Source organism: Faecalibacterium sp. 9 (assembly GCF_048320955.1).
Taxonomy (GTDB): domain Bacteria; phylum Bacillota; class Clostridia; order Oscillospirales; family Ruminococcaceae; genus Faecalibacterium; species Faecalibacterium wellingii.
In genome coordinates, this window is sequence record NZ_JBLWGB010000003.1 from 505,652 (window position 1) to 563,322 (window position 57,671).

Consider the following 57,671-nt stretch of genomic DNA (forward strand, 5'->3'; position numbering starts at 1 on the left):
GCTGGCCGCACAGACCGGTGTGCGGGCATTTCACCTTTCCGGCAAACAGGTGCTGCAAAGCCGCATGACCTTCCGGCGCGAGGGCGTGCCCATGGGCCTGCCCGGCTTTTCGGAGTTTGAGGTGTGGCAGACCAGCGAAGAAAAGGTCCGTGCAGCACGGCAGGCATTGGATAACCTTTAAAAAACGAATAAAACGAAAGCGCTCTCCCAACGGAAACCCGGTGGGAGAGCGCTTTTTTATGATGATGAATTTGAAGGGTGAAGATAGCTTAGTAATGCAGCTCGTCGCCGGTCAGTGCTTCCAGCACCGGTAGCATGGCAGCGGCTTCGGCCTTGGCAGCGGGCAGGTCCATATCGCGGTAGTTGCCGCACTCCACTTCGCTGGCACCGGGCACTGCGCCCTCAAAGCCAGCCATGAAGCGGAAGGACTCCACCGTCAGCTCCAGAGCCTCGGCGGGGGTCAGGCCGCGGGTGAGCAGATAGAAGCCGGTGCGGCAGCCCATGGGGCCAACGTAGATCACGCTGTCTTTAAAGGCGCTGTTGCGCGCATAGGTGGCAAACAGATGCTCCAGCGTGTGGGCAGCACCGGTGGTCAGGTAGTCGCCGTGATTGGGCTTTTTCATGCGGATGTCCCAGGTGAGAACATCGCCGTCCTGACGGCTCAGATACATGCCGCGGTCCAGCTTGGTATGGTCAACACAGAAGCTTGCAATGCGTTCCATGAGTTTTTCTCCTTTGGCTTATGCCTGCAGGCGCTGCACGCTGCCGTGCGCGCAGTCCACAGCGACCATCAGGCCGTCACGGATGTGGCTGGTGGCACCGGCAGCACCCACGACGGTGGGCTTGAGCAGGGCCTTGCCGGCAATGGCGGCATGGCTGTTCAGGCCCGGCTCTTCCACCACCAGAGCGGCGGCGTCGCGCACATAGCTCAGCATTTCGTTGCTGGTAGCGGGGACCACCAGCACCATGCCGGGCTTGAACTTTGCACGCACCTCTTCCAGAGTGCGGCAGACGCAGGCCTTGCCGGTAGCGCTGGTCACATCGGCATTCTCGCGGCCAACGCCCACGCCGGTAGCCAGACAGTTGCCCACCATGTGGATCTTGATCATGTTGGTGGTACCGGACACGCCCACGGGCACGCCTGCGGTCACGACCGCCAGCTCACCGTTGTGCAGGTAGCCGTTCTCCTTGGCCAGAGAGGTGGACATTTCGATCAGCTCATCGGTGCTGTGCGCCAGAGGCATCATCAGCGGGGTGATGCCCCAGCTCAGGGCCAGCTGACGCTGTACCTGTTCCTTCATCACGCAGGCGATAATGGGCTGCTCCGGACGGTACTTGCTCAGCAGACGGGCGGTGTTGCCGGACTCGGACACCGTAACGATGGCTGCGGCGTTCACGTCCTTGGCGGTCAGGCAGGCAGCGTGTGCAGTGGCATCGCTCACGCTGATCTTGCCGGTGTTCTCGGTGAGGGGGACAAAGCGGGCGTGGTTCTCCTGCTCGGTGCGCTCAGCAATGGCAGACATGGTCTTGAGAGCATCCACCGGATAAGCACCGGCAGCAGTCTCGCCGGAAAGCATGATGGCAGAGGTGCCGTCGTAGATGGCATTTGCCACGTCGGAGATCTCGGCACGGGTGGGGCGGGGGTTCACGATCATGCTGTCCAGCATCTGGGTAGCGGTGACGATGGGCTTGCCAAAGGAGAAGGAGCGCTCGATGATGTTCTTCTGGATGCCGGGCAGCTCGGTAAAGTCGATCTCAACGCCCAGATCGCCGCGGGCCACCATGACGGCATCAGCAGCAGCCAGAATGCTGTCGATGTTGTTCACGCCCTCACGGTTCTCGATCTTGGCGATGATGCGGATGTCGGAATCGTACTCGTTGAGCAGGTTGCGGATGTCGTACACATCCTGTGCGGTGCGCACGAAGGAAGCAGCGATGAAGTCGAAGCCCTGCTGTGCGCCGAAGATGATGTCATCGCGGTCGCGCTGGCTCATATACGGCATGGACAGGTGCACGCCGGGCACATTGACGCCCTTCTTGTTCTTGATCTTGCCGTTGTTCAGCACCTTGCAGACGATGTCCGTATCGTTCACGGTGATGATCTGCAGCTTGATCAGGCCGTCGTCCAGCATAATGGTGCCGCCGGGCTGCACGTCCTGCGGCAGGTCCTTATAGGTAATGGAGCAGATCTCCTTGGTGCCCTCCACATCCCGGGTGGTCAGGGTGAAGGTCTGGCCTGCTTCCAACATTTCGGTGCCGTTCTTGAAGTCCTTCAGGCGGATCTCGGGGCCCTTGGTGTCCAGCAGGGCAGCGACCGGCTTGCCCAGCTCTTCACGGATGGCCTTCAGCTTTTCAAAGCGGCCCAGATGCTCTTCGTGAGAGCCGTGGGAAAAATTAAAACGGGCAACGTTCATGCCGTTGGCGACCAGCTCGCGCAGAACGCCTTCCTGATCGGTGGACGGGCCCAGAGTGCAGATGATCTTTGTTTTTCTCATATACTTTTACTACCTCCAACTACTACTTCACATTCTCTATTTTGCGGCAGGCTGTCCGCTGTCATACAGACAGCTGCGCGCGGCCAACGGGAAAAATCCCGTGCTGTGGTACAAAAGCGGAAAAATCCTGTGGTTCAAAACTTTTCCACCTATTATTATATCTGCTGGGATACAATAGAGCAAGGGAAATTTTGCGCTGTGGCTGAATTTTTTAGGCGGTCAAGAAATCTTTGTCGCGGAATGACGTATTTACGTTTAAAAATGAAGAAACGCCCGGTCGATTCGTGAACAAAATGACGAACATTTTGGTGAAAATGACGGATATTTGCGAGAGGGCGAAAAAGCTTGCATCCGGTGCGGGATTTGCTTATAATGATAAGTAAAGATAGTATCACTTATCCGGGGCATGCTCCGGAGGAAATGGAGAAAAAACGATATGGAGAAGCGTGTTTTTCTGATCGTCCTTGACAGCTTTGGAATCGGTGCAGAGCCGGATGCCGCCGCCTTTGGCGACGAGGGCACCAACACCCTGGGTGCCATTGCAAAGCATCCCAACTTCAACTGCCCCAACCTGCGCAGACTGGGCATGTTCAACATCGATGGCGTCACGGCAGGCGAAAAGACCGATGCACCCATCGGCTCCTTTGCCCGCCTGCAGGAGCAGAGCATGGGCAAGGATACCACCATCGGCCACTGGGAGATCGCGGGCGTTGTCAGCCCCAAACCGCTGCCTACCTTCCCGGAGGGCTTCCCGGAGGCGCTCATCCACGAGTTTGAGGAAAAGACCGGCCACAAGGTGCTGTGCAACAAGCCCTATTCCGGTACGCAGGTGCTGAAGGATTACGGCGAGCAGGCCATGAAAGAAAACGCCCTTATCGTCTACACCAGTGCCGACAGCGTATTTCAGGTGGCTGCCAACGAAGAGTTGGTGCCGGTGCATGAGCTTTACCGCTACTGCGAGATCGCCCGCGAAATGCTCAAGGGCGAGTACGGTGTGGGCCGCGTGATCGCACGCCCCTTCCTGGGCCATACTGCCGACACCTTCTACCGCACCACCAACCGCCACGATCTGAGCCTGAAGCCGCCCCGCGCCACCATGCTGGATCTGCTGAAGGACGCGGGCAGGGATGTCATCGCCGTGGGCAAGATCTTCGATATCTTTGACGGCGAGGGCGTGACCGAGAAGATCAAAACCACCGGCAATACCAACGGCATCGCCTTCACCAAGGCACTGCAGACCCGCGACTTTGAGGGCCTTGCCTTTGTAAATCTGGTGGACTTCGATATGCTCTACGGCCATCGCCGTGATGTGGCGGGCTATGCCGCCGCTGCTACAGAGTTCGACAGGTTCGTGGCAGACTTCATCCCCGGGATGCGGGAGGGCGATCTCCTGATGGTGACGGCTGACCACGGCTGCGACCCGTCCTATACCAAGACCACCGACCACACCCGCGAGTATGTGCCGTACCTGATCTGCGGCAAGGGAGTGAAGCCCGGCGTTGACCTTGGCACTCGTCTGTGCTTTGGCACCATTGCCCGGACCATCTGCGAGTATCTGGATGTGGATGCTTCCAGTCTGGATGGCAAGAGCGTCTGGAACGAGATCAAAGCGTAATGATTTTATAGAATGAGAAAGCCGCCTGCATCTTGAACCAATGCAGGCGGCTTTTTTATGCAGTTCAGCGGCACGGCCTTTCTGGTGAAAAAGCAAAACAGGAAATGACCGCAGTCGTTTCCTGTTTTGCAAATAAAATAATATTTCCGCTATAGAGTCCGGAGCTTGCGCAGAGGAGATTTCAAATCGTCAGGCCGCGTCGTTCTGCTGCGAAGCGGCATCCTGAATGGCACCCCAGATGGAGGAAGCCGCATTGTAGATGGACGATGCAGCCTGTTCCACCTCTTCCTGCGTGGGCAGGGAGATAGACGGGGCTTCGGCAGGTGTGTCCCCGCCGGTCTCGCCCTCAGCGGGAGCTTCCGGCTCCGGCGTCTGGGTGTCGGCAGGCTGCTCTGCATCTGCAGGCTGGTCGGCCGGGACGGTCTCTTCCGGCACACTCTCGGCGGGCACTTCCTCGGGAACGCTCTCGGCAGGAACCTCCGAAACAGCGGCGTTCGGGTCGGTGGTGGGGGTGAACACCTCGGTCTTTTCCGGTTTCTGGGTGGTGTCGGCAACGGTGCCCTCACCGCCCAGCACGGACGCGAGCATTTCCCTGGCCTTGCTTACAGAAGAATCGTCCGGCTTCATGACGTAGAGCTTCTGTCCCTTGGCAGAGTAGCACTTGGTGCTGCTGGAACTTGTGCCGGTGACGGTATAGCTTTCAATATCCCACTCGGCAAAGTCGCTCAGCTGCATCCGCACCAGCGCACTGATCTGATCCTGTGAAAAGCTGGTCACAAAGCAGTCGGAGGCGGCATCCATGATCTTGGAAAAGCCCATCAGCAGGGCAGGGGACTTGATCTTGTTCAGCATGGCATCAATCACCTTCATCTGGTTGATGCCGCGCTGGATATCGCCGGACGCAAAGGCGTGGCGTTCGCGGGCAAAGGCCAGTGCGGACTTACCGTCCAGATGGTTCCAGCCTTCCACAAAGGTGGTGGGGTCGTAGTATCCGGGGCTGCCCACCGAGGTGAACGCCTGATCGGAGTAGACATCCACGCCGCCCAGCGCATCGATGATGCTGATGAAGCCTGCAAAGTTGATGCGGATGTAATGATCCACGTTGACGCCGTACAAATTGCCCAGCGTTTCCATGCTGGTCTCCACGCCGTACAGACCGGCATGGGTCAGCTTGTCCTTGCTGCTGGTACCGGCAAGGTCTACGTAATAGTCGCGGGGCGTATTGACGAGGGCCACCCGCTTGGTGACAGGGTTCACGGCAGCAAGGATGTTCACGTCGCTGCGGGCATTTTCGGTCAGCTCGCCGCGGGTATCCACACCGCTGAGGTAGATCACAAAGGGCTCTTTGGTGATCTTGTTGGCCTCGGCACCGGTGAGCAGGCCGGAGGTCATGCTGCCCAGAGCGGAAAGGCCCTGCTGAGCCCAGAAGCAGCCCAGCGCCATGGCGGCGCACAGGAATACCGAGAACACCCGGGCCACCTTGCCGGGAACGTTGTACTCCTGACAGCGCTTTACCAGCAGCCACAGCAGCGCCAGCAGCGCGGCCAGAATGACCAGATACAGAACCGGCAGCATCTGGGTGCGCCACAGCTGCACCAGAGCCAGAACACTTAAAAGGCCTTGTAAGATCAGCAAAATATTCCCCCATTTGGAAGGTACTGCCACGGCTCCGTCCACGGGCGGATGCGCCTGCGGCGGTACCGGTGCATCGTGATGCTTGTGCGTGGGCTTCTGGGCAGAAGGACGCTTGGGCGGCGGGGTCTGCGGCGGTTCCGGAGGAGTCTCGGAAAAGAACGCCGAGCTGTCCACCTCAATGGGCGCAGTATCATCGGAGCCTTCCTTGCGGCTGATGTGCCGCAGAGAACGGCGGTCTTCGTGGGAACGATCGTTTTCATCCATCATTCAAAACCACTCCTTTTTGTCAGGAAACAGGTACAATGGTCAGCACTGCACGGGCGGGAAGGCAGGTGGCGGTCTGATCCTCGTTGGAAAGCCAGCCGAAGCCTTCGCAGATGTGATCCGGGCAGGGCGAATCCACAAACCGGGCTGCACCGTCCTTGATCTGAATGTGGACGGTATAGTAACCGGTGTCCACATCATAGGTCTCATCCACGTCCAGCGGCAGGTTCATGGTGGTGTTGTTGTCGCCGTAGATCAGCTCGGCCCGCAGTCCGGAGCCGGAAGCGTGCACGCGGCGTACCACCAGCAGCACAGCGGCAATGGCCAGAATGACCACGGCAAACAGAAGATTGGTAAGCAGCTTTTTGTTTTTCATGCGTTAATCCTTGATCTGTAATTGTTCCAGCTCAGCCAGCCACAGTGCAGCACAGGCATCGCTGGGCATCCGCCAGTCGCCGCGGGGCGAAAGGGTCACGCTGCCCACCTTGGGGCCGTCGGGCAGGCAGCTGCGCTTGAACTGCTGGGCAAAGAACCGCCAGTAGAAGTTGCGCAGCCACTTGTACAGCACACTGTCCGGGTACTCCGGCCGACCTGCGAATGCAGCCTTTGCCAGCCGGAAGATCTTGGCCGGGCCAAAGCCGAAGCGCAGCACCTGATACAGGTAGAAATCGTGCAGCTCATAGGGCCCCACAAGGTCCTCGGTCTTCTGTGCAATCTCGCCGTCCTTGGCGGGCAGCAGCTCCGGGGAGACGGGCGTATCCAGAATATCCAGCAGCACGGTGCGCAGAGCATCGGTGGCGGCAATGTCGGCTTCGTAGCGCACAAGGTGGCGCACCAGCGTTTTGGGCACACCGGCGTTGACGCCGTACATGCTCATGTGGTCGCCGTTGTAGGTGGCCCAGCCCAGTGCCAGCTCCGAAAGGTCGCCGGTGCCCACCACGAGACCGCCGGTGCGGTTGGCGGTGTCCATCAGCTCCAGCGTGCGCACGCGGGCCTGTCCATTTTCAAAGGTGACGTCCAGCACGCTCTCATCCTGACCGATGTCCGCAAAATGGCTGTGCACGGTGTTGGCGATATCGATCTCCTTAAAGGAGACCTGCAGCTCATCGCACAGGATCTCTGCATTGCTGCGGGTGCGCTTCGTGGTGCCAAAGCAGGGCATGGTCACAGCCAGCACATCCCGGGCGGGGCGGCCCAGCTGCTTCATGGCACGCACGGCCACCAGCAGCGCAAGACAGCTGTCCAAGCCGCCGGAAATGCCGATAACGGCGGTCTTTGCGTGGGCGTGTTCCAGCCGCTTGGCAAGGCCGTCGGCCTGCATTTTCAGAATCAGCTCACAGCGCTCGGCGCGGCGCTTGGGGTCGCTGGGTACAAAGGGTGCGGGGTCGATCCAGCGGGTCAGCGTGGTCTCTGCCGGTTCCAGATCGAACTCCACGGTCTGGTAGCCCTCGCCGCTCAGCTCAAAACTGGTGTTGCGGGCACGCTCGGCTTCCATGCGCTGGCAGTCGATCTCGGTCTCGGCACAGCCGCCGTCAAAGGGGGCGTTCTCCGCCAGAATAGTGCCGTTCTCGGCGATCAGGTCGTGGCCGGCGAACACCATGTCCTGCGTGCTCTCACCGTGCCCGGCGGAAGCATACAGGTAGCCGCACAGCAGGCGGGCAGACTGGTTGGACACCAGTGCCCGGCGATACTCGGCCTTGCCGACGGTCTCATCGCTGGCGGAAAGATTTGCAATCACGGTCGCACCGGCCAGCGCGTGGAAGGTGGAAGGCGGCAGGGCGCTCCACAGATCCTCGCAGATCTCCACGCCCAGCACAAAGCTGGGCATCTGGCGGCAGCGGAACAGCAGGGAGGTGCCAAAGGGCACCTGCTGACCACACACCTCCACCAGCTCCACCTCGGTGCTGCCCGGGGTGAACTGGCGCTTTTCGTAGAACTCGCCGTAGTTGGGCAGATAGGTCTTGGGCACAAGACCCAGAATGCGGCCATGGCATAGCACGGCGGCGCAGTTGTACAGCTTGCCGTGCACCAGCAGCGGAAGGCCCACCAGCGTGACAACGTCCAGTGCTTTTGTTTCATCAAGCAGGGTGCTCAGGGCATCCAGTGCACCGGTCTGCAGAGTACGCTGCAGAAACAGGTCGCCGCAGGTATAGCCGGTCAGGCAGAACTCGGGGAACACGGCCAGCTTCACGCCGCGTGCTGCGGCCTTGCGCAGAGCCTCGGTGATCTGCCGGACGTTATAGGCGCAGTCGGCCACCCGCAGTGCGGGAGAAAGGGCGGCTGCTTTCAAAAAACCATCTTTCATCGGAGGATTTCACATCCTGTCTTTCTTAGTTGACTGCAATTTCCTGCAGTGCACATAGTATACCACAAACAGACCCAAACGGGAAGTAAAAGAACAATGACAAAAACAAAACAGCCGCATTCTCTCCATCTCGCACTGCCCGACGGAGAAAGCGGGCAAGACAAAAAATAAAAAATCCCACACAAAAATGTGCGGGAATCAAAGACTGAAAAATGGAAAACGAGATAGACCGTAAGCCGGGTTCTGTATTAAACGACGATCTGTCTAGACCTGCCATTGCTGACAGGTTCGTGCCGCCTTCGGGACACGCGAGCAGCGCTGTACGTCCCATATAGGCGTTGCTTCCGGTAGGGTTTACAAAGCCGCATGGTCACCCATGCGCTGGTGAGCTCTTACCTCGCCGTTTCATCCTTACCGCATTGCTGCGGCGGTTTGTTTTCTGTTGCACTTTCCCTAAGGTCACCCTCGGCTGCCGTTAGCAGTTACCGTGCTCTGTGAGGCCCGGACTTTCCTCAGAGCGGTCAAAGCCGCCCCGCCGCCGTATGTTCCACTCGTTTTCCGCTCCTCATGATACCATAAAAAAGCAGGATTTGCAAGTAGAAGCCTTTTTTGATATAATATCTTATATATTTTTATGTTTTTTGCACAGGAGGTGGGGGCATATGCGGCTGTTTTTTACGGTGCCCGATACGCCGCAGACCCAAAACGGAGTGCTTCTGCGCAATTTTCTGCGCCAGTGTGCCGTTTCTACCGACCTTGCCCGTGCAGTCAAGTTCCGGGGCAGCGGCTTTTTTGCGGATGGAGAGCCTGTCCTTGCCAACCGCAGGGTGTACCCGGGGCAGACGGTCAGCTTTGAGCTGCCGCCGGAAGGGGAAGGCATGGCCCCGCAGCCGGAGATCCCGGTAAACGTGGTCTATGAGGATGCCTTTGCAGTGGTGCTGGAAAAGCCGCCGCATCTGGCCGTGCACCCCACCCTGAACTACCCCTGCGATACCCTTGCCAACGGGTATGCGGCATGGGCTGCGCAGCAGGGCATCAGCTCGGTGTTCCGCCCGGTGAACCGCATCGATAAGGACACCAGCGGCCTTGTTCTGGCTGCAAAGCACGCCTATGCTGCGCCGCTGCTGGCCCGGAATGTGGAAAAACTCTACTATGCCGTTGTGGAGGGAGAGCTGCCGCTGGGTCCGGGCGTGATCGACGCGCCCATTGGCCGCCAGGCGGAGAGCATCATTGGCCGCTGCGTGACCCCGGACGGCAAGCCCAGCCGTACCGAGTATACCATATTAAAGGCAGAAAACGGCCTGAGCCTTGCAGCCTGTGTGCCGGTAACGGGCCGCACCCATCAGATCCGGGTGCATTTTGCGTCCATCGGCCACCCGCTGGCTGGGGATGACCTTTACGGCGGGAGCCGGGAGCGCATTGGGCGGCAGGCGCTGCACTGTGCAAGGCAGAGCTTCCGGGTGCCGGTGTACACCCCGGTGGAGGGCGGAATCCGGGTGGAATGCCCGGCGAATGGAAATAACTGGAAGACTGCTGCGGCGGAAAGCCCGCTGCCGCAGGATATGAAACAGCTTTTTGGTGAAAAGTAAGTGAAAGAACCGCCCAAATTTTGTGACAATGCTTGTTTCAAAGACGGCAGGGTGTATAATAAAATAAGAATGTTGTGTGCATGAGCCTGCTGGAAAGGGCATGTGCGCTCAAGACCGCCGCCGTCTTATCCCGGCACCGTGTGTGCATTGGCGGCAAGGAAGGAGAAAAACCTTTTGATCGAAGACAAGACAAAGGAGCAGCAGCCCGCTTCACCGGTAAAACCGAAACGCGGCCAGAGGCTGCGCTCCCTTTGGGCACAGCTGCAATGCATGGGGCTTTTGCACCGGCACCGGCTGCGCCGTAAAACCCAGAATCATGTGAATGATTTTGGCAGAAAGCTTGCCCAGAATTCTGCCGTGCCAGTCATCGGGGAGACGCTGTATGCACTGGGCTATTCTACAGAGTATGTATTCGTCCGCGTTGGGCGCGGCCTGCGCAGCGGCTGGCTGTGGCTGTGGCAGGCATTTACGACACTGCTGGCAAATGCTGCGGCAATGGCGTTCCCGGGGGCAGCGCAGATGTTCCGGGACCTGTTCGGCCCGATCTGGCTGTTCTTCCGGGGCTGCGGTTCGCTGCTGGTGCACGCCCAACGGGTGCGGAAAGAAAAAGGCTTTGCCGCAGCCTGCAAAGCCAGCGTACATTATCTGGCCAGCGGCGTGCGCCGCAACCTGAAAACACTGCCGCGCATGGCCATGTATGTGCTGCCGGTGTGCGCACTGGCCGTTATGGTGACCGTGTTCAACCATACTGTCCGCCAGCCTTATGCGCTGGAGGTGCAGGTGAACGGCCAGACCGTCGGCTATGTGGCCAATGAGGATGTGTTCAACTCGGCCCGTGAGGCGGTGCAGGAGCGTATCAACTACGCAGACACCGACCATGCAAAGTGGACCGTGGAGCCTACCTACACCGTTACCGTGGCCCACAAGACCATGGATGAAAACGAGATGGCGGACGCGATCCTGAAGAGCGCCAGCGACGAGATCAGCGAGGGCACGGCCCTGTATCTGGATGGTGAGCTGACCGCAGTGTGCAGTGATGGTGTCAGCCTGCAGAGCTACCTGAGCAGTCTTCTGGAACCCTATGAGGACCCTGAGAACTCCAACGTGACCGTGGGCTTCAACAAGGAAGTTACGCTGGAAAACGGCATCTACTTCAACGATAGCTTTCAGGACGAAGCGGATGTGGAAAAGGAACTTTCCGGTGTGCAGCAGCAGGAAAAGATCTACACAGTGGGCGCAGGTGACACGCTATGGAGCATCGCCCAGAAAAACGACCTCACCTTCCGTGAGCTGTGCGAACTGAATACCAATTTCAAGGGTGCGCCTCTGAACGAGAAATCTAACATTCAGGCCGGTGATGAGCTGATCGTGACCAAGCAGGAAGCTACGCTGGAAGTGCGCATCACCAAGGTGGAGACCTGGCAGGAGGAGATCCCCTATACCACCGAGACCACCACCTCCAACGAGTACACGGTGGGTACCAAGAAAACGGTGCAGAACGGTGTGAACGGCCTGCGTCAGATCACGGCGCAGCGTGTTTATAACACCGATGGCATCCAGCTTTCCCAGAAGATCCTGAGCACGGAAGTGGTGCAGGAGCCTGTCACGGAAAAGATCGTGAAGGGCACCAAAAAGGTGACCAGCAGCACCAGCTACATCACCGGCAGCGGTCAGTTCATCTGGCCGGTGCCCGGCTACCGGAACTGCTCGCGCTGGTACGGCGGCAGCCACAAGGGTGTGGATATCTGTGCGGCTGCCGGTACGCCCATCTACGCATCGGCGGGCGGCACCGTGACCAAGGCCGGCTACAACAAGGCCGGTGCCGGTACGGGTTATGGCTACTCCATCATCATCAGCCACGGCAGCGGCTACACCACGGTGTATGCGCACTGTCTGTCGCTGGCGGTGCACTCCGGCCAGACCGTCAAGCAGGGCCAGCTGATCGGCTATGTGGGCAGCACCGGACGCTCCAGCGGCAACCACTGCCACTTTGAGATCCGCCGCAACGGCAGCTACATCGCGCCGCAGAATGTGTTCAACCGCAGAAAGTATAGGTAAGTTTGCAGAGGGCTTTTTCTCCGGAGAAGGCCCATCTGCTGTATTATGTAACAGAAAAGGAGAGATGATCTTATGTCTACCCCTCACATCAGTGCTGAAAAAGGCGATTTTGCAAAGACCGTCCTGATGCCGGGCGATCCTCTGCGTGCAAAATTCATTGCGGACACCTTCCTCAAGGATGTCCGTCAGGTGACCGGCGTGCGCGGCATGCTTGGCTTTACCGGCACTTACGAGGGCCGTCCCATCAGCGTGATGGGCAGCGGCATGGGTATGCCTTCCATCGGCATTTATTCCTATGAGCTGTTCAAGTTCTACGATGTAGAGAACATCATCCGCATCGGCTCTGCCGGCAGCTATACCGACAAGGCCAAGCTGTTTGACGTGGTGCTGGCCGCCGGTGCTGTGAGCGAGAGCAACTATGCCCGCGTGCAGAGCGGCTTTGAAGGGGACATCACACTGCCCAGCCAGAGCCTGAATGACAAGCTGCGCGCATCTGCCGCAAAGCAGGGCATCCCCCTCATCGAGGGAAACATCCACTCTTCGGATGTGTTCTACCGTCAGCCCTCCGATGCAAAGCCCACCTACTGGGAAAAGCTGCGCGACGAGCGCGGCTGCCTGTGCGTGGAGATGGAGAGCTTTGCCCTGTTTGCCAATGCACAGGTGCTGGGCAAGAACGCTGCCTGCCTGCTGACCATTTCCGACAGCTTTGTTTCGCCGGAGATCACCACGGCAGAACAGCGCCAGAAGAGCTTTACCGATATGATGAAGGTAGCACTGGGTGCAGAATACTAAGCGTTAAAAACGCATTTCAGCGCGGTTTGCCTGCAAAAGGGCTTGCCGCGCTGTTTTCGACCCCTGAAAACCAAAAAAGGAGTGACGGATATGACAAACCTGACCCTGGAAGAAAAGAAGGAGCTCATTCGCATGGCACTGGCTGCACGGGAAAAAGCCTATGTACCCTACAGCGATTTTATGGTAGGCGCTGCCCTGCGCGCCAAGGATGGCCGCATTTTTACCGGCTGCAACGTGGAGAACGCTGCCTTTACCCCCACCAGCTGTGCAGAGCGCACGGCTCTGTTCAAGGCGGTGGCCGAGGGTGTGACCGAGTTCACCGACATTGCTGTGGTGGGCAGCCGCCGCGGCGAGGTGAACGAGCAGATCACTTCTCCCTGCGGGGTGTGCCGCCAGGCTCTGTTTGAATTCGGCGGGCCGGAACTGAATGTTATCATGGCAAAGACACCGGAAGATTTTATCGAGCGCAGCATGGACGAACTGCTGCCCTTCGGTTTTGGCCCTTCCAATGTGGCGGGCAACTGTGCCGTGAGGTAATGGGATAAAAGCGCAGAGGCACACTGCAGGACAATAAAGTAACGGAAATACGTGCATTGTGCGGCAAAACACAGGGAGTGCACGGAAAATGGCCGGAACTACGGCAAATTTGTGCATAAATACTACTTTTGCTAAAAACTTACAAAATTATTGTAAAGATTTTGTAATCGGAATTTGCTTGCATCTGACATGGCTTGCCGTTATACTTGAACCAGTAAATGTGCAGCTCTGCGCATTTTATTTGTTTGACGCGATTTTTTAAAATAAAGGAGAGTTTCTTATGAAGATTTCTCGTCGTAACTTTCTGGCTGTGGCTGGTGCTGCTGCCGCTGCCGCTGCTCTGACCGCCTGCGGCGGTTCTTCCGCTTCTTCTACCAGCACCGCTTCTTCCGCTGCTGCTTCTACTGCTTCCTCTGCTGCTGAGGGCGGTGAGAAGATCGTCAAGGTCGCTCTGACCTGCGATACCGGCACGATCGATGATGAGAGCTTCAACCAGGCATGCTGGACTGCTGTTTCCGGCTACATGGGCGACGACTGCCAGTACTACATCCCCGAGGCTGACGCCTCCGATGAGGACCGCGAGACCATGATCCGTCAGGCTGTCAACGACGGCGCTGATGTGATCGTCTGTGTCGGCTACCTGTACGGCGCTTCTCTGGCATGGGCTGCTGACCAGTATCCCGATGTCAAGTTCATCGCCATCGATGTGACTCAGGGCGATATCGGCACCGATGCCATCCCCGCCAACTGCTACTGCATCACTTTCAAGGAGGAGCAGGCAGGCTATCTGGCAGGCTACGCCATCGCAAAGGACGGCAAGACCAAGCTGGGCTTCCTGGGCGGCATGGCTGTTCCCGCTGTTATCCGTTACGGCTACGGCTTCGTGCAGGGCGCTGATGCCGCTGCTGCTGAGCTGGGCCAGAACATCGAGATCAACTACTTCTACGGCGGCCAGTTCTACGGCGATGCAAACATCACCTCCCGTATGGAGGGCTGGTACTCCAACGGCACTCAGGTCGTCTTTGCCTGCGGCGGCGGCATCTACACCTCCGCTGTTGAGGCTGCTCTGAAGAACAACGGCTACGTCATCGGCGTTGACGTTGACCAGAACTACATCGGTGCAAACGGCGTTGCAGATGGCACCTACGCTTATAACCCGTTCATCACCTCCGCTATGAAGGGTCTGACCGAGGCTGTCAACACTGCACTGGCTGATATCGATGCCGGCAGCTGGGGCGACATCGCAGGTTCCAATGGCAACTTTGGTCTGGAGGACGGCGATTATATCGGCCTGCCCACCGATGCAGACAGCTGGAACTTCGAGTCCTTCACCACCGACGAGTACGAGGAAGTCAAGGGCAAGATCAAGAGCGGCGAGATCACTGTTGATAACAGCTCCGACGACGCTACCAAGCCCACCGTCAGCGAGTTTACCACTGTCAACTACATCCAGTAAGGTATTGTCCGACAGGCCTGCCTGCGGACGATCGATAGGTCTTTTTAAAGCGGGGCATCCTGTAGCGGGGTGCCCCGCTTTTTTCTGTCAGCTATTGGCGTAATGCGGAAAAAATGCAGCAGACTCTTCGTGAAAAGGACACAAAAGTAATACTATTATCTGTGCTTTCTGCCAAAAAGCAAAAAAGACATGTGCAAATTGCCGCAAATCAGGTATAATGAATACTAAAGAAGTATCGGTGTCGAAACGACACGAAAGGAGAGTGAGCAGATTGGCAGAGGATTTTGTGATCGAAATGCTCCACATTACCAAGGAGTTCCCTGGAATCAAGGCAAACGACGATATCACCCTGCAGCTGCGCAAAGGCGAGGTACATGCCCTGCTGGGCGAGAACGGCGCCGGCAAAAGTACGCTGATGAGCGTGCTGTTTGGCCTGTACCAGCCGGAAGCTGGTCAGATCCGCAAAAACGGCAAGGAGGTTGCCATCCGCAACCCCAATGATGCAAATGCACTGGGCATCGGCATGGTGCACCAGCACTTCAAGCTGGTAGAATGCTTCAGCGTGCTGGACAACATCATTCTGGGCGTGGAGCCCAACAAGATGGGCTTTTTGCAGAAGGCTGAGGCTCGCAAAAAGGTAATGGCCCTGAGCGAAAAGTACGGCCTGCGCGTGGACCCGGATGCACTGATCAGCGATATCTCTGTTGGTATGCAGCAGCGCGTTGAGATCCTGAAGATGCTGTACCGCGACAATGAGATCCTGATCTTCGACGAGCCCACGGCAGTGCTGACCCCGCAGGAGATCGACGAACTGATGGAGATCATGCGCGGGTTCAAGAAGGAGGGCAAGTCCATCCTGTTCATTACCCACAAGCTCAACGAGATCATGGCTGTGGCAGACCGCTGCACAGTTCTGCGCAAGGGCAAATGCATGGGTACTGTGGACATCAAGGATACCACCAAGGAAGAGCTTTCCCGCATGATGGTGGGCCGTGATGTGCAGCTGCAGGTGGACAAAAAGCCTGCAGACCCCGGCAGGGTGGTGCTGGATGTGAAAAACGTCACCATGCACAATGCCCAGCACAAGAAGGACGCAGTCCGGGATGTCTCTTTTCAGGTGCACGCGGGCGAGATCGTCTGCCTTGCAGGCATCGAGGGCAACGGCCAGACCGAGTTCGTCTACGGCCTGACCGGTCTGGAAAAGATCAGCAGCGGCAAGATCATGCTGGACGGCAAGGACATCACCAATGAGACCATCCGTCAGCGCTCCAAGGACGGCATGAGCCACATCCCGGAGGACCGTCACAAGCACGGTCTGGTGCTGGACTACAGTCTGGAAAACAACATGGTGCTGCAGCGTTACTGGCAGCCGGAGTTCCAGAAGGGCGGTTTTATCCGCAGCGATAAGGTGCGGGAATACTCCGATAAGCTGATCGCGCAGTATGATGTGCGCAGCGGTCAGGGCAGTCTGACCACCGTGCGCAGCATGTCCGGCGGCAATCAGCAGAAGGCCATCATTGCCCGCGAGATCGATAAGGACCCGAAGCTCTTGGTGGCAGTCCAGCCCACCCGCGGTCTGGACGTTGGTGCAATTGAATACATCCACCGCCAGATCGTGGCCGAGCGCGATAAGGGCACGGCCGTGCTGCTGGTCAGTCTGGAGCTGGACGAGGTGATGAACCTGTCCGACCGCATCCTTGTGATGTACGAGGGCGAGGTCGTGGGCGAATTTGATCCCAAGACCACCACCGTGCAGGAGCTGGGCCTGTATATGGCAGGCGCACGCAAGCAGGGAAAGGAGAGCAAATAACACATGAACAAGAAAAAACTTTCCCACAGCAGTCTGAACAGCTCCATCACCAGTGTGCTGGCTGCTCTGCTGTGCATCCTGATCGGCCTTGTGGTCGGTTTTCTGGTGCTGCTGGCCATCAACCCGGCGCACGCATGGGGCGACGGCTTTGTGCGCATCCTGAAGGGCGGCTTCCATGACGCACCCTATGGCGTCGGCAAGGAGCTGGCAAATGCGGCTCCCCTTATTATGACCGGTCTGTCCGTGGCGTTTGCCTTCAAGACCGGCCTGTTCAACATCGGTGCGGCGGGTCAGTACACGCTGGGCGCTTACGGCGCTTTGTACTGCGCCATCATGCTCAAGCTGCCATGGTTCGTCTGCCTGATCGCCGCCACCATTCTGGGCGGTCTCTGGGGTGCAATCCCCGGCTTCTTCAAGGCCTACTTCAACATCAACGAGGTCATTACCTCCATCATGTTCAACTGGATCGGCCTGTATCTGGTCAATGAGCTTATTTACCAGAACGGCACCGGCCCCATGTACGATGTGCGCAACACCCGTACCATGAACCTGAGCAAGAACGCCGATTACGCCCAGTCCATCATCCCGGACTTTGGCCTGAACAAGTTGTTCCAGACCAACAGCACCACCATCGCCATCTTTCTGGCGGCAGCAGTGGCAGTTCTGATCTGGGTGGTGCTGAACAAGACCACCTTCGGCTACGAGCTCAAGGCAGTCGGCCTGAACAAGAGCGCTGCCCGCTACGCCGGCATCAACGAGAAGAAGAACATCATCCTCTCCATGGCCATTGCCGGTGCGCTGGCCGGTTTTGGTGCGGGTCTGTACTACCTTTCCAATGTGTCCCAGTGGAACCCGCTGAACTCCACCAGCCTGCCGACGATGGGCTTCAACGGCATTTCCGTTGCACTGCTGGCAAGCTCCAACCCCATCGGCACCATCTTCTCGGCCATCTTCATTTCCCATATCTCGGTGGGCGGTTCCTTCCTTTCCACCAAGTATTACCCCACTGAGATCTCGGATCTGATCAGCGGCATCATCATCTACCTGTGCGCATTCTCCATGCTGTTCCGTGGTAGGATCCACGCACTGCTGTTCAGGAATGCCGACAAGACCAACGTGAACGCAGAGCCTGCTGCTCCTGCAAAGCCTGCAACCGAAAAGGAGGGCAAGTGATATGCTGCTTCTGATCAAATATACGCTGCTGTATGGCATCGTTCTGATGCTGGTGGCACTGGGCGGTATGTTCAGTGAGCACTCCGGCATCATCAACATCGCACTGGAAGGTATCATGGTCATTGGCGGTGTGGCGGGTGTTCTCACCCTGACCTTGCTGCCTGCCGGGATGCCGGTCTTCCTCGTGGTGCTGATCTCTGTTCTGGTGGCGGCACTGGCCGGTATGGTGTACAGTCTGCTGCTGGCCTTTGCCTCCATCAATCTGAAGGCGGATCAGACCATCGGCGGTACGGCCCTGAACCTGCTGGCCACGGCCATCGCGGTGGTCCTTGCCAAGAATTTCAGCGATAGCGGCAGTGCAAAGCTGAACTACACCAACAAGCCCTTCCTGTTCAGCATCGGCGGGCTGGAGCTGAGCATTTTTGTGCCGCTGGGCATCATTCTGCTGATCATCAGCTATGTGGTGCTGTACAAGACCCGCTTTGGCCTGCGCCTGCGTGCCTGCGGCGAGCATCCGCAGGCAGCGGACTCTGTGGGCATCAACGTCTACAAGATGCGCTATGCCGGTGTTGTCATTTCCGGTGCACTGGGTGCGATCGGCGGTATGGCCTACATCGTGCCCCCGGTTCAGACCTGGAACTTTGAGGTGGGTGTGGCCGGTGCAGGCTTCCTGGCTATGGCTGTTATGATCTTTGGCCAGTGGAAGCCCTTCAACATCTTTGGCGCAGCTATGTTCTTTGCTGTGTTCAAGAGTCTGGCAAACATTGCAGACTCTACCTTCCTGGCACAGCTGCACTGGTCCAGCAATATCTACAACATGATGCCGTTCGTGGCGTCCATGATCATTCTTGCATTTACCTCCAAGAACAGCATGGCACCCAAGGCAGAGGGCATCCCCTACGACAAGGGATCCCGCTAAAACGACGACTCGTGATCCCAAAACAAGGGCGCAGCTGCTTTTCCGGGCGGCTGCGCCCTTTTTGACTTAAAATTGGGCAAAGTTTACAGAATGATACTTGCTTTTGTTTGGAATTTTGCTATACTATATCTTACAATGTCGTACTATTGAAAAAACGAGGAGCGTGATACGATGCGCGTTTATGATCTGATTGCAAAAAAGCGTGACGGCGGTACGCACAGCCGTGAGGAGCTGGAGCAGATCGTCAATGGCTATGTCAGCGGAGAAGTGACTGATTACCAGATGGCTGCATGGATGATGGCTGTCTATCTGCGCGGCATGACCGATGAAGAAACCGCAGAGCTGACCGATGTGATGGCTCACAGCGGTGTGATGGTGGATCTTTCGCCCATTCCGGGCATCAAGGTGGACAAGCACTCCACCGGCGGCGTGGGTGACAAGACCACGCTGGTCATTGCACCGATCGTCGCAGCCTGCGGCGTGAAGATCGCCAAGATGAGCGGCCGGGGTCTTGGTCATACCGGCGGCACCATTGATAAGATGGAAAGCGTGCCCGGCACCAGAACCGCCCTCTCGCAGGAGGAGTTCTTTGCGCAGGTGAACAGGATCGGCCTGTCGGTCATTGGCCAGAGCGAGGGAATTGCCATTGCCGATAAAAAGATGTATGCCCTGCGGGATGTGACCGCAACCGTCAGCTGCATCCCGCTCATCGCGTCCAGCATCATGTCCAAAAAGCTGGCTTCCGGCTCGGACGCCATTCTGCTGGATGTGACCACCGGCACCGGAGCTTTTATGAAAACGGTAGACCAGAGCATTGAGCTGGCCAAGCTGATGGTCTCCATCGGTACCCACCATGGCCGCCGCGTTGCCGCCATGATCACTGATATGGACACCCCGCTGGGCCATAACATCGGCAACAGTCTGGAGGTCATGGAAAGCATGGATGTGCTCAAGGGCCATGGCCCCGCCGACCTGACCGAGGTCTGCCTGCAGCTGGCGACGAACATGCTGGTGCTGGCCGATAAGGGCACTCCTGCCCAGTGCCGTGCCATGGCCGAGGCGGTGATCGCCGACGGTTCTGCCTTTGCAAAGTGCAAGGAGATGTTTGCGGCGCAGGGCGGCGATACCCGCGTGCTGGACGACTACAGCCTGTTTGAGCGGCCTGCGGCAAGCTTTGAGCTGCTGGCAGAGCAGGACGGTTACATTGTGGCGAACGATGCCGAGAAAATTGGCTCTGCCAGCGTGCTGCTGGGTGCGGGCCGACAGAAAAAGGGCGACCCGCTGGACTTTGCCGCCGGCATCACCCTGCATAAAAAGCGCGGCGACTACGTAAAGAAGGGCGAGAGCCTTGCCACCTTCTACGGCGCAGCCGATAAGTTTGAAGCTGCCGCCGCCGAGTACCGCAGCGGCCTTGTGTACGGTGCCGAAAAGCCGGAGGAAGCCCCGCTGGTGTATGCCCTTGTAACGAAGGACGGCGTGGCGCGCTATTAAATGAAATAAAAGCTTCCGGGACGGTATCTCCCGGGGCTTTTTTGCGTCATTTGGCAGGTTTTGTTGCATAACATGGAAAACAGTGGAACTTTGGCAGGAGATATGGTATACTATGATGGATTTGTGCTGTCCCGGCAGAAGGGACGCGGAAAGAGAAAGGACTTGTTATGAAGATCATTCTGGTGGGCGGCGGCAAGGTTGGCACTGCGCTGGCGCGGCAGCTCAGTGAGGAAGACCATAATGTGACCATTGTGGACACCAACAAAGCGCGTGTGGAACATCTGACTGAAAGCTACGATGTGCTGGGTATCGTGGGCAACGGTTCCTCGATCACCACGCTGGCAGAGGCCGGCATTGAAGATGCGGATGTGTTCATTGCCGTGACCGGTTCGGATGAGCTGAACCTGCTGTGCTGCATGTTTGCCAAAAAGGCGGGCCACTGCCATGCAATTGCCCGTGTGCGCAACCCGTCCTACAGCCATGAGCTGGACTTTATCAAAAAGCAGATCGGCATTTCGGCCATCATCAATCCGGAAATGGCTGCAGCAAAGGAGATCTCCCATCTGCTGCGCTTCCCGGGCGCAAGCAAGATCGACACCTTTGCAGACGGCCGTGTGCGGCTGATCAAGTTTGCACTCACCGCAGAGCAGGGGCTGGACGGCGTGGCCATCCGCGAGATCCCCACCCGCCTGAAGAGCGATATTCTGGTGTGTGCTGTGGAGCGCAGCGGCGGCGTCATCATCCCGAACGGTAACTTTGTGCTGCAGAACGGCGATCAGGTCACCTTCCTTGCTACACAGGAAAAGGCCCACGAGTTCTTCCAGCGCATCCATCTGCCGGTGCGCCCGGTGCGCAATGCCTTCATCGTGGGCGGCGGTGCCATTGCCTTCTACCTGAGTCAGGAATTGCTGGAAAACCATGTGCGGGTGCGCATCGTGGAGCGCGACCCTGCCCGCTGCATGGAGCTGGCAGAACAGCTGCCCGGCGCACAGATTCTGAACGAGGACGGCTCCAACCGCGAATTCCTGCTGTCCGAGGGCATGGAGTCCACCGAAGCTTTTGTGGCCCTGACCAACATCGACGAAGAAAACGTGCTGCTGACCCTGTTTGCCAAAAAGCACTCCAAGGGCAAGCTGGTCACCAAAGTCAACCGTCTGGAGTTCGATGATATTCTGGCCGGTCTGGATCTGGGCAGCGTGGTCTACCCCAAGTACATGACCTGCGATTACATCGTGCAGTATGTGCGTGCACTGCAGAACGAAGCGGGTAGCAACATCAAGACGCTGTACCGCATTCTGGACGACCGCGTGGAAGCGCTGGAATTTACCGTCCACGAGGAAAGCGCTGCCACGGGTGTCCCCCTGAGCCAGCTGCACCTGAAAAAGAACCTGTTGCTGTGCTGCATCACCCGCGGCCATCAGATCCTGATCCCGCGCGGCGGCGACCAGATCCAGGTGGGCGATAACGTGATCGTGGTCACGCTGGAGCATGGCCTGCATGACCTGCGCGATATTCTGGATAAGGGCGCAGAGGGTTGACGGAGGCAGACTATGAATTATGCGATCGTTTTCCGTCTGCTGGGCTATGTGCTGATGATCGAAGGCGCGCTGCTGCTGCTGCCCGCAGCGGCCAGCGGATTCTACGGCGAATGGTTCGTGCTGGGCGTGTTTCTGATCACGGCGGCAGTCAGCGCCGCCATCGGCTACGCCCTGCGCGGCATCAAGCCCCAAAGCAAGGTATTCTATATGCGGGAGGGCTTTGCTGCTACCTCGCTGAGCTGGATCGTCATTTCCATCGTGGGTGCCGTTCCGTTTGTGGTGACGGGCTGCATCCCGAACCCGGTGGACGCCCTGTTTGAAACGGTGTCCGGCTTTACTACCACCGGTGCCAGCATCCTGCCCGGGGTAGAGGATCTGCCCAAGGGCATCCTGTTCTGGCGCAGCTTCACCCACTGGATCGGCGGCATGGGCGTTCTGGTGTTCCTGCTCTCGCTGCTGCCCCTGACCGGCGGCTCCCACGTCAACCTGATGAAGGCGGAAAGCCCCGGCCCTCAGGTGGATAAGCTGGTGCCCAAGGTGCAGTCTACCGCAAAGATCCTGTACGGCATCTATTTTGCACTCACCGTGCTGGAGCTGGTATTCCTGATGCTGGGCGGCATGCCGCTGTTTGAGTCCATGCTCACGGCCTTCGGCACGGCGGGCACCGGCGGCTTCGGCTTCAAGAATGACAGCTTTACCAGCTTTTCTCCCTACATCCAGTGGGTCGTGACCATTTTCATGATCCTGTTCGGCGTCAACTTCAATGCCTACTTCCTGCTGCTGCTGCGCAAATTCAACCGCGTCATCAGCGAGGAGGTGCGCGGCTACTTTGTAGTGATCCTGGCAGCGGTGGGTCTCATCACGGCCAACATCTACAGCATCTACAACAACTTTGGCGAAGCGCTGCGTCAGGCAGCCTTTCAGGTGGGCTCCATCATCACGACCACTGGCTTTTCCAGCTGCGATTTTGACCTGTGGCCCACCCTCTCCAAAGAAATTCTGGTGGTGCTCATGTTCATTGGTGCCTGCGCAGGCAGCACCGGCGGCGGCATCAAGGTGAGCCGCCTCCTCATTCTGGGCAAGACCTTGGGCAAGGAGCTCAAGCAGGCACTGCACCCGCAGGTGGTGGCCCCCGTCCGCATGGACGGCAAGCTGCTCAACCACGAGACCATCCGCACCACCAATGTGTTTATGGGCGCGTATTTCTTCATCTTCGTGGTATCCTTCCTGCTCATCAGTCTGGATGGCTTTGATATGGTGACGAACTTCACAGCCATTGCAGCTACCTTGAACAACATCGGCCCGGGCCTTGCGCAGGTGGGCCCCATGATGAACTTTGGCAGCTTTACGAACCCTGCAAAGCTGGTGATGATCTTCGACATGCTGGCCGGCCGTCTGGAGATCTTCCCGATGCTGGTGCTGTTCCTGCCGGATACGTGGCGCAGATTCTAAAAAGCGATAACAAAAAGCCATCTGTGATCTTCTGCTCGTATTGAGCATTTGGAAAGATACAGATGGCTTTTTTGCGCGTAACGGTAAGCTGCACAAACCCTTCCCTTTTCGGGGAAGGCGGATCTGCGAAGCAAAGACGAAGAAGCTTTTATACTTCCACTTTTTCCTGTGCTCGGTACTGCAGGGCTTCCAGCACACAGTCCTCATCCAGCAGCTGTTTGCCTGCCAGATCGGCCACCGTGCGGGCCACCCGCAGGATGCGGTCATGGGCGCGAGCGGAAAGGCCCAAAGCGTCGTAGGAGGCACGCAGCAGCCGCTCGGCGGCGGGGGTCATGCGACAGACGCGCCGCACCTGCCCGGCGGTGAGCTGGGCGTTGCAGAGCACGCCCTCAAAACCCGGGGCGGCATAGCGCTTTGCCTGAATGGCCCGGGCGGCAAGCACCTGTTTGCGCAGGTCGGCGCTGCTCTCGGAGGGAGCCGATGTGTGCAGCTCGTCAAAGGCGATGGGGTCCATCTCTACGCACAGGTCGATGCGATCCAGCAGCGGGCCGGACACCCGGCTGCGGTACTGCCGCACGGCACTGGGTGAGCAGGTGCACTGCCGGGTGGGGTGTCCGTAGTAGCCGCATTTGCAGGGGTTCATGGCTGCCACCAGCTGGAAATGGCTGGGATAGGTGGCGCTGCCTGCCGCGCGGCTGACCGTGATCTGACCATCCTCCAAAGGTTGGCGCAGGACTTCCAGACTCTCGCGGGAAAACTCCGGGAGCTCGTCCAGAAACAGCACGCCGCAGTTGGCAAGGCTGCACTCGCCGGGCCGGAACTGCGCACCGCCGCCAGCCAGCGCTGCGGCACTGGCTGAGTGGTGCGGGCTGCGGAAGGGGCGTACAGAGACGAGCCCATGTCCCTGCGGCAGCTGGCCCGCAATGGAGTAGATCTTGGTGGTCTCCACGGCTTCCTCCCGGGTGAGCGGCGGCAGGATGCCGGGCAGGCGCTTTGCCAGCATGGATTTGCCGGTGCCGGGTGCGCCGATCAGCAAAACGTTGTGTCCGCCGGAAGCGGCAATGACCATGGCCCGCCGCGCCAGAGACTGGCCCAGTACGTCCGCAAAATCCGGCACCTGTGCCCAGGCTTCTGCCGGATCAAAGGGGACAGCGGCGGCAGGGGACAGGGACGAGATTCCCTTCAGCGCATCCACTACCTCACGGGCTGTGTGGGCGGGGTAGACCGCCATTCCATCGGCGCAGGCCTCGGCAGCTTCTGCGGCGTTCTCGGCGGGGACATACAGGGCGCGGATGCCGCTTTCGGCAGCGGCCAGAGCCATGGGCAGAACGCCGGATACCGGCCGCAGGGTGCCGTCCAGTGCCAGCTCGCCCAAAAAGGCAGCATCCGATGGGACGGCCTCCAGCTGGCCGCTGGAAATAAGAAGCGCAAGCAGCAGGGGCAGATCATACACCGGGCCGGTCTTGCGGACATCGGCCGGGGCCAGATTGATGGTGATGCGTCGGTCCGGGAACTTGAACCCCAGATTCTTGATGGCGGCACGCACGCGGTCTGCACTTTCGCGCACAGCGGAATCCGGCAGGCCTACGATGGAAAATGCGGGCAGACCGCCGGAGACATCGGCTTCTACCGCTACGGCAAAGCCGTTCAGGCCCTTCAGACCAAAGCTTCGGGTGACAGAATACATGGTGCTCTCCCTCGCTCCAATGAGTGACAAAACGGAAAAGAATTGGCAAAAGTGGAAAATAATGGACAAAAATGCCAAACTTCGACACAAAAATACGTCTGGATTCATTATAGTAAAGGGCAGGAAAGATGTCAATGCGATAGAGAGGAGAGATTTTTTCCATGATGAACAACGAATACTGCCGCTATATCCATACATATTCGGAGCTGGAGGGGCTGCAGCATGCCCACAGCCTTGTCTATTGCGGAGCTTTGTCCGCACAGGGCGTGGTGATGGAGCTGCGGCACGAGCAGGATGGCCGGGTGCGCTGCAGTGCGGTGCGCCTGCCCGAGGGCAGCTTTGCCCGGGCCATGCAGCTGCTGCGCTACCTGTGCGAAAACAGCGTGGGTCTGGAGCAGTGGCTGGAGGTGCTGGCGGATGTGGGCCAGAGCTATGAGCTGCTGGAAAATGCTGGCACAGCCGGGATGATCCCGGACTTTGCAGGCGATAATTTGGATTTTTGTGCCTTATGCCGGTTTTAAGCAGCAAATCTTGTTGCAGATTACGCAATTGACACATGGACGCGGAGAGTTTATATTATAAGTAGGTTTTGTTAAACCTGTTTCTTTTTGCGGAAAAATTTACAAAAGGTAAGGTGTGCAAGATGTATTTGGATGAATATAAGCGCTGGATGGCTGCCGATCTGGAAGACGCAGATCTGAAGCCGGAACTGGCCAAGATCGAGGGAAATGACGAAGAGATCAAGGACCGCTTTGCGGTGGCTCTGAAGTTTGGCACGGCTGGTCTGCGCGGCGTTCTGGGCGCTGGCACCAACCGTATGAATATTTATGTCGTCCGTCAGGCTACGCAGGGTCTGGCAAACTGGGTCAAGACCCAGAAGGGCACCCAGACCGTGGCCATCAGCTACGACAGCCGCCTGAAGAGCGATGTTTTTGCCAAGACTGCCGCAGGCGTTCTGGCTGCAAACGGCATCAAGGTGCGCATTTATGATGCCCTGATGCCCGTGCCTGCCCTGAGCTTTGCTACCCGTTACTACCAGTGCAACGCCGGTATCATGGTCACGGCATCCCACAACCCGGCCAAGTACAACGGCTACAAGGCCTACGGCCCGGACGGCTGCCAGATGACCGATGACGCTGCCGCCATCGTCTACGATGAGATCCAGAAGACCGACGTGCTCACCGGCGCAAAGTACATTTCCTTTGCTGAGGGCGTGGAGCAGGGCCTGATCCGCTTTGTGGGCGATGACTGCAAAAAGGCTCTGTACGACGCCATTGAGGCTCGTCAGGTGCGCCCGGGCCTGTGCAAGACTGCCGGCCTGAAGCTGGTGTACAGTCCGCTGAACGGTTCCGGTCTGGTGCCGGTCACCCACGTGCTGAACGATATGGGCATCACCGACATCACCATCGTGCCCGAGCAGGAGTATCCCAACGGCTACTTCACCACCTGCTCCTACCCCAACCCCGAGATCTTTGAGGCTCTGAAGCTGGGTCTGGATCTGGCCACCAAGACCGGTGCAGACCTGATGCTGGCCACCGACCCCGATGCGGACCGTGTGGGCATCGCCATGAAGTGCCCGGATGGCAGTTATGAGCTGGTATCCGGCAACGAAATGGGCGCTCTGCTGCTGGACTACATCTGCGCAGGCCGCATTGAAAAGGGCACCATGCCCAAGGATCCGGTGGCAGTCAAGTCCATCGTGTCCACTCCGCTGGCCGACGCCATTGCCGCACATTACGGCGTGGAGATGCGCAGCGTGCTGACCGGCTTCAAGTGGATCGGCGACCAGATCGCAAATCTGGAAGCTGCAGGTGAGGTGGACCGCTTCATCTTCGGCTTTGAGGAAAGCTACGGCTATCTGGCCGGCCCCTATGTGCGCGATAAGGATGCCGTCATCGGCTCCATGCTGATCTGCGAAATGGCCGCTTACTACCGCAGCATCGGTTCCTCCATCAAGCAGCGTCTGGAAGAGATCTATAAGCAGTATGGCCGCTACCTGAACAAGGTGGACAGCTTTGAGTTCCCCGGTCTGACCGGCATGGAGAAGATGGCTTCCATCATGCAGAAGCTGCGCGATGAACCGCCCGCCGAGCTGGCCGGTCATAAGGTGGTCAAGGTGACGGACTACAAGAAGCCCGAGGAGACCGGCCTGCCTGCAGCAAACGTGCTGATCTACAGTCTGGAAAACGGCGCTACCGTTGTGGTGCGTCCCTCCGGCACCGAGCCGAAGATCAAGACCTACTTCACCACGCTGGGCAAGGATCTGGCAGAAGCACAGGCACAGAAAGATGCTCTGGCTGCTGCCATCGAGCCGATGCTGAAGTAAACTCCATCAAGAACAAGTTTGTGCCCCTCTGCCTTGTGCAGAGGGGCATTTTTGCTGCAGATTATCGGTTGCAGTTTGAGAAGTTATACGCTATAATAAAATATGGCTTATTATAGGGATCGGGCAGGTGAAGAGATTGGAAAAGAAAGTATCGGCGGTATTGGTGGCGGCAGGCTCCTCCACGCGCATGGGTTTTGATAAGCTCAGCTTTGATCTGGGCGGGGAGACGGTGCTGCATCGCAGCATCCGCGCATTTGCGCAGTGTCCGCTGGTGGACGAGATCATTCTGGTGGCAGGCAGTAACCGTGCCTTTGCCCAGCAGCAGGCCGCAGACTGCGCAAAGCCTGTATGCGTTGTGGCGGGCGGTGCCACCCGCGCAGAGAGCGCGAAAAACGGTGTGCTGGCAGCTTCCGGTGCGCTTGTGGCTGTGCACGACGCGGCCCGGCCTTTCGTCAGCCAGCAGGTCATCACTGCTGCGCTGGAAGCTGCAGCCCGGTGCGGTGCCGCAGCGCCTGCCGTGCCGGTGAAGGATACCATCAAGGCGGCAGTGCGGGGCAGCGGCAAGACGGTGCCGGAGAGCTGCTTTGTACATGCCACCCCGGACCGCAGCACCCTGTATGCGGTGCAGACGCCGCAGTGCTTTGACCGCGCAGCCTATCTGGCAGCGCTGGAAGAGCTGGACGCCGAAAAAGCCCGCCTTGTCACGGACGACTGCAGCCTGTTCGAGCTGACCGGGCGCCCCGTGCAGCTGACGCAGGGCGATTACGCGAATCTGAAGATCACCACCCGCGAGGACCTGCCCCGCCCGGAACAGAAAGAGGAACATAAAATGCGCATTGGACATGGTTATGACGTGCACCGTCTGGTGGAAGGCCGCAAGCTGATCCTGGGCGGCGTGGAAGTGCCCTTTGAAAAGGGCCTGCTGGGCCACTCGGACGCCGATGTGCTGGCCCATGCTGTGATGGATGCAGTGCTGGGTGCAGCGGCGCTGGGCGATATCGGCCAGCATTTCCCGGACAATGACCCTGCCTACTCCGGCGCAGACAGCCTGAAGCTGGCCCGCCGTGTGGCTGAAATTTTAAAGGAGCATGGCTTCCGCATTGAAAATATCGACGCAACGCTGCTGTGTCAGCGGCCCAAGCTGGCACCGCACATCCCGGCCATGCGCCGGAATCTGGCCGACGCCTTCGGCCTGCCGGTGGATGCTGTGAGCGTGAAGGCTACCACCGAGGAACATCTGGGCTTTACCGGCGAGGGGCTGGGCATTGCCGCCCATGCCGTTGCCCTGATCGAAACACTGTAAACGGGAGCGTGTACCAATGACTCTGAACGCGATCATTGCAAATTTCCAGACCTTCAAGCTGGTCGATCTGCTGGATATCATCATCATTTCCTTCCTGATCTACCAGCTGCTGGGCATTGTCAACCGCACCCGTGCCGGCCAGCTGTTCAAGGGTGCGCTGCTGGTGATGGCAGTTTATCTGGTGGCGGAAACGCTGAACATGCGTACCGTCACATGGCTGCTGAACTCACTGCTGCAGGTGGGCCTGCTGACCCTGGTGGTGCTGTTCCAGCCGGAGATCCGCCGTGCGCTGGAGCGCATGGGCCAGACCGACCAGTGGGCTGCCAAGCTGTTCAATGTCAAAGGCCGCTACAACGACCCCAGCCTCAAGGGCGCATGGCGCAGTGCCATCATTGCCATCTGCGACGCCGCCGAGCGCTTTTCGGAGACCAAGACCGGTGCGCTGATCGTGCTGGAACGCCACACGAACCTTTCTGAGATCGTGCGCACCGGCACGCCGGTGAACAGCGCCGTCAATCTGGAGGTGCTGGGCACCATCTTCTATGAGGGCACGCCTCTGCACGACGGTGCCGCCATCATTGAGAACGGCCGCATCAAAGCGGCTGGCTGTGTGCTGCCGCTTTCCAATAATCTGGATCTCGGCAAGGATATGGGCACCCGCCACCGTGCCTGCCTTGGCATTGCCGAAAATTCCGACGCCATCGCCATCGTGGTCAGCGAGGAGACCGGCATCATCTCCATGGCGAAAAACGGTGTGCTGATCCGCCACTTTGACCGCCAGACCCTGTATACCCGTCTGGTGGACGAGATGATCCCCAAGGAGACCGCTGCCGAAAAGACGACGGTCAGCGGCTGGCGCGGTCAGCTGGACCGTCTGTGGAAATGGGTCAGCCAGAAGGAGGACGATGCGCAATGAACAACGAACCCAACAAGAAAAACGGCGCAAAGCCGGCGGTCGCCCATAAGAAAAACATTCTGGACGACCGCCGCATCCGGCTGGCACTTTCGGTGCTGGGCGCCATCGTTGCATGGATGGTGGTCACGATCATCGTCCAACCCGGCACCACCAACACCATTTACAATGTGCCGGTGGATTATACCTACGATTCCGCAGCTTACACCTCCCGGGGCCTGAGCATCGTCAGCGCACAGGACAAGACCGTGAACCTGAAGATCTCCGGTGACGGCTACACCATCGGCGGCCTGACCGCTTCCGATTTTGTGGTCTACCCGGATTTTTCCAGCGTGCGCGACAGCGGCGAAAAGACCCTGCGCCTGCTGGTGCGCGGTGCCAACGGCCTGCTGAACGGTGTTACCGTGACCATGGAAGGCAATGATAACACGGTGGACGTGGTGTTTGACGTGGTGGAGGAAAAGACCCTGCCCGTTACCGTTACCACCAACTACCTGACCATTGCGGATGGCTATATCCTCTACAGCACCGATGTTTCCAAGGAGAACATCACTCTTTCCGGCCCCAGCAGTGAGCTGGACAAGGCCGTTACCTGTACCGCAGAGGTGACCTACAGCGGGGAGCTGACCGAGTCGGTCACGCTGAGCACGCCGCTGCGCTTCTACACCTCCGGCGGCAGGGAGGTCAAGTTTGAGTACACGGAGCTGGAAGAAAACAGTGTGGACGTCACCCTGCAGGTGTACAAGATGGCCACCCTGCCGGTGAATGTGAATTTCATCAATGCACCGCGCGATTTTGATGATTCGGTGCTGGTATACGCGCTCAGCCGCAAGCAGCTCAAGGTGGCCGGCCCGGAGGCTAAGATCGATATGCTGTCCACCTTGCCCATTGGCAGCATCGACCTTTCCACCTTTACGCTGAACAAGAGCTACGAACTGCCTATCGACCTGCCCACGGACATCTACCTGCTGGATAACATCTCCACCATCACAGTCAGCTTTGACTGCTCCGCTCTGGAGACCAAGACCATGAATCTGCCCAACACCTGTGTGCAGGTGGTCAACCTGCCGCCTACCTATCAGCTGACGGTGCAGACCGAACGCCTGATGAACGTGACCCTCTGCGGACCCAAGAATGCCATGGCGTCCCTGACTCCGGAGCAGGTGGTCATTGAGATCGATGCAGAGGACTTCTCGGTGGCAACGGGCGAGCAGAACATCGCCTGCCGCCTGTATGTGCCCTCCAACGGCAAGATCTTTGCGCTGGGCAGCTATGTGCTGCAGTGCCGCATCGACAGCAACTGAAAAAAGGAACACACGATACTATGATTCTGGTTCGCAACATCCGTCTGCCGCTCTCTGCCGGAGAGCCGCAGGCATTTGAAAAAGCCCTGCACGCTGCCCGCATCCCGCGCGGAAAGGTGCAGCATCTGGGTGTGGCAAAGCTCTCGGTGGATGCCCGCCACGGTCAGCCCAAGCTGGTGTACACGGTGGCTGTCACCCTGAAAGAGCCTGCCGAAGAAGCAGCGTTTGCTGCCCGCTGCGGCGATGCATCGCTGCAGAAAAAGGTGGATCTTTCGGTGCAGAATGGCACGCTTCCGCTGGCGCACCGGCCTGTGGTATGCGGCCTTGGCCCGGCGGGCCTGTTTGCGGCGCTGCTGCTGGCCCGGCAGGGCTACCGGCCCATTGTGCTGGAGCGCGGCCCGGCGCTGGACGAGCGCGTAAAGGCGGTGGAGCACTTTTCTGCCACCGGCGAGCTGGATGTGAATGCGAACATTCAATTTGGCGAGGGCGGTGCCGGTACTTTTTCGGACGGCAAGCTGACCACCCGCATCGGCGATGAGCTGTGCGGTTTTGTCACCGAGGTGTTCCTGCAGCACGGTGCGCCGGAGGAGATCGCCTGGAAGCAGAAGCCCCATGTGGGCACCGACCTGCTGCGTGGCGTCATCATCTCCATCCGCAAGGAAATTGAAGCTCTGGGCGGCGAGGTGCATTTCAACACCGCCCTGACCGGATTTGAACAGAAAAATGGTCGGCTCACCGGAATTTTTACCACAAATGGTACCTTTGCCTGCGAAGCTTTGGTGTTCGCGGTGGGCCACTCGGCCCGCGATACCTTCGGAATGCTGATGGACGGCGGCCTGCAGCTGGAATGCAAGCCGTTCAGTGTGGGCTTCCGCGCCGAGCATCTGCAGAGTGAGATCGAAAAGAGCTTATATCACGAGGCTGCCGGGCATCCGGCTCTGCCGCGGGGCGAGTATCAACTCTCCCAGCATGTGGGGGAGCGGTGCGTTTACACCTTCTGCATGTGCCCCGGCGGGCAGGTGGTGGCATCGGCCAGCGAGGAAGGCCGTGTAGTGACCAACGGCATGAGCTTCCACGCCCGCAATGGCAAAAATGCCAACGCGGCCGTGGTGGTGAGCGTGGGAGGCAAGGACTTTGCAGACGATCCGCGCCGGGCCATCGCGTTCCAGCGGGAGCTGGAAGCCAGAGCCTACGCCGCTGGGCGCAGTGCAGGGGAGTATGCCGCTCCGGCAGAGAACATCCAGAGCTTTCTGGAAGGGCGCGGCCAGCTGAACATTGGACGCGTGCAGCCTACCTATGACCGCGGCGTTGCTGCGGCAGACCTTGGCGCACTGCTGCCGCAGGAGCTGGCCGAAACGCTGCGGGCGGGCCTGCGCGCCTACGAGCGCAAAATTGCGGGTTATACCGCGCCGGAAGCGATCCTTACGGGTCTTGAGACCCGCACCAGCAGCCCGGTGCGGCTGAAGCGGGAAGAAAATTTTGAATGCACCCAGCTGGCAGGTCTGTATCCCTGCGGCGAGGGTGCCGGATATGCAGGCGGCATCATGAGCGCCGCCGTGGATGGCCTGCGGGTGGCCCGCGCCATCATCAGCCGGTATGCACCGGCAGAAGGGTGAGAAGAATTTGATGAACGATCGTGAAAACGATACAATGAGAGAAAATGAGGGCCGTCAGGTGCAGCAGGAGCTGGAAGACCAGCTGCGCGCCTTTGGCGATACCATGTCCGATGCGTTTGCCCATGGCTTTGAGGGCAAAGGGGAGGACATTGGCGACCGCGCCTATGGTGTGGGCCGTGCGGCGGTGAATGCTGCAAACTTTGGCCTTGGCGAAGCGGCAAAGGCGTTCCGCAGAAGCCGGGATGAATACTACCGCAGCCGCCAGAATGCGCAGAATACGAAAAAACAGGGCTTGAATGAGGACGATATCAACGCGCAGGCCGCAGGTGTTTCCGGCTGGTTCCGGCAGATGTTCGGCAAGGCAGAGACGACCCCGGCAGACGAGATCCGCGCCAGTGCCAAAAAGCGCTACAGCGCAGGCTGCGCATTGCTGGCAGTCGGCATCACGTTTACGGTGATCTTTGGCATCACGGCGGTTTCCTGTCTGGGTGCGGCGGGCTTGTTTACGCCCAATGCGGCTGTTCTGCAGGCTCTTCTGCAGGACAGCTTTATGGCTGAAAATGCTGCAGCCATGGGCAGCTTTGCGCTGGGGGCGGTGCGGATCACCGGCTGGTGCTTTGCGGCTGTCACCGCCGTGTTCGTGTGGATGATCACTGCCGGTGCGTCCCGCCTGAAGGCCAGCAAGACGCTGCTCCGTCTGGCCGAGGCGGCGGAAGGCTTTGACTGCAAAAAGGGCCTGCCGCTGGAAGCCGTGGACGAGAAAAAGACCCGGGCCCTCAAGTGGGTGCGCAGATTCATCCGCAATGGCTGGCTGAGCGCATGGGTGGACGAAAAAACGGAAAAACTCTATCTGACGGCAGAGGATTACCGTGCCGCGCAGGAGGCTGCAGCGGCCCCCAGAGAGCCGCAGCCGGAGCCGGTAAAGGAAAAAACAGACGATGTGCCGCTTAATCTGGAAACGGCCCGCCGCTTTGCCACCGTGCTGCAGCAGGAAAAACAGCTGATGCAGGATGCGCAGGGCCGCGAAGAGCTGGACCATATGCAGACCACCACCACCGCCATCTGCGACTGGCTGGAGGCACACCCGGAAAGCCTGCCCAAGGCCCGCCGCTTTGCGGAATACTATATCCCCACCACCCTCAAGCTGCTGCACACCTACAACGATGTGCAGGGCCAGCAGGGCGAAAACGCCGAGACCATCCGCCGCGATATCGCGGGCATCCTTCACACGCTGAATCAGGCGTACGACACCCTGTATGATACGCTGCTCTCGGATGTTGCCATGGATGTCTCCTCGGAGATCGCCGCATTGCAGGGTATGCTGGCCAGCGATGGGCTGACGGGAGGGGATTTTCAATGACCTACCGTGCATGGGAGCTGAAAAACCTTGACCGCGCTGCCCTGCGGGAACTGACCGCAGCCATTGCGGAGCAGGCAGCTGAAGAACTGGAATACAATGCGCAGGAGGGAGAACCCTGGAGCGAACAGAAATACAAGGCCGTGCTTGCTGCCCAGCAGAAGGAAAACGCCCTGCTGGCGGGCGTTCTGACGGCCCGCGGCGTCACCGACCCCACCGACGCGCTGACCCTGCTGGCCGGTGAGGAAGAGCTGAGCGACCCGTTTCTGCTGACCGATATGCAGAAGGCCTGTGAGCGCATCTGGCGGGCCATCGATGACGGGGAGACCATCGTGGTGTTCGGCGATTACGATGTGGACGGCGTGACCGCTACGGCCCTTTTGTACCAGCATCTCAAGGGCATGGGAGCGACCGTCAAGTGTATGCTGCCCAGCCGCGAGGGCGATGGTTACGGCCTTTCCAAAAACGCGATCCGCTCCATCCACGACAAGGGCTGTCAGCTGATCGTGACCGTGGACAATGGCATTTCTGCCGTGGACGAAGCGGATTACGCTGCAGAATTGGGCATCGACCTGATCATCACCGACCACCATCTGCCGCCGGATACATTGCCGAAGGCGGCTGCTGTGGTGGACCCCCGCCGCAGGGATGATACCAGCCCTTTCAAGGGCCTGTGCGGTGCGGGAGTGGCCTTTAAGCTGTGCGCCGCGCTGGACGGCTGCCCGCCGGAGGAAATGCTGGATTACTGCGGCGACCTTGCCGCTGTGGGCACGGTGGCGGATGTGATGCCGCTGACCGGCGAGAACCGCACACTGGTAAGATCCGGCCTGCACCAGCTGCAAAACACCGACCGTCCCGGGCTGGAAGCTCTGCTGGAAGAGGTGGGCCTTACGGGCAAGCCCGTCACGGCGGAGAATGTCAGCTATGCCATTGCGCCGCGCATCAACGCGGCGGGCCGTATGGACAGTGCCGTGACCGCCCTGCAGCTGGTGCTCTGCGAGGATCCCGACCGTGCCGAAGAGCTGGCCCGCAAACTGAACGAGATCAACGCCCGGCGTCAGGAGATCGAGCTGCAGATCTTTAATGCGGCGCAGGAACTTCTGGAACAGGAGCCGGAACGGCTGGAAGACCGCGTGATGCTGCTGTGGGGCCGCGACTGGCATCCCGGCGTCATTGGCATCGTGGCCTCCCGGCTGGTGGAGCGCACCGGCCGGCCGGTGATCGTGGTGACGGTGGACGAGCACGGCGAGTGCAAAGGCAGCGGCCGCAGTGTGCAGGGATTCAACCTCCACGACTGCATCGGCTCCTGCGCAGACCTGCTCATCCGCTACGGAGGCCACGCCATGGCGGCGGGCCTTTCGGTGCGGGAAGAAAACCTGCCTGCCCTGCGCCGCCGCCTGAACGAGTGGGCCGCGCGGGAATGCCCGGTACTGCATGCGACCCCGCTGGAATGTGACCTGTCCATTCATCTGGACCGGGTCACGGTGGAGAGCGTGCGCAGGCTGGATCAGCTGGCACCCTATGGTGCCGAGAATCCCACCCCGGTGTTCCTTTTGCAGAACGCCGTGGTGGACGGGGTGTATCCGGTGTCGGATGGCAGGCACAGCCGCCTGCGCCTGCGGCAGGGCAACGCCAGCGTGTATGCGGTGTGGTTCGGCATGCACCCGGAGCAGCTGCCCTACACCACGGGAGACGTGGTGGATGCGGCGCTGAATCTTTCGGTCTACGATTCGCCCCGGGGCGCACAGCTTTCGGGCCGCATCCTGGATCTGCACCCGGCAGGCCTTGGCAGCAAGCTGGCGGAACAGGCCGCACTGGTGGCGGCGCTGCGCCGGGGCACGCCGCTGACGGCAGAACAAAAAACGCTGATCACGCCCGACCGCAGCCATATGATCACGGTATATCGTGAGCTGCAGGCACGCCGCTGGCATGCAGAGGATTTGCAGCCGCTGTGTGCGAAGCTGGGCGAGGAAAATACAGGCAAAACGCTGGTGGCAGTGACGGCTCTGGAACAGGTGGGCCTGATCGCCGCTGTGGAAAAGGGTGGGGCAAAATATCTGGAGCTTGTGCCTGCGCAGGGCAAAAAGAACCTTGCGGATGCCCCGGTCCTGAAATGTTTGGAGGGAATGTAAAATGCCAGAGGGAAAGAAAGCTGCGGTCCCGGCACCCAAGCCGGTGCGGGACGAAGATCTCTACTCCGCAAAGACCCACCTGCATCAGCCGATGCCAGTGCAGGAAACGGCCACCGTTTCAGCCACGGCCCAGCTGGCTGATGCACCGGAAGGCGCTCTGCCTTCGGAGGTGCGGCCGGAGATCGTTACCTGGGAAAAGCTGTGCGAGGCCATCAGAGCAAGCGGACGCTCCTATAACATGGAAATGATCGAAAAGGCCTACGATCTTGCCAACACTGCCCACAAGGGGGTATGCCGCCGCAGCGGCGAGCCCTATATCTGCCATCCGCTGGCCGTGGCCCGGCTGGTGCTGGATCTGGGCATGGATACCGAGAGCATTGCCGCCGCCCTGCTGCACGATGTGGTGGAGGACACCCCCACCACGCTGGCAGACCTGACCGACGCCTTTGGCGAGGAAGTGGCCCTGTTGGTGGACGGCGTGACCAAGCTGACCAAGATCCAGTTCTCCAACATCGAAGAGCTGCAGGCTGAAAATCTGCGCAAGATGCTGCTGGCCATGAGCCGCGATGTGCGGGTCATGATCATCAAGCTGTGCGACCGGCTGCACAACATGCGCACCGGCGATGCATGGCCGGAGCAGAAGCGCCGCGACAAAGCCCGCGAGACCATGGAGGTGTATGCCCCCATCGCCAACCGTCTGGGCATCCTGAACGTGAAGGAAGAGCTGGAGGACCGCAGCCTGCATTACCTCGACCCGGTGGGGTATGAGGAGATCAGCCGGATGCTCAGCGAGCGCGCCGGTGAGGAATTTCTTGCCAGAGTGTCCGGAGTCATTGAGCAGCGTCTGGTGGAAAGCGGCATCGAGGGTGCCACCATCAAACGCCGTGTCAAGAGCATCTACGGCATCTACCGCAAGACCATCATGCAGAACAAGTCCTTCGACGAGATCTATGATATCTATGCGGTGCGGGTCATTCTGGATACGCTGGCCGAGTGCTACAGCACGCTGGGCCTCATCCACGATATGTACCACCCGCTGCCCAACCGTTTCAAGGACTATATCTCCACCCCCAAGCCCAACGGCTACCAGAGCCTGCACACCACCGTCATCGGCCACGAGGGCATCCCCTTTGAGGTGCAGATCCGCACCCGCAAGATGGACGAACAGGCCGAGTACGGTGTTGCCGCCCACTGGAAGTACAAAGAGGGACTGGACGGTCACGACAAACTGGATGAACGTCTGGCGTGGGTGAGCCAGCTGCTGGAAAACCAGCGCGTCAGCGAGGATTCCGGCAACCTTCTCCACGACCTCAAGAGCGACCTTCTGCCGGAAGAGGTGTTTGCCTTTACCCCCAAGGGCGATGTCATCAACCTGCCCACCGGTGCCACCTGCATCGATTTTGCCTATGCCATCCATTCGGCGGTGGGCAACCGCATGGTGGGCTGCAAGGTGAACAACCGCATGGTGCCCATTGACCACATCGTTTCCACGGGTGAGATCATCGAGGTCATCCTTGGCCCGGCAGACAAGGGCCCCAGCCGCGACTGGCTCAAGATCGTGCGCACCAGCGAGGCCAAGAGCAAGATCCGCAACTGGTTCAAGAAGATGCGCCGCGAGGAAAACATCACGCAGGGACGCGATGCGTTGGCCCGTGAGCTGCGCCGCGAAATGATCATCATTCCGGACGACCAGCTGGATGATTTTATCAACAGCTGCTCCCGCCGTCTGCGCCAGAACAACGCCGAGGAGCTGTATGCAGCCATCGGTTACGGCGGCATGACCATTGCAAACTGCCTGCCCAAGATCAAGGAAGAATGGCAGAAGCTGAAGGCGGCCGAGGATAAGAACGAGGAAGACCTGCCCAAGGTGGATCTGAGCCGTGTGCATGCCACCGACGGCGTGGTGGTGGAAGGCTTCGATAACACGCCCATCAAGTTTGCCAAGTGCTGCAGCCCGCTGCCGGGCGACCCCATCGTGGGCTTCATCACCCGCGGCTTTGGCGTGTCCATCCACAAGCAGAGCTGTGCCAACGCCATTTCCAGCATGAAGGATCCCACCAACGCCCCACGCTGGGTCAAGGCCTACTGGGCCGACAGCGTCAAGGACAGCTATAAGGCTGGCATCGAGATCATCGCGCTGAACCGCAACGAGCTGCTGCAGGATGTGCTGGCTGCGCTGGCAGACATCCGGGTGCCCATCTATGCGGTGAACGCCCGTCAGGTGGAAAACGGCTGTGCGATGGTCAGCCTGACCATCGGCATCAACAATACCGAGCACCTCAACCGCGTGGTCGCAAGACTTTCCAAGGTGAAGGACGTGCTCAAGGTGACAAGGAGCTAAAACATGCGTGCAGTCATTCAGGCGGTCTCTTCCGCCAGTGTGCGGGTGAACGGCGGCGAGCCCCGCGCCATCGGCCCGGGACTTGTGATCCTGCTGGGGGTCAAGGATACCGACAGCCTTGACATCGTGCCCAAGCTTGCCGACAAATGTGCGGGTCTGCGCATCTTTCCGGATGCTGAGGGCAAGCTGAACCTCAGCGCCCGGGATCTTGGCTATTCCGCGCTGGTGGTGAGTCAGTTCACCCTTTATGGTGACACGAAAAAAGGCTACCGTCCCAGCTTTATCAAGGCCGCAAAGCCGCCCCTTTCGGTGGATGCTTACGAGCTGTTCCTTGCCGAGATGAACAAGCACGGCCTCAAGGACGTGCAGCACGGCGAGTTCGGCGCGGATATGCAGGTGTCGCTTGTGAACGAAGGCCCCTGCACCATCATCATCGACACCGACGAGTGGAAGAAAAAGGAGTAAATGCCATGCAGGCTTTTCACATTCCGGCCGATGCGCCGCTGTATACCAACACCTTCCTGCTCATTTCCGATGCAGGCCATGCCGTGGTCATTGACCCGGCGGCAGATGCGCAGACCTACGATAAAATTTTAAAAGAGAACCATGCCCGGCTCACCACCATCCTGTGCACCCACGGCCACTACGACCATGTGGGCAGCGCCGAAGCCCTGCGCACCGAGTGGAACGCAAAGCTCTACTGTGAGGCTGCCGACCTTGCAGGCGACCGCATGTATCCGCTTTCTGCGGCAGACTGCGGCTATGCCGAGGACGGCACCGTGACGGTGGATGAACTGGTCTTTACGGCATGGCACACGCCCGGACACACCCCCGGCAGCGTGGTGCTGCTGTGCGGCGGTTATCTCTTCTGCGGTGACACCCTGTTTGCAGGCAGCATCGGCCGCACCGATCTGGAGGGCGGCAGCAGTGCACAGATGGCTGAGAGCCTGCGTAAACTGGCAAAGCTGCCCATCCCACGGGAAACGCAGGTGCTGCCGGGCCATGGCGAGTTCTCCACCTTTGGCGATGAACTGGACAATAACTACTATATCCGCAGCGCTCTGCGCGGCGGCGAAATTTAAAGAAAACCCTCTCCGTCATCGCTGCGCGATGCCACCTTCTCCTAGGATGGAGGTTTTATGCATCTGACGGTGATGCAGAATAAAAGCTCCCCTTTCGGGGGAGCTGCCGAGCGGATGCGAGGCTGAGAGGGTTGAAAGAGTGAACGAAAATGAAGATCTATATTACCGGCCTGCCCTCCGGCTACGAAGTGGAGCATCTGGTGCGTTTGTTTTACCCCATGGCACCGCTCACCCTCACCCCACCGGAGGACGCCGAGGACTGCGTCTGGGCAGAAAAAATGCCGGACGGCCTGCATGCGCTGGTGCGTCAGGGCGGCAGAAGTGCTGAACGGCACGCACCGCTGCCTGCGCCTGTGGAACAGGGCGGCGAGACCCCGGAATTCAGCCTTGCCAGCCTGACTTACGATCTGCTGCGCCAGTGGACGGGGCTCCGCCCGCCCTGGGGCAAAATGACCGGCGTGCGCCCGGTGCGGCTCATCCATGACAAGCGCGCCGCAGGCTGGACGGAAGCGGAGATCGACCGCTTTTTTCTGGAGCGGTTTGATTGCTCGCAGCAGAAATACACCATGGCCAAGGCCATTGCAGATCTGCAGGAGCCCATCCTGAAGGTGGGCAGTGAACCTAAGACCTACAGCCTGTATATCGGCATCCCGTTCTGTCCGTCCCGGTGCAGCTACTGCAGCTTTGTCAGCTGCAATCTGGACCGCGACCGCAAGATGGTGCAGCCCTATGTGGACTGTCTGTGCCGGGAAGTGGAAGAAATCCGCATTCAGGCCGACAAGGCGGGACTTACCCTTTGCAGCATCTACATTGGCGGCGGCACGCCCACCAGCCTGTCTGCCGACCAGCTGCGGCAGCTGATGGGCACGGTCCGGGCGAATTTTGACCTCTCGAAGGTCGTGGAATATACGGTGGAGGCAGGCCGTCCGGACTGCACGGATGCCGAAAAGCTGGCGGTCATCCGGGAATACGGCGCTACCCGCATCTCCATCAACCCGCAGACCTTCTCGGACGAGGTGCTGGCCGGCATCGGCCGCAAGCACTCGGCGCAGGACATTCTGGACTGCTATGCCGAAGCCCGCAAAGCCGGTCACGATGACATCAACATGGATCTCATTGCCGGCCTGCCCGGCGACACGGTGGAAAGCTTTGAGCGCAGCCTGCGGCAGGCCATCGCGCTGGACCCGGAGAACATCACCGTGCACACCCTGACCCTCAAGCGGGCTTCCCGCATCGTCATGGAGGACCAGAGCACCAACGACTACGCCGACGTCGCCGCCATGCTGGAAAAATGCCGCTTGCTGGCAGAGGCGGGCTATCGGCCCTACTACCTCTACCGCCAGAAAAACACTCTGCAGAATCTTGAGAACGTGGGCTGGTGCAAGCCGGGCCACGAGGGATATTACAACATCTATATCATGGAGGAAGTCCAGACCATCCTCTCCGCCGGTGCAGGCGGCAGCACCAAGCTGGTGGCCGACGGCGGCAAACGGATGCAGCGCATCTTTAACTTCAAATATCCGAACGAATATATCCAGCGTTTTGCGGAGGTGCTGGAACGCAAAAAAGGAGTGGCTGATTTTTATGATCACGATCTGGGTACCGAAACGTCTGGTTGAGGTCGATCTGTACAATGTGGCGGCCCGCAGCCCGCAGATGCTGGCAGATCTGAGCGAGCGGAGCTACAGGCAGCGTGTGGATTATGCCGCCCAGAAGGTGCAGCTCTCCGGCGCAAAGATCGTCATGCTCACCGGCCCGTCGGCCAGCGGCAAGACCACCAGCGCCCACTGTCTGGCAAAAGCTCTGCAAAAGCGCGGGACTCCGGCGCAGGTGGTCAGTCTGGATAATTTCTTCAAAGGGGCAGAGTTCTACCCCCGGCTGCCGGACGGCACGCTGGATTACGAAAACCCCGATACGCTGGACCTGCCCCTCATCAAGCAGTGCCTGCGGGAACTCAGCGAGACCGGAAAGACCGTGCTGCCAGTCTATGATTTCTCTGCAGAGAAGCGCTCGGAGCAGGTGGAGCCCATCGACCTGCAGGGCGGTGTATGCATCGTGGAGGGCATCCATGCTCTGAATCCGGAGCTCACCGGCCTTGTGAAAGGCGACGATATCTACCGCGTGTATGCCGGCCTGCGGGAGGAATACTGCATCGATGGCCGGAGAGTCATCAATACACAGGATATCCGCCTGTGCCGCCGCACCCTGCGCGATGCTGCCGCCCGCGGTCGCAGCCCGGAAAAGACCCTTGCCATGTGGGACCGCGTGCTGGACGGTGAAACGCGCTATATCAAGGGCTTCAAATCCACAGCGGACTTTTTGCTGGATACCTCCTTTACCTACGAGCTGGGCCTGATCTCCAAGCTGCTGGGCGTGGTGCGCCGTCAGTTCACGCTGGAAGGCCACAATGCCGAGCTGTGGGATGAGACTGCCCGCCGGTTTGAGCATGTGGCACCGCTGGAGCTGGAGCTGCTGCCGGAAGACAGTATGCTGCGGGAATTCTACGGCGGTGCGGCCGACCGCATGGCACAGGATGCCAATGTGTGAAAATGTCGTGTAAATTTAGTCTGAATGCGAAAAAACTGTTTCCAAACCGGCACCAAACTGTAAAAAATGCGGCCCGTTCGTTGCAAACGGGCGGCCTGTGCGCTATAATGGAGATAACATCCGCACATGGCCCACGATAAACAGGCCGATAGTAAGAGAGGTGTCTTTTATGGATTTCAACAGGATCAAGGAAATGGGTCTGGAATATGCCGAAAAAGGCAAGAACGCTGCACTGGATCTGGCCGAAAAGGGCAAAACGCAGGCTTTGATCGTCAACGAACAGGGCAAGCTGCTCAAGGCACAGCGTCAGCTGGGTGCATTGGTGTACAGTCTGGCCAAGGGCAAGGAAGAAAACCAGCCGCTGGTGGATAAGTATATCGAAATGATCGATAACATCGAGCAGGAGATCACCCGCCTGAAGGCATCGCTGACCCCGGCAGAAGCCGCAGAAGTGGACTATGTGGCGCACGAGGAGGAGCCCGCGGCAGAGCCGGAAGCTCCTGCCGCCGAGGCTGCGCCTGCAGAGCACAAGAGCTGCCCGCAGTGCGGCGCGCCCGTTTCGGACGATGCACTGTTCTGCAATAAGTGCGGCGCACAGCTGTAATCTCCGTCAGGCAACAGGGCGGCGCTCCCCGCAGGGCACCGTCCTGTTTTTTGCGGGATAGGCTAAAATACAGAAAATAAAGGCAAATTGCCGGAATTTGCCGGTGCTGTCTTGAAAAAACGCGGAAGATGCGGTACAATATGCAGTATCTTTTGCAAGGAGTGTGAGCACTGTGCTGGACTGGCAGCCCAAGGCCCCTTACACGGCAGAACAGCTGCTGGAGATCCTGCGCATCCTGCGGGACCCGGAGAACGGCTGCCCGTGGGACAAGGTGCAGACCCATGCCTCCATCCGGAAGAACTTTCTGGAGGAGACCTGTGAGGTGCTGGAGGCCATCGATGCCGATGACCCGGTGCTGATGCAGGAAGAGCTTGGCGATGTGCTGATGCAGGTGGCATTCCATGCCGTGATGGAAGAGGAGCGCGGACACTTTACCTTTGAGGATGTCTGCCGTGAGGTGTGCGAGAAGCTCGTGTTCCGCCACCCGAACATTTTTGCATCCTCAGCAGCGCAGAATGCCGGTATAAATGGCTGGGATGCGCTCAAAAATAAGGAAAAGGGCCGCACCACTCTGGCCGATGAGCTGGGCACGGTGCCCGCCACCCTGCCTGCACTGATGCGTGCTCAGAAGCTGCAGAAGCGTGCCGACCGCTGCGGTGCGGCGCAGCCGGACAAGACCCGGGCGCAGCAGGCTTTGCAGGATGCTCTGGACGGGTGGAGCCGGGAACAGGATGCCCGGACGGCGGGGGAGCTGCTGTTTGCTGCAGCCAACGCCATGCGGCTGGCCGGAGTGGACGCAGAGGAGGCGCTGACCTTTGCCTCCAAGCGCTTCTGTGCCGGGCTGCTGGAACAGGAGCCACAAAGCGGTACTCAGGTCGAGTGACCTGCTCCGATAGAGAAAGAAGAACACCAAGGAACAAATTTGGAGGGTATTTTTATGACGAAGACCGATCTGATCGCACAGGTTGCTGCGAACACTGAGATGAGCAAGAAAAATGCTGAGCAGGCTGTCAATGCCATGTTCGAGGCACTGGGCAAGGCCATGGCCGAGGGCGAAAAGATCACCATTTCCGGCTTTGGCACCTTTGAGGTGCGCGAGCGTGCAGAGCGTCAGGGCATCAACCCCCGCACCCGTGAGCCCATCACCATTGCTGCTTCCCGCAGCATCGTGTTCAAGCCCGGCAAGTCCCTGAAGGACACCCTGTAAGAAGCTGTTTTCTTTTGCCGCCGCTGCCTCGCAGGAGGTGCGGCGGCATTTTTCATCACAGGAGGATAAGACGATGCGTCTGGATAAGTATCTGAAAGTTTCGCGGCTCATCAAGCGCCGCACTGTGGCAAACGAAGTGGCCGATGCAGGCCGCATCCTCATCAACGGCAAGATCGCCAAGGCCAGTCAGGCCGTCAAGGCGGGTGATGTTATTGAGGTGACCTTCGGCAACCGTCCCATCAAGGTGCGGGTGCTCTCGGATGTGGAGCCCCGCACCAAGGATGTGGCCCGCGAAATGTACGAGATCATCAGCGAGTAAACGGTATAAAAGCTCTCGTCTGGTGCATAGGATGCACCAGAAAAGGGGAGACGAGCAATGCCGGAAAAAAACACCAGAAGCCCGCAGCCTGCGCCGCCGCATGACCTGATCTTAGAGGGCCGTGCACGCCTGACCGTGACCGGCGTGCAGAAGGTTTTGCATTGCAATGCAGACAGCGCTGCAATAGAGACCGGCAGGGGCATCCTGCATCTTGCCGGGGCACAGTTGAGCATGGCGGCACTGGACTTGGAGGCCGGGGAGGCAAAGTTCACCGGCCGCATCGACGCACTGGAATATACGGCCAGCGCCCCGGCGGGCAGCTTTCTGCACCGCCTGCTGCGATGATCCCGGTCCTGCCGCCCTCAGCCATTGCGCAGGAGCTGACCGCCTGCACGGTGTTGGGCGGGTGCACCGGTGTGGTGCGGGCCGTGTTCCCGGTCAGAGGCCGGGCGGCGTGGGTGCCCGATTTTCTATGGGTGGGCACGGTGCTGACCCTGCTGCAGAGCTATGCGGCGGGGCAGAGCCCGGCGGGCGTGCTGCGCTGGTATATGGCAGCAGCTGGCTTTGCCGGAGCAGGCGCTGCGGCCTTTGTTCTGGGCGTGCCGCTGCGCGCGGCAGGGAAGGCTTTGCAGCGGCGGGTGCTCCGGCCTGCCGCACAGCGGCGTGTCCGGCAGCAAAATGCCCGCAAATTACGCCGCAACGCAAAAAGAACCGCAAAAAAGCGCAAAAAGAACTTGCCAAACCAGCGCCGGATGATGTATAATTCATAAGTGACATCAGTAAGAACCAAATTGCAATGGGGGCAGAAGAAACAATGGCAGCACCGGACCGCAGAAAACGCAAGAAGAAAGTGGTCGTTAAAACGCTTGTGCGGGTGTTTTTTGTCCTGTTGCTGCTGAGCATGCTGGCAGCGTACATCTCCAATCAGGTCAGCATCAGCTCCAAACGCGCAGAGCTGGACACACTGAACGAGCAGATCGACCAGCAGAAAACCGAGAATGAGGAAATGCAGCGTATCCTCAGCGGCGATTCGGATCAGATCACAGAATGGGTCGCGCGGGATTCTTACAACTACGCCGCACCGAACGAGCGCATCTTTGTGGATGTGACCGGCAGCTGAACGGCTGCCGATACTATGGAAAACAAGGAGTATTGAGTTTTGGCAATTGAGGTAGGGAACGTATTCGAGGGCCGCGTCACCGGTGTAAAGCCGTTTGGCGCATTTGTCGCACTGCCGGAGGGCGGTACGGGCATGGTCCATATTTCCGAGGTGTCCAATGAATTCGTGCAGGACATTGCAGCAGTCCTGCATATTGGGGATACGGTCAAGGTGCAGGTCATCAATGTTGCACCGGACGGCAAGATCGCACTGTCCATCAAGCGTTTGCTGCCTCCTCCTCCGCGCCAGCCGCGTGAGGGCAGAGGCCCCGCAGGCGGAGCACGTCCCGGCGCTCCGCGCCCGGGCGGCCCCCGTGAGGGTGGACACTTTGGTGCAGGCCGCGGCGGCAATGGTCGTCCCCCCGTGAAGGCGGCAGAGGCCCTGCCCGTGACAGCGCACCCCGTGTGTGGCAGCCCAAGGCTCCGGTCCATTCCGACAACATGAGCTTTGAGGACATGATGAGCCGCTTCAAGAGCCAGAGCGAAGAGAAGATGGCAGATCTCGACCACGAGACCAACAACCGCCGCGGCGGTGGTTATGCGCCCCGCGGTCGTGGCGGACGCCGCTGAGAAACGGCACTTCTTCTCAGTCCGCTCTAAGTCAAAAGGATGGAACAGACCTGTCTCATTTGATCGGGCAGGTCTGTTTTTTCGCTGAAAGAAAGGAATTGCAATGCCTGCAAAATTTGAACTGATCGCTCCCTGCTTTTTTGGGTGCGAGTCCACTGCAAAATTTGAGCTGACCCGCATCGGCGCAGAGAACATCCGGGTAGAGGATGGCCGTCTGAGCTTTGCCGGCGGTGCCGATATGATCGCCGCAGCCAACCTCAACCTGCGCACGGTGGAGCGCGTGATGCTGCTGCTGGCCCGCTACAGGGCCGCCACCTTCGATGATCTGTTCGACGGTGTGTACGATATCCCGTGGGAGGAACTGCTGCCCGCAGACGCAGCCTTTCCGGTCACCGGCTCTTCGCTGAACAGCCAGCTGTCCAGTGTGCCCGCCTGCCAGAGCATCATCAAAAAAGCTGTGGTCAAGCGCCTGATGGCAAAGCACCACACCTCTGTGCTGCCCGAGACCGGTGTCGAGTACAAGATCCGCTTCATGCTGCGCAAGGATCAGTGTGAGATCATGCTGGACACCACCGGCGATGGTCTGCATAAGCGCGGCTACCGCCGCAACGCCATGGAGGCGCCCATCCGCGAGACCCTGGCAGCCACCATTGCAGATCTTGGCCGTGTGCGCCGCGACAGTCTGGTGGAGGACCCCTTCTGCGGCAGCGGCACGCTGCTGATCGAAGCCGCTCAGAAGGCCATGAACATTGCCCCCGGCCTGAAGCGCCGCTTTGCTGCCGAGCGCTATGGCTTTGTGCCGACAGCCATCTGGGCCGAGCAGCGTCAGAAGGCACTGGCCGAGGCCAAGCTGGACGTGGGCTTTGAAGCTTTCGGCTATGACATCGACCCTGCTGCTGTGGCGCTGGCCAATGCCAATGCCAAGCTGGCCGGTGTGGAAAAGCGCTGCCACTTTGAAGTGGCTGATGTGGCCGACTTTGCTGCAAAGCAGGAGGCCATCGTGCTGACGAATCCCCCCTACGGCGAGCGCATGAGCACCATTGAAGGTGCCGCTAAGCTGGCCCGCACGCTGGGCCGGCAGATGGAAGCACACCCCTGTGCAGGCGTGTACGCCATCACTGCCGATATGGATTTTGAGAACCACTACGGCAAGCGTGCCAACAAGCGCCGCAAGATGTATAATGGCATGATCCCCTGCCAGCTGTATATGTACTACAATGCACCCAAGTTTGAACACACCGCAAAGCCCATGCCGAAAAGCGGTTTTGACGGCAAGCGCACTACGCCGAACCGTTTTGACAAGAAGTAATTGATAAATGTTACCTGCCGCACCGGAGCTGTCCCGTGCGGCTTTTTACATTACAGCCGGTAATTACCGGAAAAATCAAAACGGAAAAATTCCTGCCAAAGCAGGGGAAACGGACGCACACACAGAAAGTTTTATCCCATGTTCAGTGCTGTGTGCTGCAAAGATGAGACAAATTCATGCTCTTTTTACAAAGGATGGTTGAACCCGGGCTGAAAATGGATTATACTTACCTTACTATTCTGCGGTTCTTCCGAGGAGGAAAAGGTGTATATGAAGGGTAGGATGTGGCCATATCTGCCGGAGCTCACCATCCGGGATTACAATATCTACCTGCGGTATCTGCGCGGGGTGCGGCGCCAGCTGTACGAGGCATACGGATTATATTCCTGCCATCTGCTGCGGAGCAATGGCGTGCTGTTTGCCATCCTTTCAGACAGTCTGGCCGGGCGGCAGGCCACCTGCCAGCGCAAGCGGGTCCCGGGCACACTGGCCTGGCGCAGGCTCATGTGCCAGACCCAGGGCATCCGGCTGGCCGCACAGGTGGAGGTGCTGTTGGGCTGGCACAATTTGCAGGATCGTAAATACAGCGAACTGAAGCCGCTCAAGCGTCTGCGCCGTGCGGTGGACCGGCTTCTGCTGCGCCGCGCCTACATGCGTGCTGTGGAGGAGAACCCGGCACTGGAACGCCTGTTCGTGCAGGAGCGGGAGCAGGCTGTGACGCAGATGGAACTGAGCGCCAAAAACTACACCCTCGCAGCGGAACCCATGAGCAACATCTATGGTGCCCTGTATTCCACCCTTGCCACCGATGACCCCAGCCAGCGCAAGAGCATGCGCTACATTGGCAGCAGCATCGGACGCATCTTTTATCTGCTGGATAAGGCTGAGCGGTTTGAAACGGACAAGCGCAGCGGCCGCTACAACGTGTTTGTGGTGAATGAGCTGAAAGGGCAGTCTGCTGCGATGGAAAATGCCCGCCGTCAGGCGCTGGCGGTGGCCAACGACCTGATCCGGGTGTACAGTATGCTGGACATCAAGCTGAACCGCAGTCTGCTGGATAATATCATGCTGCTGGGCCTGCATCATGCGGTGGAGCCGCTGGAAGCAGGCGTTGAGAGGGAAAACTGGGAGATCCCATGAATCGGAAACATCAAAAAAGCTGGGGCATGGCTTACTGCGGCATCGTGACGGCACTGTGTGTCGCCCTGATGCTGCTGGGGGCCGTGATCCCCATTGCCATGTTCATTGCGCCTGCAGTGGCGGGCTTCCTTGTTGCAACAGTCTGCGTGGAGTGCGGGATGCAGCTGGCCCTGACGGCCTACGCTGCGGTCAGCCTGCTGGCACTGCTCTTTGTGCCGGATAAGGAAGTGGCGCTGATCTTCGTGTTCCTGCTGGGGTATTACCCGCTGGCAAAGCCGAAGTTTGAGCGCATCCGCCCTGCTGTTCTGCGCATTGTCTGCAAGCTGCTGCTGTGCAACGGCGCAGTGCTGGCCATGTATGGACTGGTATTTCTGCTGGTACCGGCAGGCAGCATTTCGCAGGAGCTGCGTACCACGGCACTGGCGGTATCGCTGGCAACGCTGGCCATGGGCAATGTTGCCTTTGTGCTGTACGACCGGGCACTGCACAACATGCTCATGATGTACCGGCTGGTCTGGCGGCCGAAACTTCATAAAACTCTGGGCTGGCGTTGAGCCAGCCTTTGTGTTATAATGAGGCATCAGAAAGGGGAGAGCGCAGCACACAGGTAACGCAAAGCGCCGGGCCACGCGGGTGACAGCCGCGAGGGTGACGAGGAGAGGAATCATCGAAAGATTCGGCGGATGTTTCTCCGGCTGAGGGCTAGACCAGCCGCAGAGAAGGGCAAAAAACGGCAGCAATACCGCAACAGATCCCTTCAAAGAAAGCCATACAAGAACATAAACTGTACAAGAGAGCTGACCGTGCGTCACTGCGCTTTTCTGCGCGGGAGCGGTCGGTATGGAGGTGTTTTGTATGTGCGGCATCGTTGGTTATGTCGGTAAGCGCAATGCACAGGATGTGCTGCTGGATGGGCTGGAAAAGCTGGAGTATCGCGGATATGATTCCGCCGGTGTGGCGCTTGCACTGGACGGAGGGATCTGCGTAGTAAAAAGCAAGGGGCGGCTCACAGCCCTGCGGGAAAAGCTGGCAGCGCAGCAGCTGGCACAAAGCTTCTGCGGCATCGGCCACACCCGGTGGGCTACCCATGGCGAGCCCAGCGATGTGAACAGCCATCCGCATTCCACGCCGCGTGTGAGCATCGTGCACAACGGCATCATTGAAAATTACGGGCTGCTCAAGGAACGGCTGGCTACAAAGGGCTATACCTTCCAGAGCGAGACCGACACGGAAGTGCTGGTAAAGCTGATCGACAGCTGCTATACCGGCGACCCGCTGCGGGCGCTGCAGCAGGCCCTTTCCAAGGTGCGCGGCAGCTACGCGCTGGCGGTGCTGTTCTTCGATTACCCGGACACCATTTTTGCGGTCAAGCGGGAAAGCCCGCTGATCGTCGGCTGGGGGGAAGGCGAAAACTTTATTGCATCGGATATCCCTGCGCTGCTCAAATATACCCGGAAATACAGCGTGCTGGAAGAGGGCGATATGGCCGTCTGCACGGCTGAGGGCATCCGCTTCTACAACGAATTTGGTGAGCCGGTGGAACGTCGGCAGCTCACGGCAGACTGGGATATGGAAGCGGCTGAGAAGGGCGGCTACCCCCACTTCATGCTCAAGGAGATCAACGAGCAGCCTGCCGCCATCACGGCCACAGTGAGCCCCCGTGTGGAGGATGGAATGCCGGAGCTGCGCATCCCGGCGCTGACGGACGAGGTGCTGCGCGGCATTGGCCGGGTGCATCTGGTGGGCTGCGGCACGGCGATGCACGCCGGCATGGTGGGTAAATCTGCCATTGAAGCGCTGGCCCGTGTGCCTGCCGAGGTGGACATTGCCAGCGAGTTCCGCTACCGGGACCCGATTTTGGAAAAGAATGATCTGGTCATCATCATCAGCCAGTCCGGCGAGACCAGCGACACGCTGGCAGCACTCAAGCTGGCCAGGAGCCGCGGTGTGCCGGTGCTTGCTATCGTGAATGTGGTGGGCAGTTCCATTGCGCGCGCAGCCGACTACGTGATGTACACCTATGCGGGGCCGGAGATCGCTGTGGCCTCCACCAAGGCTTACACGGTGCAGATGTGTGTGTTGTACCTGTTTGCCCTGCGTCTGGCCTACGCGCGCGGACGGCTGAGCGAGGCAGAGACCCGCCGCTTTACGGCCCAGCTGCTGCGCGCACCGGAGGTCATCAAGCCGCGCCTTGCAGATTGTGAGCAGATCAAGTACCTTGCCAGCCGCTATGTGAACACCCAGAGCTGCTTCTTCATTGGGCGCGGGTTCGACTATGCGCTCTCGCTGGAGGGCAGCCTGAAACTCAAGGAGATCAGCTATGTGCACTCGGATGCCTATGCAGCCGGTGAACTGAAACATGGTACCATCAGCCTGATCACCGATGGCGTGCCGGTGATCGCACTGGCCACCCAGAAACAGGTGTACGAAAAGACCATTTCCAATGCCAAGGAGACCCGCAGCCGCGGCGCAAGGGTGCTGCTGTTTACCACAAAGGACGCCGTGGTGCCCGAGGGTGTGGCCGATGCGGTGGTCCGGCTGGATGAATACGAGGATATCCTGATGCCGCTGCAGCTCATTGTGCCGCTGCAGCTGTTTGCCTACTATATGGCTGTTCTGCGCGGCTGTGATGTGGATAAGCCGCGCAATCTGGCAAAGAGCGTGACGGTGGAGTAATGGCATAAAACCGCGCTGGAAAGGCCCGCAGGCCGCTCTGAGAAGATGCGGACGCCGGACCGATGGATAGAACGAAAAAGCTCCCCTCTCTGAGCTGTCAGAGAGGGGAGCTGCTGTTTTTATAGAGCTTCCGGCTTACCAGAACCAGTAGCGCTTTTTCAGCACGATATAGGCGATGCCGATAATGATGATCGTCACGCCGCCGGCAATGAAGAAGGTCCAGTTGATGTTGGCAAATTTCAGGTTCTGATTGGTCAGCAGATAATGACCGGCGGTATCTGCTGTGATGATGCCGTCCGTGTAGCTGTTCAGGTACTGCCACTTGCCAGAGGTGGGGTTGTAGAGATACAAGCGGGTATAGGTGCTCACATCCAGATCGATGCGCACCGAGCAGGGAAGGGCTTTGCCCTTGTCCAGCTCAAACTCAATGCCCTCCGTGCTCTCGGTCAGCACGAGCATGGTATCCAGTTCACTGGTGGTGCTCTTGACGTTGCTGCCTGCGATCTGCATGGTGTAGCCGTCGCCCACCACGCACAGGGTCTTGCCGGTGGTGCGCAGGGCGTTGAGAATATCACCGGTCACAGTGGGAACTTCGGCCTGCGTAAAGACGATCTCGTTGTCCGTGCTGTCCTGGATCGCCTGCACCACGGGATCGATCTCAATGGGAGTATCGTCCTCCGGCTTTGTAGTGCTGCTGTCCGAAGATTCCTCCGAGGAAGCGGCAGAACGGTTGACAATGACCGTGACCATAGCAGAAGCCGTGCCGTTGGAGACCGTGATGGAGGTTGCACCGGTGCCCACAGCTGTGATCACGCCGCTGGGGCTGACCGTGGCAATGTTGCTGTTGGCGGACTTAAAGGTGAACTTCTGAGAAGCAGAGGAAGGCTTGACGCTGGCGGTCAGGGTGCGGGTGGCACCGGGCTTGAGCACAACATAGGAAGGATTCACCGTGATGACCTGACCGCTGTTGGAAGAACCGGTGCTGGCGGTGCCGGTTCCGGTTCCGGTTCCGGAGTTGGGAATGCTCATGACCGTAACATTGGTGGTAGCAGTCACCGAACCGCAGGTAGCGGTGATGGTGGCAGTACCGGGGGCGACACCGGTAACGCGGCCAAAATTATTCACCGTGGCTACCTTTTCGTTGGAAGAGGTCAGGGTGACGGTGGCATAATTGGAGGCCGAGGTGGGCCGCACCTGCAGCTGTGCCGATACCGAGTTGCCGACATAAATGGTATTGGAAGACAGGGAAAGATCCATTTCGGTCACGATCATGGAGGAATCCATGGAGACCACGATGGTGTAAGCACAGATCTGATTGCCGGCAGCAGCTGTGATACGGGTAGTACCCACACCCACGGCCTGCACAACACCGGTGTTGCTCACGGTCAGAATGGAGGTATCGTCCGATATATAGACCACCGAATCGGTAGAGTTGCGGGGACGCACCACGGGGGACAGCTGCTGAGAAGAACCCAGCAGCATATTGGCGGTATAGCTGCCGGCTTCAATGCTTTCGGCAGGTACATTCTGATCCCACGGCATGGTAATGCCGCTCAGGGCGAGGCCGGAGACCGGGCTTGCTGCGGCCGCAGACACAGCTGTGCCGCAGGCCAGCAGGCAAAACGCTGCCGCACAGACGGCCAGTTTTTTTGCGGTTGATTTCATAGTAAGTATACCTCTTTGGGGTGATTTGGCAGCGGCTGACAGTCTGGTTTTAATGGAACAGAACACCCAGTGCTTCCATTGCGTACTCAAAGTAAGTGATCTGGTCGTACTCCACACGGGCGGTAACGCTCATGCCGTTGGAAAGGTCTACCTTATCACCGCTCTTGCTTACCACGTAGGTGGTATCCGGCTTGATGGTCATTTTGTAGTAGGATGCATTGGTGCTGGCGGTCACATCGCTGTCAATCGCGGTCACGGTGCCGGTCAGAGTACCGTAGGAGTACTCCGACAGGCCGGTGATGGCGATCTTGCAGGGGTCGCCCACATGCAGCAGGGGACGGTCATTCACAGTGACCATGGCAACGACCTCCAGATCGTCGTTCTCACTGGCGACAGTAGCCAGCGGAGAACCGGCGCTCAGGACCATGCCCTCCTTATAGGGGGTATCCATGTGGATCACACCGGAGGTGGGAGCATAGATATAATAATCGTTGGCACCGGTGTTCAGGGTATCGATCTGGGCCTGAATGTTGTCCACGTTGCTCTGCGCACTGGTGATGCTCTGGGAAATGGACTGCATGGTGGAGTAGTACAAGGCCTCCACCTCGCTCTGGCTCTGCTCCATCATGGTCTTGATCTGAGCATCCGAATAGCCGGCAGCCTGATAGGCAGTAGCGTCAAAGGTCTTTTGCGAGACCTGACTTTTGTAGGTCTCGTACTGGTAGTAGTAAGGCTGATCTTCCGGGTTCGTCTCGCTGAAGTAGTTGGTGTCGTCCTGCACGCACTGCAGCAGCTTATTATACTGGTCCAGCTGGGTCTGGTAGATCTTGAGCTGGCTTTCCAGATTGTCCTGCTGCATATCGATGTCCGTGCTCTTGATGTGCGCCACAAGGTCGCCCTCGTTCACATAGCTGCCTTCCGAGATATACATTTCGGTGATGGAACCGGAATAGCTGGACATGATGTAGGTCTTGTTGCTGGCCTGCACGGTGCCGGTGTTCTGGCTGACATAAATGCGGTTGGTCTGGGTGCTCCACACCAGAAGGAACACCATAAAGATGCCCACCAGAATGACAAAGGCGTAACCGTAGGGCGGCACATCCCTGTCCAGCATGATACGGCGGTCCTGCAGGTCCGTCAGGCTTTGAACTTTCATTGTCATAATTATTTGGTCTCCATAAAGACATCGATCACAGCATCGTCAGAATCCTGATTGACATAGATCGTATAAGAAGTGCCGGTCAGCTTCTGGTCGTTCTCAAAAGCGTGGACCTGCAGCTTGTAGGAGGCCAGCTGGCTGTTTTCCATGGGGCCGGTGTAGTGGGCGTACAGGCAGTTCTTGACGCGCAGGATGGCATCCATGTGGTAGCCCGGGTCCATCTGAGGGATGAGCTGGGTGGCCTGCTGCATCATGTACAGGTGCATCTGATGATCCTCGCCCAGTGCAAAGGACTGGATGATGGGGCCGATGGGCTGAGCATTGTTGCTCTTGATGAAATTGTGCATCTGGGTCAGCACCACCGGCAGGCTGGCCATTTCTTCCGGACGGATCTCGCGGGAGAGCACATTGGTGAGCTTGAGGGTCTTGTTTTCAGCTACTTTGATCTCATTCATGATAAATACCTCTGTTTCGTTTCAGATTTACTTTACATCGGCGTTAGATAAAATGTGCCCGGAGGCGCTTTGTCTCCGGGCACACCATAGTAAGGCATTGTCACCTGAGCAGGCCGCGCCGCTTCAGGGTAACACCATCTTCCTTATTCAGGACAGACGAGACAAGCAGGTTTTCTGTTGTCAGCATCGATGGCCCTGGCAGTCATATTATGGAACCGGAACTTCATCCGATCTCAGCATATCAATAGGTGATCGACTCGCCGTCGTCATCCTCTTCCACGACAGCCTGCATGACAGGCTGCTTGGGTTCTGCCTTTTTCTTGCTGCGGTAAATACCCTGCTGCATGTTCCACAGCTCGTAGTATCTGCCTTCCTTGGCAAGCAGCTCCTCATGGGTGCCGCGCTCCACGATCTGGCCGTGATCCATCACCAGGATCATGTCACAGTCACGGACAGTGGACAGACGGTGAGCAACGATCAACATGGAACGATCCGCAAGCTGATCATAGATCATGTTGAAGATCAGGTTTTCCGTTGCAAAGTCGAGGTTGCTGGTGGACTCATCCAGAATGTAGAGGTTGGAATCCTTCAGGAAAGCACGAGCCAGCGCAATGCGCTGTTTCTCACCGCCGGACAGGCCGTTGCCGGCTTCCTCCAGATAGGTGTTGTACTGCAGGGGCAGATGACGGATAAAGTCGTGCGCATCAGCCTTTTTGGCGGCTTCCTTGACCTCGTCCATGGTAGCATCCATGCGGGAAACACGGATGTTGTCATAGATGGTCTTGCTGAACAGCTCAACGTTCTGCGGCACATAGGAAATTGCGCGGCGGACAGAATCGTTGGTATACTCCGTCAGGTTCACACCATTGAAATCGATCTCGCCATCCTCCGGCTCATAATACTTGAGCAGAAGCTTGGTGATGGTGGACTTGCCGCTGCCGCTGCTGCCCACCAGAGCCACCTTTTTACCGGCCGGGATGGTAAAGCTGATGTGATCCAGTGCAGGGGCACGGTTGCCGTAACGGAAGGTAACATCCTTGAACTCGATGTCGCCCTCCACCTTTTCCAGATCCGTGCGATCCTCGTCGCCGGCAGTCTCAGAAGGATAGTCCATGATCTCGGTCAGACGCTTCATGGAGATGTTGGCTTCCTGAATCTGCATCTGCAGACCGATCAGGTTGCTCAGCGGAGAAGTGAAGTAGGAAGACAGGGTGCTGAAAGCCATATAGCCGCCCAGCGTCATTTCGCCGTTCAGCACCTGACTGATGCCGACATAAGTAGTCAGCATGCCAAAGATCATGGAGATGAAGGCGGAGATCAGACCCTGTGTGGTGCTGATGCGGCTGGAACGCAGGCTGATCTTCAGGCTCTTGATGTATTCACGCTCGAGGTTTTCCAGCTCGGTGTCCTCGTTGGCGTTGCACTTGACGGTCTCAATGCCGCGCAGGCTTTCGATCATCTGGCTGTTCAGTGCAGCAGACTGCACCATGGTCTCTTCGTTGATCTTCTTATACGGCTGCTTGTAGATCAGCACCAGCAGGATGCTGACCAGAGCCATGAACAGCGAAATGGAGAACAGCATCGCGTTCATGCGGAACAGAATGATGCCGGTGATGATGGCCATGGAGATATCCATGATCAGACTCAGCGCAATGCTGGTGAAGATGGACTTGATGGTGTTTGCGTCCGAATAACGGGTGGTGATATCACCGGTCTTGCGGGTGGCAAAGAACTTCATGGGCAGGTGGAAGATGTGCCCGAAGTAGCCCATCATCAGCGGGATATCGATCTTGATGGACAGATGGATCAGCACCCACTGCCGGACAAAACCGACCAGAGTATTGGTCAGGTTGACCATGCTGAACACGAGAATCAGCGTGATCAGCAGATTATCCAATCCGTAGGGCAGCACCTCATCCATCAGGATCTTGTTGAACATGGAGGATGCAATGCCGAGGATCGTCGTGATCAGAGAGGCGAAAATTGCATAGAAGAAAAGCTTTTTCTGCGGCAGCAGCAGGTCGATGTAGCGCTTGATCATACCGCCCTTTTCCACCTTGCCGCCCTTGAACTCCGAGGTGGGGTTCATCAGCAGCAGAACGCCCGTAAAGTTCTTGTAGAACTCATCCAGACTGATTTTTTTCAGCTCTGTGGCGGGGTCGCCGATGATGACATAATCCTTGCACTTGTGCTTTTTGCCGTTCTTTTCGTCTTCCTTGGCGGATTCCGACTCCTTCAGCATGTGCTTGCGGCGCTCACCCTCATCCTTGATGGTGGTCTTTTTAAAGACCACCACAAAGTGGGCCAGACCCTGGTCGGTAATGACCTGTGCGATACAGGGCAAAGAGAAATCGCTGAGGAAATTTTCACGGTCCACGCGAACCGCTGCGGTGGAAAAACCCAACTCGTTAGCGGCTTTCTGCAAACCAACAAGGTTCGTGCCTTTCAGGTCAGTGCCCATCATATCGCGCAGGCGGGTGATGGTAACTTCCTTTTTGTAATGGAGGCACACCATTGCGAGGCAGGCAGCCGCACAGTCGGTAGTGTCATGCTGCCGGACGTAGGTATAACGCATAGATGCTTCCTTTGATCATATACAAATTTATTCAAACGACTGCAGAACACTTCCAACGGAAGCGGACGGCAGCAGCTCTGACAACGCAAAAAAACACAGTCTGTAAGCAGTATAAAAACCGGTGGCTTACCCCGTCCTGCGGAGAACGGCGGCAAAGCACCGGTCAGCTGCTGCTAAAAATGGCAAAATGCCCATGGAACTGTGTACCGGACTTTGGAAAATCAGATACTAATTTCCAAAGAACATAAAAAGTATACCACAATGCAACATCTTCTTCAAGTGGTCAATTTTTAAGAAATCATTAAGCTGAATGCTTTTTTCTGCATAGATGCTGCTTTTTTCGGGGCTGTGGACAAAGACCGGAGATGGTGGGGCGGAGGGGAAAATCCATGCGGCATCAGCTGCCGGATATGATACAAACAAAAAGAGCAATGTCCGCAAGGAACATTGCTCCGCTTTGGCGCCTCTTGCCTGACTCGAACAGGCGACACCCTGATTAACAGTCAGGTGCTCTAACCGACTGAGCTAAAGAGGCAGATCACAGCTGTGACTGCGAGAGATATTATACCGCATAAGAATGCCTTTTGCAAGCCCTTTTTTACAAAACCAGAAATTTTTTGCAAAAACAAAAAGCCCTGCGGCGTTTTAGAAACGCTGCAGGGCGGGAAATACATATTATATAAGGGAACAGAACGCTTACTTCAGCTTGCTCTTGGCCTTCATGCGCTGCTCGTGGTTCAGGATCTGCTTGCGGATGCGCAGATTCTCGGGGGTGACCTCCAGCAGCTCATCCTGTGCCAGGAACTCCAGACAGCCTTCCAGACTCAGCTTGCTGATGGGGATCAGGCGCAGGGCGTCGTCGGAACCGGATGCACGGGTGTTGGTCAGGTGCTTGGTCTTGCAGACGTTGACATCCACATCCTCGCCGGAAGCGGTGTAGCCGATGACCATGCCTTCGTAGACCTTCTCACCGGCGCCCACCAGCAGAGTACCGCGCTGCTGTGCGTTGAACAGACCGTAGGTGACGGCCTCGCCGGTCTCAAAGCTGACCAGAGAACCGGTGGAGCGATTGGCGATCATGCCGGCCCAGACATCGT

The 57,671-nt window shown here is 58.5% G+C and carries 51 protein-coding genes, 1 tRNA gene and 1 other RNA gene (2 of these 53 running past the window's edge); 40 read left to right on the forward strand and 13 right to left on the reverse strand.

Translation table 11 applies throughout. The features are described from left to right. Positions 1-181, forward strand: the final stretch of a protein-coding gene (locus tag ACKXF9_RS14865; RefSeq protein WP_418266648.1) for a copper homeostasis protein CutC. Its footprint begins 587 nt before the window's first position; only the last 181 of its 768 coding nucleotides appear in the window; its start codon lies off the left edge, out of view; it ends in the stop codon at positions 179-181. Between the two features lie 88 nt (positions 182-269). Here ACKXF9_RS14865 and ACKXF9_RS14870 read toward each other — a convergent pair whose 3' ends face one another. Continuing rightward, entirely contained in the window at positions 270-722 is a 453-nt protein-coding gene (locus tag ACKXF9_RS14870; protein ID WP_249236981.1) for an S-ribosylhomocysteine lyase, read from the reverse strand. An 18-nt stretch (positions 723-740) separates the two neighbouring features. After that, entirely contained in the window at positions 741-2,495 is a 1,755-nt protein-coding gene (pyk, locus tag ACKXF9_RS14875; RefSeq protein WP_339395176.1) for a pyruvate kinase, read from the reverse strand. A 436-nt stretch (positions 2,496-2,931) separates the two neighbouring features. Here pyk and ACKXF9_RS14880 point away from each other — a divergent pair, with 436 nt between their 5' ends. Further along, positions 2,932-4,110: a phosphopentomutase gene (locus ACKXF9_RS14880; protein WP_339395175.1), complete on the forward strand. Its 1,179-nt coding sequence runs from the start codon at positions 2,932-2,934 to the stop codon at positions 4,108-4,110. 189 nt (positions 4,111-4,299) lie between these two features. Here ACKXF9_RS14880 and ACKXF9_RS14885 read toward each other — a convergent pair whose 3' ends face one another. From ACKXF9_RS14885 to rnpB, 4 genes are all read right to left on the reverse strand, one after another. Then, on the reverse strand, positions 4,300-6,012 hold the full coding sequence (locus tag ACKXF9_RS14885) for an LCP family protein (protein WP_348583182.1): 1,713 nt from the start codon (positions 6,010-6,012) through the stop codon (positions 4,300-4,302). A 19-nt stretch (positions 6,013-6,031) separates the two neighbouring features. Next, positions 6,032-6,385: a NusG domain II-containing protein gene (locus ACKXF9_RS14890; RefSeq protein WP_005940047.1), complete on the reverse strand. Its 354-nt coding sequence runs from the start codon at positions 6,383-6,385 to the stop codon at positions 6,032-6,034. Positions 6,386-6,388: 3 nt separating this feature from the next. Beyond that, complete coding sequence (locus tag ACKXF9_RS14895; protein ID WP_418266649.1) at positions 6,389-8,314, reverse strand: NAD(+) synthase; 1,926 nt, start codon at positions 8,312-8,314, stop codon at positions 6,389-6,391. A 216-nt stretch (positions 8,315-8,530) separates the two neighbouring features. Further along, positions 8,531-8,868, reverse strand: an RNA gene (rnpB, locus tag ACKXF9_RS14900) — RNase P RNA component class A. Between the two features lie 108 nt (positions 8,869-8,976). Here rnpB and ACKXF9_RS14905 point away from each other — a divergent pair. From ACKXF9_RS14905 to ACKXF9_RS14955, 11 genes are all read left to right on the forward strand, one after another. Continuing rightward, complete coding sequence (locus ACKXF9_RS14905) at positions 8,977-9,903, forward strand: RluA family pseudouridine synthase (protein WP_418266650.1); 927 nt, start codon at positions 8,977-8,979, stop codon at positions 9,901-9,903. A gap of 174 nt (positions 9,904-10,077) precedes the next feature. Next, positions 10,078-11,961 carry a peptidoglycan DD-metalloendopeptidase family protein gene (locus tag ACKXF9_RS14910; RefSeq protein WP_418266651.1) on the forward strand — a complete coding sequence of 628 codons (1,884 nt, stop codon included), beginning with the start codon at positions 10,078-10,080 and terminating at the stop codon, positions 11,959-11,961. A gap of 72 nt (positions 11,962-12,033) precedes the next feature. After that, positions 12,034-12,753: a purine-nucleoside phosphorylase gene (gene deoD / locus ACKXF9_RS14915; protein ID WP_005940061.1), complete on the forward strand. Its 720-nt coding sequence runs from the start codon at positions 12,034-12,036 to the stop codon at positions 12,751-12,753. A 90-nt stretch (positions 12,754-12,843) separates the two neighbouring features. Continuing rightward, a complete protein-coding gene (locus tag ACKXF9_RS14920) occupies positions 12,844-13,290 on the forward strand; it encodes a cytidine deaminase (protein WP_418266652.1) in 447 nt (148 codons plus the stop codon). Between the two features lie 280 nt (positions 13,291-13,570). Further along, the gene (locus ACKXF9_RS14925; RefSeq protein ID WP_418266653.1) at positions 13,571-14,746 is read left to right on the forward strand and encodes a BMP family lipoprotein; all 1,176 of its coding nucleotides are present in this window, start codon (positions 13,571-13,573) and stop codon (positions 14,744-14,746) included. A 295-nt stretch (positions 14,747-15,041) separates the two neighbouring features. Further along, the gene (locus ACKXF9_RS14930; protein WP_348585181.1) at positions 15,042-16,556 is read left to right on the forward strand and encodes an ABC transporter ATP-binding protein; all 1,515 of its coding nucleotides are present in this window, start codon (positions 15,042-15,044) and stop codon (positions 16,554-16,556) included. A gap of 3 nt (positions 16,557-16,559) precedes the next feature. Beyond that, on the forward strand, positions 16,560-17,729 hold the full coding sequence (locus tag ACKXF9_RS14935; protein ID WP_249236971.1) for an ABC transporter permease: 1,170 nt from the start codon (positions 16,560-16,562) through the stop codon (positions 17,727-17,729). Position 17,730: 1 nt separating this feature from the next. Continuing rightward, a complete protein-coding gene (locus tag ACKXF9_RS14940) occupies positions 17,731-18,648 on the forward strand; it encodes an ABC transporter permease (protein ID WP_339395166.1) in 918 nt (305 codons plus the stop codon). Positions 18,649-18,819: 171 nt separating this feature from the next. Further along, positions 18,820-20,139, forward strand: coding sequence for a thymidine phosphorylase (locus tag ACKXF9_RS14945; protein ID WP_418266654.1), 1,320 nt, complete (start codon positions 18,820-18,822; stop codon positions 20,137-20,139). 167 nt (positions 20,140-20,306) lie between these two features. Continuing rightward, on the forward strand, positions 20,307-21,677 hold the full coding sequence (gene trkA / locus ACKXF9_RS14950; protein ID WP_249236968.1) for a Trk system potassium transporter TrkA: 1,371 nt from the start codon (positions 20,307-20,309) through the stop codon (positions 21,675-21,677). Positions 21,678-21,689: 12 nt separating this feature from the next. Continuing rightward, the gene (locus ACKXF9_RS14955) at positions 21,690-23,129 is read left to right on the forward strand and encodes a TrkH family potassium uptake protein (protein WP_249236967.1); all 1,440 of its coding nucleotides are present in this window, start codon (positions 21,690-21,692) and stop codon (positions 23,127-23,129) included. A 148-nt stretch (positions 23,130-23,277) separates the two neighbouring features. Here ACKXF9_RS14955 and ACKXF9_RS14960 read toward each other — a convergent pair whose 3' ends face one another. Then, on the reverse strand, positions 23,278-24,816 hold the full coding sequence (locus ACKXF9_RS14960) for a YifB family Mg chelatase-like AAA ATPase (protein WP_339395162.1): 1,539 nt from the start codon (positions 24,814-24,816) through the stop codon (positions 23,278-23,280). Between the two features lie 161 nt (positions 24,817-24,977). Here ACKXF9_RS14960 and ACKXF9_RS14965 point away from each other — a divergent pair, with 161 nt between their 5' ends. From ACKXF9_RS14965 to glmS, 27 genes are all read left to right on the forward strand, one after another. Then, a complete protein-coding gene (locus ACKXF9_RS14965) occupies positions 24,978-25,337 on the forward strand; it encodes a hypothetical protein (RefSeq protein ID WP_418266655.1) in 360 nt (119 codons plus the stop codon). 122 nt (positions 25,338-25,459) lie between these two features. After that, the gene (locus tag ACKXF9_RS14970; protein WP_339395160.1) at positions 25,460-27,142 is read left to right on the forward strand and encodes a phospho-sugar mutase; all 1,683 of its coding nucleotides are present in this window, start codon (positions 25,460-25,462) and stop codon (positions 27,140-27,142) included. A gap of 136 nt (positions 27,143-27,278) precedes the next feature. After that, the gene (gene ispF / locus ACKXF9_RS14975; RefSeq protein WP_249236963.1) at positions 27,279-28,445 is read left to right on the forward strand and encodes a 2-C-methyl-D-erythritol 2,4-cyclodiphosphate synthase; all 1,167 of its coding nucleotides are present in this window, start codon (positions 27,279-27,281) and stop codon (positions 28,443-28,445) included. A gap of 16 nt (positions 28,446-28,461) precedes the next feature. Beyond that, positions 28,462-29,361, forward strand: a complete 900-nt coding sequence (gene cdaA, locus ACKXF9_RS14980) for a diadenylate cyclase CdaA (RefSeq protein WP_249236962.1) — start codon at positions 28,462-28,464, stop codon at positions 29,359-29,361. Beyond that, positions 29,358-30,662, forward strand: a complete 1,305-nt coding sequence (locus ACKXF9_RS14985; RefSeq protein ID WP_418266656.1) for a YbbR-like domain-containing protein — start codon at positions 29,358-29,360, stop codon at positions 30,660-30,662. Before cdaA ends, ACKXF9_RS14985 begins: the two co-directional genes overlap by 4 nt. A gap of 20 nt (positions 30,663-30,682) precedes the next feature. Next, complete coding sequence (locus tag ACKXF9_RS14990; RefSeq protein WP_418266657.1) at positions 30,683-32,278, forward strand: NAD(P)/FAD-dependent oxidoreductase; 1,596 nt, start codon at positions 30,683-30,685, stop codon at positions 32,276-32,278. 10 nt (positions 32,279-32,288) lie between these two features. Then, positions 32,289-33,638, forward strand: coding sequence for a 5-bromo-4-chloroindolyl phosphate hydrolysis family protein (locus tag ACKXF9_RS14995; RefSeq protein WP_418266658.1), 1,350 nt, complete (start codon positions 32,289-32,291; stop codon positions 33,636-33,638). Continuing rightward, on the forward strand, positions 33,635-35,767 hold the full coding sequence (recJ, locus tag ACKXF9_RS15000) for a single-stranded-DNA-specific exonuclease RecJ (RefSeq protein WP_418266659.1): 2,133 nt from the start codon (positions 33,635-33,637) through the stop codon (positions 35,765-35,767). The genes ACKXF9_RS14995 and recJ overlap by 4 nt, the downstream gene beginning before the upstream one ends. Before the next feature lies 1 nt (position 35,768). After that, entirely contained in the window at positions 35,769-38,108 is a 2,340-nt protein-coding gene (locus ACKXF9_RS15005; RefSeq protein WP_339395154.1) for a RelA/SpoT family protein, read from the forward strand. 3 nt (positions 38,109-38,111) lie between these two features. Further along, positions 38,112-38,573 carry a D-aminoacyl-tRNA deacylase gene (gene dtd / locus ACKXF9_RS15010; protein ID WP_249236956.1) on the forward strand — a complete coding sequence of 154 codons (462 nt, stop codon included), beginning with the start codon at positions 38,112-38,114 and terminating at the stop codon, positions 38,571-38,573. Between the two features lie 5 nt (positions 38,574-38,578). Next, a complete protein-coding gene (locus ACKXF9_RS15015; RefSeq protein ID WP_418266660.1) occupies positions 38,579-39,190 on the forward strand; it encodes an MBL fold metallo-hydrolase in 612 nt (203 codons plus the stop codon). Positions 39,191-39,339: 149 nt separating this feature from the next. Then, on the forward strand, positions 39,340-40,809 hold the full coding sequence (gene hemZ, locus ACKXF9_RS15020; protein WP_418266661.1) for a coproporphyrinogen dehydrogenase HemZ: 1,470 nt from the start codon (positions 39,340-39,342) through the stop codon (positions 40,807-40,809). Then, positions 40,775-41,737 (forward strand): uridine kinase family protein, encoded by a 963-nt coding sequence (locus ACKXF9_RS15025; protein WP_418266662.1) that lies wholly within the window; start codon positions 40,775-40,777, stop codon positions 41,735-41,737. The genes hemZ and ACKXF9_RS15025 overlap by 35 nt, the downstream gene beginning before the upstream one ends. Positions 41,738-41,906: 169 nt before the next feature. Beyond that, on the forward strand, positions 41,907-42,341 hold the full coding sequence (locus ACKXF9_RS15030; RefSeq protein WP_418266663.1) for a zinc ribbon domain-containing protein: 435 nt from the start codon (positions 41,907-41,909) through the stop codon (positions 42,339-42,341). A 172-nt stretch (positions 42,342-42,513) separates the two neighbouring features. Next, positions 42,514-43,224: a MazG family protein gene (locus ACKXF9_RS15035; RefSeq protein ID WP_348583209.1), complete on the forward strand. Its 711-nt coding sequence runs from the start codon at positions 42,514-42,516 to the stop codon at positions 43,222-43,224. A 54-nt stretch (positions 43,225-43,278) separates the two neighbouring features. Next, a complete protein-coding gene (locus tag ACKXF9_RS15040) occupies positions 43,279-43,548 on the forward strand; it encodes an HU family DNA-binding protein (protein ID WP_249236950.1) in 270 nt (89 codons plus the stop codon). A gap of 73 nt (positions 43,549-43,621) precedes the next feature. Further along, positions 43,622-43,867, forward strand: a complete 246-nt coding sequence (locus ACKXF9_RS15045; RefSeq protein ID WP_339395148.1) for an RNA-binding S4 domain-containing protein — start codon at positions 43,622-43,624, stop codon at positions 43,865-43,867. 57 nt (positions 43,868-43,924) lie between these two features. Continuing rightward, positions 43,925-44,212, forward strand: a complete 288-nt coding sequence (locus ACKXF9_RS15050; RefSeq protein ID WP_249236948.1) for a YabP/YqfC family sporulation protein — start codon at positions 43,925-43,927, stop codon at positions 44,210-44,212. Continuing rightward, positions 44,209-44,637: a hypothetical protein gene (locus ACKXF9_RS15055; protein ID WP_339395146.1), complete on the forward strand. Its 429-nt coding sequence runs from the start codon at positions 44,209-44,211 to the stop codon at positions 44,635-44,637. The genes ACKXF9_RS15050 and ACKXF9_RS15055 overlap by 4 nt, the downstream gene beginning before the upstream one ends. Before the next feature lie 44 nt (positions 44,638-44,681). After that, positions 44,682-44,987, forward strand: coding sequence for a septum formation initiator family protein (locus tag ACKXF9_RS15060; protein WP_249236946.1), 306 nt, complete (start codon positions 44,682-44,684; stop codon positions 44,985-44,987). A 39-nt stretch (positions 44,988-45,026) separates the two neighbouring features. Continuing rightward, complete coding sequence (locus ACKXF9_RS15065; RefSeq protein WP_418266664.1) at positions 45,027-45,470, forward strand: S1 RNA-binding domain-containing protein; 444 nt, start codon at positions 45,027-45,029, stop codon at positions 45,468-45,470. After that, positions 45,467-45,595 (forward strand): hypothetical protein, encoded by a 129-nt coding sequence (locus ACKXF9_RS15070; RefSeq protein WP_418266665.1) that lies wholly within the window; start codon positions 45,467-45,469, stop codon positions 45,593-45,595. Before ACKXF9_RS15065 ends, ACKXF9_RS15070 begins: the two co-directional genes overlap by 4 nt. Before the next feature lie 103 nt (positions 45,596-45,698). Next, positions 45,699-46,904, forward strand: a complete 1,206-nt coding sequence (locus ACKXF9_RS15075; RefSeq protein ID WP_418266666.1) for a THUMP domain-containing class I SAM-dependent RNA methyltransferase — start codon at positions 45,699-45,701, stop codon at positions 46,902-46,904. 7 nt (positions 46,905-46,911) lie between these two features. Beyond that, a complete protein-coding gene (locus ACKXF9_RS15080; protein WP_418266667.1) occupies positions 46,912-47,106 on the forward strand; it encodes a hypothetical protein in 195 nt (64 codons plus the stop codon). A 68-nt stretch (positions 47,107-47,174) separates the two neighbouring features. Then, complete coding sequence (locus ACKXF9_RS15085; protein WP_418266668.1) at positions 47,175-48,044, forward strand: DUF5685 family protein; 870 nt, start codon at positions 47,175-47,177, stop codon at positions 48,042-48,044. Further along, positions 48,041-48,598, forward strand: coding sequence for a hypothetical protein (locus ACKXF9_RS15090; protein ID WP_249236941.1), 558 nt, complete (start codon positions 48,041-48,043; stop codon positions 48,596-48,598). The genes ACKXF9_RS15085 and ACKXF9_RS15090 overlap by 4 nt, the downstream gene beginning before the upstream one ends. A 301-nt stretch (positions 48,599-48,899) precedes the next feature. After that, positions 48,900-50,720 carry a glutamine--fructose-6-phosphate transaminase (isomerizing) gene (gene glmS, locus ACKXF9_RS15095; RefSeq protein WP_418266692.1) on the forward strand — a complete coding sequence of 607 codons (1,821 nt, stop codon included), beginning with the start codon at positions 48,900-48,902 and terminating at the stop codon, positions 50,718-50,720. Positions 50,721-50,855: 135 nt separating this feature from the next. Here the strand turns inward: glmS and ACKXF9_RS15100 are convergent, their stop codons facing one another. From ACKXF9_RS15100 to typA, 6 genes are all read right to left on the reverse strand, one after another. Continuing rightward, entirely contained in the window at positions 50,856-52,385 is a 1,530-nt protein-coding gene (locus ACKXF9_RS15100) for an Ig-like domain-containing protein (RefSeq protein ID WP_339395142.1), read from the reverse strand. A gap of 49 nt (positions 52,386-52,434) precedes the next feature. Continuing rightward, positions 52,435-53,547 carry an HlyD family secretion protein gene (locus ACKXF9_RS15105; protein ID WP_249236939.1) on the reverse strand — a complete coding sequence of 371 codons (1,113 nt, stop codon included), beginning with the start codon at positions 53,545-53,547 and terminating at the stop codon, positions 52,435-52,437. Positions 53,548-53,549: 2 nt separating this feature from the next. After that, positions 53,550-53,999, reverse strand: coding sequence for a hypothetical protein (locus tag ACKXF9_RS15110; RefSeq protein WP_339395140.1), 450 nt, complete (start codon positions 53,997-53,999; stop codon positions 53,550-53,552). 241 nt (positions 54,000-54,240) lie between these two features. Beyond that, positions 54,241-56,574: a peptidase domain-containing ABC transporter gene (locus ACKXF9_RS15115; RefSeq protein WP_418266669.1), complete on the reverse strand. Its 2,334-nt coding sequence runs from the start codon at positions 56,572-56,574 to the stop codon at positions 54,241-54,243. 458 nt (positions 56,575-57,032) lie between these two features. Next, a tRNA-Asn gene (locus ACKXF9_RS15120) sits at positions 57,033-57,109 on the reverse strand. A gap of 161 nt (positions 57,110-57,270) precedes the next feature. Beyond that, positions 57,271-57,671 carry the 3' portion of a translational GTPase TypA gene (gene typA, locus ACKXF9_RS15125; RefSeq protein WP_418266670.1) on the reverse strand. The gene runs 1,423 nt beyond the window's last position, so 401 of the gene's 1,824 nt are visible here — the last part of the coding sequence; the start codon falls outside the window, past its right edge; its stop codon occupies positions 57,271-57,273.

Bases quoted from the DNA above. Each gene is read 5' to 3' on its own strand.
- ACKXF9_RS14870 (WP_249236981.1), bottom strand. From the start codon at position 722: ATGGAACGCATTGCAAGCTTCTGTGTTGACCATACCAAGCTGGACCGC.
- pyk (WP_339395176.1), bottom strand. From the start codon at position 2,495: ATGAGAAAAACAAAGATCATCTGCACTCTGGGCCCGTCCACCGATCAG.
- ACKXF9_RS14880 (WP_339395175.1), top strand. From the start codon at position 2,932: ATGGAGAAGCGTGTTTTTCTGATCGTCCTTGACAGCTTTGGAATCGGT.
- ACKXF9_RS14885 (WP_348583182.1), bottom strand. From the start codon at position 6,012: ATGATGGATGAAAACGATCGTTCCCACGAAGACCGCCGTTCTCTGCGG.
- ACKXF9_RS14890 (WP_005940047.1), bottom strand. From the start codon at position 6,385: ATGAAAAACAAAAAGCTGCTTACCAATCTTCTGTTTGCCGTGGTCATT.
- ACKXF9_RS14895 (WP_418266649.1), bottom strand. From the start codon at position 8,314: ATGAAAGATGGTTTTTTGAAAGCAGCCGCCCTTTCTCCCGCACTGCGG.
- ACKXF9_RS14905 (WP_418266650.1), top strand. From the start codon at position 8,977: ATGCGGCTGTTTTTTACGGTGCCCGATACGCCGCAGACCCAAAACGGA.
- deoD (WP_005940061.1), top strand. From the start codon at position 12,034: ATGTCTACCCCTCACATCAGTGCTGAAAAAGGCGATTTTGCAAAGACC.
- ACKXF9_RS14920 (WP_418266652.1), top strand. From the start codon at position 12,844: ATGACAAACCTGACCCTGGAAGAAAAGAAGGAGCTCATTCGCATGGCA.
- ACKXF9_RS14925 (WP_418266653.1), top strand. From the start codon at position 13,571: ATGAAGATTTCTCGTCGTAACTTTCTGGCTGTGGCTGGTGCTGCTGCC.
- ACKXF9_RS14930 (WP_348585181.1), top strand. From the start codon at position 15,042: ATGCTCCACATTACCAAGGAGTTCCCTGGAATCAAGGCAAACGACGAT.
- ACKXF9_RS14935 (WP_249236971.1), top strand. From the start codon at position 16,560: ATGAACAAGAAAAAACTTTCCCACAGCAGTCTGAACAGCTCCATCACC.
- ACKXF9_RS14940 (WP_339395166.1), top strand. From the start codon at position 17,731: ATGCTGCTTCTGATCAAATATACGCTGCTGTATGGCATCGTTCTGATG.
- ACKXF9_RS14945 (WP_418266654.1), top strand. From the start codon at position 18,820: ATGCGCGTTTATGATCTGATTGCAAAAAAGCGTGACGGCGGTACGCAC.
- trkA (WP_249236968.1), top strand. From the start codon at position 20,307: ATGAAGATCATTCTGGTGGGCGGCGGCAAGGTTGGCACTGCGCTGGCG.
- ACKXF9_RS14955 (WP_249236967.1), top strand. From the start codon at position 21,690: ATGAATTATGCGATCGTTTTCCGTCTGCTGGGCTATGTGCTGATGATC.
- ACKXF9_RS14960 (WP_339395162.1), bottom strand. From the start codon at position 24,816: ATGTATTCTGTCACCCGAAGCTTTGGTCTGAAGGGCCTGAACGGCTTT.
- ACKXF9_RS14965 (WP_418266655.1), top strand. From the start codon at position 24,978: ATGATGAACAACGAATACTGCCGCTATATCCATACATATTCGGAGCTG.
- ACKXF9_RS14970 (WP_339395160.1), top strand. From the start codon at position 25,460: ATGTATTTGGATGAATATAAGCGCTGGATGGCTGCCGATCTGGAAGAC.
- cdaA (WP_249236962.1), top strand. From the start codon at position 28,462: ATGACTCTGAACGCGATCATTGCAAATTTCCAGACCTTCAAGCTGGTC.
- ACKXF9_RS14985 (WP_418266656.1), top strand. From the start codon at position 29,358: ATGAACAACGAACCCAACAAGAAAAACGGCGCAAAGCCGGCGGTCGCC.
- ACKXF9_RS14990 (WP_418266657.1), top strand. From the start codon at position 30,683: ATGATTCTGGTTCGCAACATCCGTCTGCCGCTCTCTGCCGGAGAGCCG.
- ACKXF9_RS14995 (WP_418266658.1), top strand. From the start codon at position 32,289: ATGAACGATCGTGAAAACGATACAATGAGAGAAAATGAGGGCCGTCAG.
- recJ (WP_418266659.1), top strand. From the start codon at position 33,635: ATGACCTACCGTGCATGGGAGCTGAAAAACCTTGACCGCGCTGCCCTG.
- ACKXF9_RS15005 (WP_339395154.1), top strand. From the start codon at position 35,769: ATGCCAGAGGGAAAGAAAGCTGCGGTCCCGGCACCCAAGCCGGTGCGG.
- dtd (WP_249236956.1), top strand. From the start codon at position 38,112: ATGCGTGCAGTCATTCAGGCGGTCTCTTCCGCCAGTGTGCGGGTGAAC.
- ACKXF9_RS15015 (WP_418266660.1), top strand. From the start codon at position 38,579: ATGCAGGCTTTTCACATTCCGGCCGATGCGCCGCTGTATACCAACACC.
- hemZ (WP_418266661.1), top strand. From the start codon at position 39,340: ATGAAGATCTATATTACCGGCCTGCCCTCCGGCTACGAAGTGGAGCAT.
- ACKXF9_RS15025 (WP_418266662.1), top strand. From the start codon at position 40,775: ATGATCACGATCTGGGTACCGAAACGTCTGGTTGAGGTCGATCTGTAC.
- ACKXF9_RS15030 (WP_418266663.1), top strand. From the start codon at position 41,907: ATGGATTTCAACAGGATCAAGGAAATGGGTCTGGAATATGCCGAAAAA.
- ACKXF9_RS15040 (WP_249236950.1), top strand. From the start codon at position 43,279: ATGACGAAGACCGATCTGATCGCACAGGTTGCTGCGAACACTGAGATG.
- ACKXF9_RS15045 (WP_339395148.1), top strand. From the start codon at position 43,622: ATGCGTCTGGATAAGTATCTGAAAGTTTCGCGGCTCATCAAGCGCCGC.
- ACKXF9_RS15050 (WP_249236948.1), top strand. From the start codon at position 43,925: ATGCCGGAAAAAAACACCAGAAGCCCGCAGCCTGCGCCGCCGCATGAC.
- ACKXF9_RS15055 (WP_339395146.1), top strand. From the start codon at position 44,209: ATGATCCCGGTCCTGCCGCCCTCAGCCATTGCGCAGGAGCTGACCGCC.
- ACKXF9_RS15060 (WP_249236946.1), top strand. From the start codon at position 44,682: ATGGCAGCACCGGACCGCAGAAAACGCAAGAAGAAAGTGGTCGTTAAA.
- ACKXF9_RS15070 (WP_418266665.1), top strand. From the start codon at position 45,467: ATGAGCTTTGAGGACATGATGAGCCGCTTCAAGAGCCAGAGCGAAGAG.
- ACKXF9_RS15075 (WP_418266666.1), top strand. From the start codon at position 45,699: ATGCCTGCAAAATTTGAACTGATCGCTCCCTGCTTTTTTGGGTGCGAG.
- ACKXF9_RS15080 (WP_418266667.1), top strand. From the start codon at position 46,912: ATGTTACCTGCCGCACCGGAGCTGTCCCGTGCGGCTTTTTACATTACA.
- ACKXF9_RS15085 (WP_418266668.1), top strand. From the start codon at position 47,175: ATGAAGGGTAGGATGTGGCCATATCTGCCGGAGCTCACCATCCGGGAT.
- ACKXF9_RS15090 (WP_249236941.1), top strand. From the start codon at position 48,041: ATGAATCGGAAACATCAAAAAAGCTGGGGCATGGCTTACTGCGGCATC.
- glmS (WP_418266692.1), top strand. From the start codon at position 48,900: ATGTGCGGCATCGTTGGTTATGTCGGTAAGCGCAATGCACAGGATGTG.
- ACKXF9_RS15100 (WP_339395142.1), bottom strand. From the start codon at position 52,385: ATGAAATCAACCGCAAAAAAACTGGCCGTCTGTGCGGCAGCGTTTTGC.
- ACKXF9_RS15105 (WP_249236939.1), bottom strand. From the start codon at position 53,547: ATGACAATGAAAGTTCAAAGCCTGACGGACCTGCAGGACCGCCGTATC.
- ACKXF9_RS15110 (WP_339395140.1), bottom strand. From the start codon at position 53,999: ATGAATGAGATCAAAGTAGCTGAAAACAAGACCCTCAAGCTCACCAAT.
- ACKXF9_RS15115 (WP_418266669.1), bottom strand. From the start codon at position 56,574: ATGCGTTATACCTACGTCCGGCAGCATGACACTACCGACTGTGCGGCT.